This window comes from Streptococcus infantis (assembly GCF_047464155.1).
In the GTDB taxonomy this organism is placed as follows: domain Bacteria; phylum Bacillota; class Bacilli; order Lactobacillales; family Streptococcaceae; genus Streptococcus; species Streptococcus infantis_U.
Genome location: NZ_JASHCL010000001.1, coordinates 634,385 through 692,055, shown reverse-complemented (window position 1 = coordinate 692,055; position 57,671 = coordinate 634,385). Strand labels below are relative to the sequence as shown.

Sequence of the window (57,671 nt, the reverse complement as noted above, 5' to 3'; positions counted from 1 at the left end):
GGAAATAATATTTCGAAACAATGGACAGGTTCTCAATTGCCAGCAGCTATCGTATCCAATACTGGTGGGGATGATTCGGCGAATACTTTGAACGACTTGACAGTTTCAAGAGCTAATACAGATGTCAAGAATCGATGGACTACATGGCAAACAGGCACAGATGATGATTGGGCATCTATCTTGTTTGGTAATTCAGGAGATTTAACCAAACGCTTTGTCGATAATCTCTCAGTTGATTTCTACACAGATGGTGCAATCGGACTTCCAAAAGAATATGTCATCGAATACTATGTTGGTCAAGAAATTCCAGATCTGCCAACTGATGTCAATCATGCTCAAGGAGATGCCAAGCATCCATTTAACAATGCCGCCAACTGGAAAGAAGTTGAACATCTCAAAGCACCAGGACAATTATCCGCAAGCCAAACTAACCACTTTACGTTTGACAAGGTTGAGACCTATGCAGTTCGTATTCGCATGAAGAAAGCAAATGGAACTGCCGGTGTCGGTTTGACTGAAATTACAATCCTAGGAAATAAGGTTCCAAGTGCTACAAGTTCAGACATTACGATCAAAGTAGATGGTCAAAAGCTTGAGCATTTCAATCCGTCTAAGACAGACTACCATATTGCTCAAACTAGTAAAGAAATCACTGCAACAGCTAGCAACAATGGTGTAGTAACGATTGTCCCTGCCACAAGTTCAACAGGAGCAACTCGTCTCATTTTGAAGGCAGAAGACGGAACCATCTTGAAAGAATACCGTATCTTCCGCGATGGCGAAAAAGAATCTACACAACCAGCAGCTGCAGAAAATGGTGCTGTGACATTAAATGTTGGTGATAAGCTTCAACTACCTACAGAAGTGACAGTCTATTATCCATCACAAACAGATTGGACGACAGATAAACTAGCCGTAGAATGGGATGCAGTCCCTGAACATGCGACAGACCAAGAAGGCACCTTTGAAGTGCTTGGTCATATTCTAGGAACAGACTTGACAACTAAGATGCAAGTAACAGTTCTTGCAAGAGGAAATCAAGTTATCTCAGAGAATGCAAGCAATAATGCGACTGACTCTAAAGCCTTTGCCTCTACCACAAACGATACCCAGGCCGCTTCTAATGATAGAATCTTCTATATCAACGATGGTCGATTTAATGAAGATGGACGTTGGACCAACTGGTCTCGTACTCCAAAAGACCAAGAGGTATCTGTAGGAGTACTCTTTAAGAAGAATGGTCAGATTACACCTCAATCGGTTGGAAAAGTAGCCATTCAGTTCTTCAAAGACAGTGGTACAGATGCACCAGCGACAATGGTACTCGAAAGATATGTTGGACCAACATATTCTGAACCAAGCACTATTTCACGTTATGAGGAAAATGCGGATCATCCGTTTAACAAGGCAGAAAATTGGCAAGAAATTCCTTATAAGGCATCTAGCGCAATCGAGGCTGGTAAACCAATCGAATTTACCTTTGATCCAATACAGACAACCGCTATTCGCGCACGTATGACTCGCAAATCAACCACTAATGGCCTCGCAATGGTTGAGTTTAGTGCTTATTCTCCAGCTAAAGCAAGTGATTCAGAAACACCTGCAGTGACTATTTCAGTTGCTGGAAAAGCATTGGAAAACTTTGATCCTACTGTTTCAGAATATCGATTGACTTCAAATGGAGCGAAACCAAAAGTGACTGTCCAAACAAGTGGTCATGCTGTAGCGACTGTCGTTGAGTCAAGCCAAGACAATCTTCCAACACTTGTTCGACTTCTTGCTAAAGATGGTAGTCTCGTTAAAGAATATCGTCTATACTTCCAAGCTGGTTCTGAAGCTAGTCATGCAGTATATGATCAAGCTCTTGTCTTAGATCGTCCAAGTCTGGAAGTTGAGAAATCTGTCATTCCATTTAAGGAAATTATTCGTGAGAATAGTGATTTAGCTAAAGATGAACGTCGTATCGTATCAGAAGGCAAAAATGGAGAAAAAGTAGACTATGTCGAAGTTTTAGGAACAAGTCGTAAAATTGTTCACACTGAAACAAGTGATGCAAAAGATCAAATTGTTGAAGTAGGAGTAAAAGCACTTGTTACAAGTAGCAAGGGTGATGAGCCGGCTCCTGTTCTTGAAATTCCAGAATACACAGCCCCTATTGGAACTGTAGGTGAGGATCCTGCCCCAGTAGTAGAAGTCCCAGAATATAGCGGCTTTATCGGTACTGCAGGTGACCAAGCAGCCCCAATCGTTGAAGTTCCAGAGTTCAAGGGTGGAGTTAATTGGGTCGAAGCCGCTAAAAATGAAGTTCCAGAGTTCAAGGGCGGAGTTAATTGGGTCGAAGTCGCTAAAAATGAAGTGCCTGAATTCAAGGGTGGAGTCAATGCTGTGCAAGCAGATAAGAACGAGCTCCCAGAATACACAGGTCCTTTAGGTACCTCAGGGAATCAAGCAGCTCCAACAATCGACAAACCTGTTGCCGATATTCGAGGTTTATCTGATAAACCTTCAGAAACTCAGGCTTCTGCTAAACAGACCCAGGGTTCACAAGTCCTTGAAAATACTTCAGGGAAAGCAGACTCAGCAAGACTTCCAGAAACTGGTGAAAGTCAATCTGATACAGCAATTTTCCTAGCAGGTCTCAGTCTAGCCTTATCAGCAGCATTCCTAAATGGGAAACGCAAGGAAGAATAATGACTCATAGCTCATTATTCTTAAAAGGCTAATCATTATGAAAAAAGGAGAAGACTATATAGTCTTCTCCTTTATTAATTGGGTAGTGAGGTGTATAATGAAAGTAGGAGAATGTGAGGAGAAGGACCATGATTGTAAAAGTTTGTAATGCAGATTTTAGTCTCCAGTGGGATGGGATATATCAATTTGCTCTTGAAAACTATCCTAAGATTAAAGAATGGGAATTGGAGAAGCTAGCAAAGTTTATTGCTTACGAACAGGACCATCATCGTCAGACCATTGTGGAATGTGAGAATCATGAATTAAATATACAAATTCATGATTATTTGCAAGACCATAGCTATTTTCCTCCCTACAGACCAAGTCATCGCCTTGTAGCTTCTACCTATGATATCCAGAGGAAGTTGGTTACTTCCAATTATTGTAGTCATACTTGTACAGTTGAGGCGGCTCAGGATATTTTTCAGACTGGAAAAATCATGTCGGCGGTAAAAGTATTTGGTAAAAGTGGGGCTGAGCTAGTTACAGATAGTCGTAATGCAGCTTCTGATCCAGCAGACTATTTTGACTATATCATGTTCGGATGGTCTAATACGACTTCGGGTTACCGACTCGCTATGGAGCGTTTGTTAGGACGGGCACCGTCTGAGGAGGAATTGCAAGAAAAGTTCATTCCTGGAGTTAGTTTTCATTTTCTGTATGAAGAATTGATTCAAGCACCAGGTTATATATTTGATGGCTATCATGTTGCGAAGGTAAAAGATAGTTTAAATTTGGATACCTTTCTTCATTTGTGTGTTATTCCTTCAAAAGATAAGGCTTGTTTTGAAGGTTTAATTCCTTATCAATTACAAGATAGAGTGATTTACCTAGACTATGAGGGAGAAGGGTTACAGGCTTGGAATACTAAGGTTAATCAAGTACTACATGGTACGGATAAGTTGAAGGAGTAGTGTATGAAAGTCATTGATCAAGCTCTACTGAAAAAAGTAATCATCGATCGTCCTCGTTCTAGTCATAAGGGAGACTACGGTCGTCTTCTCTTGATTGGAGGAACGTATCCTTATGGGGGAGCCATTATTATGGCTGCCTTAGGGGCTGTAAAGAGCGGAGCAGGCTTAGTGACAGTAGCAACGGATAAAGAGAATATTCCAGCGCTACATAGCCATCTGCCTGAGGCTATGGCCTTTGCCCTTGACGATAAGCAATTACTTGAGCAACAGTTACAGAAAGCGAATGTTGTCTTGGTCGGACCTGGACTAGTGGATGATGATCGTGGAGAAGAGCTTCTCCAAACAGTCTTTAATCATTCAAATCAAGATCGGACCCTCATACTGGATGGTGGCGCCCTATCTATTTTAGCGAAGTATGAAATGAAATTTCCTAAAGCTCATCTTGTTTTAACGCCTCACCAAAGGGAATGGCAAGTCTTGTCAGGCTTAGATTTGACTTCCCAAGGAGCTGAGGAAACAGGAGAGGCTTTGAAGAGTTTTCCTTCAGGAACGATTTTGGTTCAAAAAGGTCCTGCGACTCGAATCTGGCAAGCCGGGCCTGCAGATTTTTATCAGCTAAGTGTTGGTGGTCCCTATCAGGCGACTGGAGGCATGGGAGATACCCTAGCTGGGATGATTGCTGGTTTCGCAGGTCAATTTCCTCAAGTTAGCCTCTATGAAAGGGTGACGGTAGCAACATATCTGCACTCAGCAATTGCTCAAGAATTAGCTGAGGACAACTTTGTCGTTCTACCAACCACGATTAGTCAACATATTCCTGCATTCATGAAAAAAATACAAAAAGACACCTGAGTTTTTCAGGTGTCTTTTGACTATTAGAAGAGGCATTTGACCTTATCTACAAGACCGTCAAGTCCTTCTGAACCTGAAACCAAAGCTTGAGCTTGGCTAAGGTAGTCACCGAGTTGGTCCTTGTTTTCTTCGACAAATGTTTTTGCTACAGAAAAATCTTTGTTCTCAACGAGTTCCTTTACTTGGTTAAAGAAATCTAATGGGTTCATGAGTTCCCTCCTTTTCTAAAATTCTATTCAATTATTTTTTTCAAATCTTGCAAGAAACTTGACTCTTCAAATAAAGTTCAGGGGTGTCAAATGGTGCAAATTTTGATATAATTTTTAGTGATGAATTTTAGAAATGATCGGTACGTGGTTGTAGATTTAGAAGCTACAAGTACCGGAAGTAAGGCAAAAATCATCCAAGTGGGAATTGTAGTCATTGAAGATGGTGAGATTGTTGAGCAATATGCTACTGATGTCAATCCTCATGAACACTTGGATTCTCATATCAAAGAATTAACGGGTTTGACAGACAAGCGTTTAGCAAAGGCTCCAGAGTTTTCTCAGGTGGCTAGAAAGATTTTTGAACTGGTCAAAGACGGTGTTTTTGTTGCGCACAATGTTCAGTTTGATGCCAATTTATTGGCAGAATTTCTCTTCTTTGAAGGATATGAATTGCGCACGCCTCGTATCGATACAGTGGAGTTGGCTCAAGTTTTTTATCCTCAGCTTGAGAAGTATAATCTTGGAATCCTCTGCCAAGAGTTGGGAATTCCACTTGAGCAAGCTCATACAGCCCTTTCTGACGCCCAAGCAACTGCAGAACTCTTTCTTTGTATGAGACAAAAGATGTTTCAACTTCCAAAAGGTTTGTTGGAACGCTTATTGAGTTTGTCAGATAGCCTATTGTACGAATCTTACATGGTTATCGAGGAAGTTTATCAGAAACAGTCTCTCTTAGTTGAACATGACTTGGTCGAGGTGCAAGGTCTATTTTTGAGAAAAGAAAAATCAGCCCTTTGTCCACGCAAACTTTCTAAAGATTTCCAGACCAACATTGCCTTGTTGGGTTTGGAGGAAAGAAGCCGACAAGAAGAATTTGCTCAAAAGGTCCAAGAGTTTTTACAAGAGGAAACAATTTCTTTTATTCAGGCTCAAACGGGGATCGGAAAAACCTACGGCTATCTCCTGCCAGCCTTGTCACTTGAAAACGAAGGGGGAATCCTACTTAGTGTTTCGACTAAAATCCTTCAAAATCAGGTAATGCAAGAGGAGGCTAAAAGACTAGAAGAGATTTTTCATATCTCTATTCACAGTCTCAAAGGACCACAGAATTACTTGAAGTTAGATGCCTTTCATGCAGCACTAGAGGAAGAAGAGTCCAATCGTTTGTATACGCGTTTCAAGATGCAACTCCTAGTTTGGCTGACTGAAACGGAAACTGGAGACTTAGACGAAATTGGTCAACTTTATCGCTACCAGCAATTTTTACCAAACTTGGTGCATGATGGAAATCTTCACAAAGATTCTCTCTTTTGGTTAGAGGATTTTTGGAGACGTGGTCAGGAAAAAGCGCGTTCTTGTAAGTTGCTAGTGACCAATCATGCTTACCTCCTTACTCGACTTGAAGATGATCCTAGTCTCTTAGAAGGGCGTCTCTTGATTTTAGATGAAGCTCAGAAAATCTTGTTGACATTAGAAAATCTTTCTCGAAAATCTTATTTGCTAACGGATTTGCTAGATCAACTAGACCAAGCTCTATCTACAGAAGAAGGCATGCTTCAAAGACGCTTGCTAGAGAGTATTTGTTTTGAAATTTCTTACCTACTTGATCAGTTTCTATCTGGTAAACGGAAGATGTGTCCAGCTAGTAGCATTGACAAGCTCCGACAAGATTTTTCAGAGTTGAATCTTCCAGAATTTAAAGACTATCAGAGATTTTTCTCGTCTGAAGGAGAATTTTGGTTATCAGTTTCAGAACTCTCTAGTAAAAAAATCGAGATTACTTCTAGTCGCAATCAGCGTTTGCTATTTTCTCAGATATTTCCAGAATCCTGCCAGCTTCTCGGAATCTCTGCAACCTTAGAAATTAGTAGCAGAGTTTCTTTGCCAGAATTGTTAGGATTCCCGCAAGCAAACATTTATTACCTAGATGAACAGTTTCAGGAAAATCAGGAAATTTTGTTGGTGAATGATTTTCCATTGGTGACTGAAGTTTCGCTTGAGGAGTATGCACAAGCAGTTGTGGAGGTTCTAGAAGAATTATTCCAGTTTGAAGAACCCATTCTAGTCTTGTTTACTGCAAAAGATTTATTGTTGCAGGTATCTGATGCTTTAAGAATTCCCCATTTAGCCCAATATAAGCATGGGGAACCAGCTCAATTGAAAAAACGCTTTGAAAGAGGCGAGCGTGAGCTTTTGCTTGGTGCGGGAAGTTTTTGGGAAGGTGTCGATTTTTCAAGACATCCGCGGGTTATTGAAGTGGTGACTCGTCTACCTTTCCAAAATCCAGAAGATCCTTTTACTAAAAAGATGAACCAAGAGCTCCGCCTTGAAGGGAAAAATCCTTTTTACGATTATCAGCTTCCTATGGCCATTATTCGCCTCAAGCAAGCGATTGGAAGAACCATGCGTCGAGTGGGGCAACGCTCTGCAGTTCTGATTCTAGATAGCCGCATGGCAAGTAAACGTTATGGTAAGCAAATCAGCAAGGCTTTGGCTCGAAGCAATCGCGTTAGAGTCATTAGCAGAGAGCAAATTTATATCAATGTTCAAGATTTTTTACATAAACAACGAAATGAATACCAGAAAGAATGAAGGAGACCGTTATGAAACGTTCATTCGACTCTAGGGTCGATTATAGTTTAATATTACCAGTGTTTTGTTTATTGGTGATTGGAGTTGTAGCTATTTATATAGCAGTTAGTCATGACTACCCAAACAATGTTTGGCCCATACTTGGACAACAACTGGCTTGGATAGCACTTGGGATTATCTTTAGTTTTGTAGTTATGTTTTTTAACACCAAGTTTTTATGGCAGTCTACCCCCTATCTATATGGTCTTGGTCTAGCCTTGATGGTCTTACCCTTGGTTTTTTATAATCCAAGTTTAGTGGCTGCAACAGGTGCTAAAAACTGGGTATCAATCGGTGGTTATACACTTTTTCAACCATCCGAATTCATGAAGATATCCTATATTTTGATGCTGGCATACGTTATCGTAACCTTTACCAAGAAACATAAAGACAAAGAACGAACTATTGGCTTAGATTTCCTTTTGATTCTTTGGATGATTGTTTTCACGATTCCGGTTCTAGTGTTACTAGCCTTACAAAGTGACCTTGGAACGGCAATGGTTTTTGTTGCGATCTTTGCAGGTCTTGTCTTGTTGTCAGGTGTTTCTTGGAAGATTATCATCCCAGTCTTTGTAACAGTTGTATCGGCGATTACAGGCTTCCTAGCAATCTTTATCACAAAAGACGGGCGTGCCTTTATGCACCAAATTGGGATGCCGACTTATCAGATTAATCGTATCTTGGCTTGGCTCAATCCCTTTGATTATGCTCAAACAACTACCTATCAACAGGCTCAAGGTCAAATTGCCATCGGTAGTGGGGGAGTATTTGGCCAAGGCTTTAACGTGTCCAATCTCCTCATCCCAGTCCGTGAGAGTGACATGATCTTCACAGTTATCGCTGAAGATTTTGGTTTTATTGGTTCAGTAGTAGTGATTGCACTCTATCTACTCCTCATCTATCGTATGTTAAAGATTACTCTGAAATCTAACAATCAATTTTATACTTATATCTCCACTGGATTTATCATGATGCTCTTGTTCCACATCTTTGAGAACATTGGTGCCGTCACAGGACTCCTTCCTCTTACGGGGATTCCTTTGCCCTTTATTTCCCAAGGGGGATCAGCCATTATCAGTAATCTCATCGGTGTCGGTCTTCTTTTATCGATGAGCTACCAAACACATCTCGCCGATGAAAAGAGTGGTCGAACAAGATTTAAACGTAAAAAAGTTGTACTGAAGAAAGTGAAATAAGGAGGTCGCTATGCCTAAAGTTGCAGTTATCCTAGCAAATGGCTTTGAAGAAATTGAAGCCTTGACTGTCGTAGACGTCTTGCGTCGCGCAAATATCACCTGCCATATGGTCGGATTTGGTGAAAAAGTGACAGGTTCACATGCCATTCAAGTTCAAGCCGATCGAGTGTTTGATGGAAATTTATCAGAGTATGATATGATTGTCCTTCCAGGAGGTATGCCTGGTTCTGCCCACTTGCGGGACAATGAACAATTGATCACTGAACTTCAAAAATTTGAGAAAATCGGTAAAAAGGTAGCAGCCATCTGTGCGGCTCCAATTGCATTGAATCAGGCAGGTCTACTAGAAGGTAGAAACTTCACCTGCTATGATGGAGTCCAGGAACAAATTGCTAACGGTCACTACCATAAAGAAACAGTAGTAGTGGATGGGAATGTTATCACTAGCCGTGGGCCAGCAACAGCTTTAGCCTTTGCTTACCACTTGGTTGAAACACTGGGCGGAGATGCTGAATCTCTAAGAAATGGCATGCTCTACACAGACCTATTTGAAAAATAATGAACAAATTGAGGAGAATCTTTCTTGATGGAGAAGATTCTTCTCTTTTTTAAGGTCAAAACCAAGGTAAACATCGCTTTTTTTATAAAAAAATGGTATAATGAAGGGTATGAAATATCACGATTACATCTGGGATTTAGGTGGAACCCTGCTTGATAATTATGAAACTTCTACAGCAGCTTTTGTAGAAACATTAGCAGAGTTCGGGATTGAGCAGGAGCACGACAGTGTCTACGAAGCTTTGAAGGTTTCGACTGCCTTTGCCATCGAAAAGTATGCTCCAGGTATTGAAAACTTTCTTGAGAAATATAAAGAAAATGAAGCCCGAGAGCTTGAACACCCAGTTTTGTTCGATGGGATTCCTACTCTTTTAGAAAATATTTCGGACCAAGGTGGCCGTAACTTCTTGGTTTCTCATCGAAACGATCAGGTATTGGAGATTCTAGCGAAAACTGAGATAGCTCCCTACTTTACAGAAGTAGTGACAGCTAGTTCAGGATTTAAACGCAAACCAGATCCTGAATCGATGATTTATTTACGTGATAAGTATCATATTACATCAGGATTGGTCATTGGTGACCGTGCTATTGATGTAGAGGCAGGACATGCTGCAGGCTTAGATGCCTATCTTTTTGAGAACGTTGTAGCGTTAAAACAAGCAATAGACATGTAAGAAAAAGGGGAAACATGACAGAAGATATTAAAAACCAACAGGCACAAGATTATGATGCCAGTCAAATTCAAGTTTTGGAAGGTCTGGAAGCTGTTCGTATGCGTCCAGGGATGTACATCGGTTCAACTTCGAAAGAGGGTCTTCACCACCTAGTCTGGGAAATCGTAGATAACTCTATCGACGAAGCCTTGGCTGGATTCGCTAGTCATATCGAAGTTTTTATTGAGCCAGATGATTCAATTACAGTTATCGATGATGGTCGTGGGATTCCAGTTGATATCCAGGAAAAAACAGGTCGTCCTGCAGTTGAAACAGTCTTTACAGTTCTTCACGCCGGAGGTAAATTCGGCGGTGGCGGATACAAGGTATCAGGTGGACTCCATGGTGTAGGGTCATCCGTTGTAAATGCTCTTTCTACTCAGTTGGATGTTCGTGTTCATAAAAATGGAAAGATTCACTACCAAGAGTACCGTCGTGGACATGTTGTTGCAGACCTTGAGGTGATCGGGGATACAGATAAAACAGGAACAATTGTTCACTTTACTCCAGACCCAGAAATTTTTACTGAGACAACGACATTTGATTTTGACAAATTAAATAAACGGATTCAAGAGTTAGCTTTCTTGAATCGAGGTCTTCAAATCTCTATCACTGACAAACGTGAAGGACTTGAGCAGACCAAGCATTATCACTACGAAGGTGGGATTGCGAGCTACGTTGAGTACCTCAACGAAAATAAGGATGTTATCTTTGATACACCAATCTACACAGATGGTGAAATGGATGATATCACAGTTGAAGTCGCGATGCAGTACACAACGGGTTACCACGAGAATGTCATGAGTTTCGCTAACAATATTCATACCCATGAAGGTGGAACACATGAGCAAGGTTTCCGTACAGCCTTAACTCGTGTTATTAATGACTATGCTCGTAAAAACAAACTTCTAAAAGATAACGAAGATAACTTAACAGGTGAGGATGTCCGTGAAGGATTGACAGCGGTTATCTCTGTGAAGCATCCAAACCCTCAGTTTGAAGGACAAACTAAGACCAAACTTGGAAATAGTGAAGTTGTGAAGATTACCAATCGCCTCTTCAGTGATGCATTTTCTGACTTCCTTTTGGAAAATCCACAGATTGCTAAGCGCATCGTTGAAAAAGGAATCTTGGCTGCCAAAGCGCGTGTTGCTGCCAAGCGTGCGCGTGAAGTTACACGTAAGAAATCTGGTTTAGAAATTTCAAATCTTCCAGGAAAATTAGCGGACTGTTCATCAAACAATCCAGCTGAAACTGAACTTTTCATCGTCGAAGGAGACTCTGCAGGAGGTTCTGCAAAATCAGGACGTAATCGTGAGTTCCAAGCCATCTTACCAATTCGTGGTAAAATCCTTAACGTTGAAAAAGCGAGCATGGATAAGATTTTAGCTAATGAGGAGATTCGCAGTCTTTTCACAGCTATGGGAACAGGATTTGGCGCTGAGTTTGATGTCAGCAAAGCTCGCTATCAAAAACTTGTTATCATGACAGATGCCGATGTCGATGGAGCCCATATTCGTACTCTTTTGTTAACTCTGATTTATCGTTATATGAAACCGGTTCTAGAGGCAGGTTATGTTTATATCGCTCAGCCACCAATTTACGGTGTTAAAGTCGGTAGCGAGATTAAAGAATATATTCAACCTGGCGCAGACCAAGAAACTCGCCTACAAGAAGCTTTGGCTCGCTACAGCGAAGGTCGTTCAAAACCAACCATTCAACGTTATAAAGGTCTTGGAGAAATGGATGACCACCAACTTTGGGAAACTACGATGAATCCTGAACATCGCCTTATGGCCCGTGTATCAGTAGATGACGCTGCAGAAGCAGATAAGATTTTTGATATGCTCATGGGTGATCGAGTAGAACCACGTCGAGAATTTATCGAAGAAAACGCTGTTTACAGTACTCTTGACGTATAAAAAAATTGGGAAATAGTTCCCAAGGTTTGAAAAATATGATATAATCATTACAATTGTGTCATGTATAAAAGGAGTTTGATATGTCAAATAATCAGTTGATTATTACTTTGATTGGAATTGCAGTCCTGCTTCTTATTGCTTTTGCAGTAGCAATTTTGCTACGTAAACGAAATGAGAGTAGACTTGCAGCTTTAGAAGAAAAAAAAGAAGAACTATATAACCTTCCTGTTAATGATGAGGTAGAGGTTGTTAAAAATATGCATCTGATTGGTCAAAGTCAGGTTGCTTTTAGAGAATGGAACCAAAAATGGGTAGATTTGTCTCTGAACTCTTTTGCAGATATCGAGAATAACCTCTTTGAAGCTGAAGGATACAATAACTCATTCCGTTTCTTGAAAGCTAAGCACCAGATTGATCAAATTGAGAGTCAAATCCAACTTGTTGAAGAGGATATTGCAGCAATTCGTAATGCCTTGTCTGAGTTGGAAAAACAAGAATCAAAAAATAGTGGACGCGTTCTGCATGCCCTAGATCTATTTGAAAAACTACAAAATACTGTAGCTGAAGATTCTGAAAAATATGGTCAAGCTCTTCCAGAAATTGAAAAACAATTGGAGAACATTCAATCTGAGTTTTCTCAGTTTGTAACCTTGAATTCATCAGGAGATCCAGTTGAAGCGGCAGGTATTTTAGATAACGCTGAAAATCATATTTTAGCATTGACGCATATCGTTGAAAGAATTCCAGCAATTGTTGCCAAGCTTACTACTGAATTGCCAGAACAACTTGAAGATTTAGAAGCAGGTTACCGTAAGCTTTTGGATGAGAACTACCATTTTGTAGAAACAGATATCGAATCTCGTCTTCAACTTCTCTATGAAGCCTTGAAGAATAATCATGAAAATATCCGCACATTAGAGTTGGATAATGCAGAGTATGAAAACACTCAAATCCAAGAAGAAATCAATGCACTTTATGATATTTTCACTCGTGAAATTGCAGCACATAAAGCTTTTGAGAAATTGGTAACTACCCTTCCTACTTATCTCAAACACTTGAAAGAAAACAATCAGGTATTAGTTAAAGATATCGAACGTCTTGGGAAAACCTATTTGATTTCAGAAAGCGATGTGAATCGCGTTCGTCGTCTTCAATCTGATATCTCAGCCTTGAATGCTACTATTGAAGAAATGACTAATGCAGAGTCAGAAGTTTCAGAAGCATATTCTGTCTTACAAGAACGTCTGGAAAATCTTCAATCTACCTTAAAAGATATTGAAGATGATCAAATCGGTGTTAGCGAACGTCTCGTTCAAATTGAAAAAGATGACATTAATGCTCGACAAAAAGCAAATGTATATGTCAACCGTCTTCATACGATTAAACGTTACATGGAGAAGAGAAACCTTCCAGGAATTCCACAAAAATTCTTGAAGCTCTTCTTTGATGCAAGTCACAGTACAGAAGACTTGATGGCTGAGTTGGAACAAGCGCAAGTGAATATCGAATCTGTCAATCGTATCCTTGAGATTGCGACAAATGATATGAATATGTTAGAAGAAGAAACATACAGTATCGTTCAAAATGCAACATTGACAGAACAATTGCTTCAATATTCAAACCGTTACAGATCATTTGATGATCGTATTCAACAAGCTTTCCAAGAAGCTTTGAATATCTTTGAAACAACATTCGATTACCAAGCATCTTTCGAAAAAATCTCTCAAGCATTAGAAGTTGCTGAGCCTGGTGTTACAAATCGCTTTGTTACTTCATATGAAAAAACAAGAGAAAGTATTCGTTTCTAATTGATAAAAGAATCCTAGATTTTTCCTAGGGTTCTTTTACTTTTATTTGCTTGTCTTAAATATTTTTATTCCATGTTTTCATTGAAATTATAGTTTATATTTGATATGATAAGACTATGACAAAAAAGAGATTACCCCAGAATAAAGTAAAGAAGAAAAATAACAAAAAGCTTGGCACTCTTGTCTTGCTTTTGTTTCTAACAATGTTAGCACTCGGTAGTGTGATTACCTATAAAGTGTTGAACAAACAAGCCTTTGAACAGAAAATTGAAAGTCTCAAGAAGGAAAAAGATGACGCCTACTCACAGGGAAGTCAAAAAGAGCATTTCCGCAAAGAGAAATCAGAAATTATCACCTATTATCCACTAGTCGGGGACAGCCCAATCTCCTCTGTCAAGGATGTTATCGTTAAAGATGTCACTGACAAAGTAGAAGGTAAAGACCAGTTGGTTTTTTATTACTCAGAAAAAGGGGAATCCTCTTTAACTGGGATTGAAAATCGTTTGATAAAAAAACAAGCTTACGACTTAGCCAATTCTAATGTAGTCGAATTAGAAAATACTACTTTGGAACAGCTCTATCTAAAAGAAGACGGCTCTATCTTTACCCTGGATCAACTCTTTACAGACTCATCCACGGCAAAAGAAAAAATCCTCGAGGCTGTTAAGTCGACTCTCCAAGATAAAAAAGTAGAGCAATCAATTGTTGACCAAGTTTCAGCTGATCTTTCAGCTACAGAATTGTCAAGCTGGAAATTTGCCTACAAAGATAGTCAATTGGTTCTTTATCCAGTCAAAGCAACGACTAATGTAGAAGAAATAGCGATGCCTATTTCAGATTTCTTTGATTTTATTCAGACATCCTATCTAACAGAAAAGGATGCTGAACTTTATAAAAAAGTTCAAGCGGAAAAACATAAAAAAGTGGTTGCTCTTACCTTTGATGATGGTCCCGATGGCAACACAACACCACAAGCCTTGGATATTTTAGCTAAGTACAAAATCAAAGCAACTTTCTTTGTCCAAGGTAAAAATATTGCAGGCAATGAAGCTATCCTCAAACGTATGCAGGCTGAGGGACATGAAGTCGGAAATCATAGTTGGAACCATCCAGTTTTAACACAACTCTCATTAGAAGATGCCAAAAAACAAATTACGGATACAGAAGCTGCGATTACTAATGTTCTTGGAAATAGCTCAAAATTAATGCGTCCACCATATGGCGCAATTTCGGATGATATTCGTAACAGCCTTGACTTAAGTTTTATTATGTGGGATGTTGATAGTTTGGACTGGAAGAGTAAAAATGAAGCAGCGATTCTGACTGAAATCCAACGTCAAACGACTGATGGTTCGATTATTCTCTTACATGATATTCATCAAACGTCAGTAAATTCACTACCAAGGGTTATCGAGTATTTGCAGGGACAAGGATATAGCTTTGTGACCGTATCAGAACTACTCAATACAGGTTTAAAACCACATGGTATTTACTATTCTCGTAATCAATAGTTTGAGTAAGTGTCATAGAATAGAAAATTATTAAAAAAACATTATTTTTATCTTGACAAGTAGGGGAAAACTTGATATTATATACAAGATGAGAAAAGCAGAAGTGAGAACTTCTCGCCTTGCGACTAACGTTGTCTGGCCCCTACAGATCAAGTTTCAGAAATGAAATATAATCATGTAGTGCGGATTTGCGTTAGCAAGTCCGCTCTTGTTTTTCTCTAAACTAAAAAAAGAGGTGAAAACCATAGCAAAGCAAGACTTATTCATCAATGATGAAATTCGTGTACGCGAAGTTCGCTTAATCGGTCTTGAAGGTGAGCAATTGGGTATCAAACCACTAAGCGAAGCGCAAGCACTTGCGGATGAAGCTAATGTGGACTTGGTTCTCATTCAACCTCAAGCTAAACCTCCTGTTGCGAAAATTATGGACTACGGTAAGTTCAAATTTGAGTACCAGAAGAAGCAAAAAGAACAACGCAAAAAACAAAGCGTTGTTACCGTGAAAGAAGTTCGTTTGAGCCCAGTTATCGATAAGGGTGACTTCGAAACTAAACTTCGCAATGCTCGCAAGTTCCTTGAAAAAGGAAACAAAGTAAAGGTATCTATTCGCTTTAAGGGACGTATGATTACCCATAAAGAGATTGGTGCAAAAGTTTTAGCCGACTTCGCTGAAGCAACTCAAGATATTGCTATCATCGAACAACGCGCTAAAATGGATGGTCGTCAAATGTTCATGCAGTTGGCACCAGCAACTGACAAGAAATAATCTGTCAGAAAGTTAAAAAAAGGAGAAAAAATCATGCCAAAACAAAAAACACACCGCGCATCAGCTAAACGTTTCAAACGTACAGGTTCTGGTGGACTTAAACGTTTCCGTGCTTATACATCTCACCGTTTCCACGGAAAAACTAAAAAACAACGTCGTCATCTTCGTAAAGCATCTATGGTGCATGCAGGAGATTTCAAACGTATAAAAGCAATGCTTACTCGCTTGAAATAATCGCGTATTTGTAAGTTAACAATTCTAGGAAATATTGGAGGAAATATAAATGGCACGTGTTAAAGGTGGCGTTGTATCACGCAAACGTCGTAAACGTATTTTAAAATTAGCAAAAGGTTACTATGGAGCTAAACACATTTTGTTCCGTACTGCAAAAGAACAAGTAATGAACTCTTACTACTATGCATACCGTGACCGTCGTCAAAAGAAACGTGACTTCCGCAAATTGTGGATCACACGTATCAATGCGGCAGCTCGTATGAACGGACTTTCATACTCACAATTGATGCATGGTTTGAAATTGGCTGAGATCGAAGTTAACCGTAAAATGCTTGCTGACTTGGCTGTTAACGATGCAGCAGCTTTCACAGCTCTTGCAGATGCAGCTAAAGCAAAACTTGGTAAATAATTATTCATAAGACTGGTGCAAGTTTGTTCCAGTCTTTTTTAAACAAAGGAGAAAAAATGGCTTCAAAAATGTTACACACTTGCTTGCGAGTAGAAAATCTCGAAAAATCAATTGCTTTTTATCAAGATGCTTTTGGATTTAAGGAATTGCGTCGCAAGGATTTTCCAGAACATGCTTTTACCATTGTTTATCTAGGTCTTGACGGTGATGACTATGAATTGGAGTTGACTTACAACTATGATCATGGGCCTTATGTTGTTGGTGATGGCTTTGCTCACATCGCTCTAAGTACACCTGACCTTGAAGCTCTTCACATAGAACATAGCGAAAAAGGTTATGAAGTAACGGAACCTAAGGGACTTCCAGGTACTCAACCAAACTATTACTTTGTCAAAGATCCAGATGGATACAAGGTAGAAGTGATTCGTGAAAAATAATAAAAACTCCTCATTTGTCAAATTGAGTTAAATAATTTCACCTGACTCAGAAAAACTTGATACGGAGTAGTGTAGGTCATTTATGTTAGTTTCTTTCAGACAAATGTGAGCGTTTATCTGAGTCTAACATAGATGGCTTTTTCTATCTAGCTTAATGTGACAAATTGGGATATAATAAAAATAACTTAACAAATTAGTGGGAGAAAAAAATGTCAGACCAAAATCCAAATGTAGAGCTAAACAAAGAAGATAAACTAATTGTAGAAAATAATTCGGTGAAAGATATGCAGAATTGTCCAAAAGCTGTCAAGAAACCTTCGGCTCTTCTATCTTTCTCATTTTATTTGGCACTTACCTATATTCTTCTATTTATAACTCTTGCTTTAGTTACTGCTCCATGGGGAATTGTATTCTTGATTTTTCTAGGTCCTAATTTAATTGCTTACGCTATAGCAACTTTTTTAACTAGGATAGGAATCAAGAAAGTAAATAGAAATTTCTTGTATGCAAGTGCAGGATTTTATTTGCTTTCCGGACTTTTAGCATTCGACCCGGATTGGCAGATGTTTAGGGTTTTTCCTTATCTCTCCCTAGCTCTAGTTTTAATCGGGATATTTTTAACGAAAGATACAAGTAACTAAATTAAAAAGCTAGGCGCAACTCTTCTTCGAACTTATTTCATATCATAAAACCATAGCCTTTAAGGCTGTGGTTTTTTAGTTTAATGATTAGAAAGAAATTGTGTTTCTATTTTTTAAAATGGTATAATAGAGAAAGAATAAGGGAGGTGAGAAAGAATGATTGCCCAACTGGATACCAAAACAGTCTATAGTTTCATGGAGAGCATGGTTTCGATTAAGAGATATGTCAGTCAAGGGAAGGAATATGGTTATTCATCACTTGGAATCATGGATGAAGACAATCTCTACGGGGCCTATTACTTTATCAAAGAATGCCAGAAACAGGAGATTCAGCCTTTATTAGGTCTTGAGATGACTGTTCATCATAAAGATGAATGGATCAATCTACGTTTTCTAGCCCTGTCAAACCAAGGTTATCAAAACCTGATGAAGTTGTCGTCTTTAAAGATGACAGGTAAAAAAGAATGGACTGATTTTTCTTCTTACCTAGAGGATATTTGTGTTATTGTTCCATATTATTCTGGGATGAATGGATTGGATTTAGGACACAACTACCATATCGGAGTGTATCCAGATACACCGCAATCCAATTTTTCTCGACCAATTCTCCCTCTTTATCGAGTTAATTCTTTCGAATCTGAGGATTTAGAAACTCTTCAAATGCTCAGGGCGATCAAGGAAAATGTGACCTTGCGAGAGGTTGATGTTCAATCTCAACAGGGTTTGTTTTTGCCTGCTGACCGTCTAGAACAGGTTTTTGTAGAGAAGTTTCCACAAGCACTCGAAAACCTAGCAAGATTGACCAAGGGTACTTCCTACGAGATTGATAGTAGTCTTAAGCTTCCTCGTTTCAATCCAGAGAGACCTGCTGTTGAAGAACTAAGGGAAAGAGCTATCAAGGGCTTGGAAGAGAAAGGGTTATGGAATCGGGTTTATCAGGTTCGTTTAGAAGAAGAACTGTCTGTGATTCATGATATGGGATTCGATGACTATTTCTTGGTTGTCTGGGACCTATTGCGTTTTGGTCGGTCTCAGGGATATTACATGGGAATGGGACGTGGTTCTGCAGTTGGAAGTCTAGTAGCCTACGCTCTAGATATTACAGGAATTGATCCTGTAGCAAAAAATCTCATCTTTGAACGCTTCTTGAATCGTGAACGCTATACCATGCCCGATATTGATATTGATATTCCTGATATCTATCGTCCAGAGTTTATTCGCTACGTTCGTGATCGATATGGTAGTATCCATGCTGCGCAGATTGTTACTTACTCGACCTTTGGTGCCAAGCAGGCTATCCGAGATGTTTTTAAACGGTATGGTGTTCCTGAGTATGAATTGACGGCTATTACGAAAAAAATAGGCTCTAAAGATACTCTTACGACAGCCTATGAAGGCAATCTAGGTTTTAGACAACTTATTCAGAGTAAGATGGAGTACCAAAAGGCTTTTGAAATTGCTAAGAAGATAGAAGGCTATCCACGACAGACTTCTATCCATGCAGCTGGTGTCGTTATCAGTGATAAAAATCTAACAGATTATATTCCTCTCAAGTATGGAGAGGATATGCTGATTACCCAGTATGATGCCCATGGAGTTGAAGGAAATGGCTTGCTTAAGATGGACTTCTTGGGTCTTCGAAACCTAACCTTCGCTCAAAAAATGCAGGAGCTCTTATATGAAACTCAAGGAATTCAGCTAAGGATTGAGGATATAGACCTTGAGGATAAAGAAACTTTATCTCTCTTTGCTGCAGGTAAGACCAAGGGAATCTTTCAGTTTGAACAACCTGGTGCCATTCGCTTATTGAAGCGCGTGAAACCAGAAAGCTTTGAAGAAGTAGTGGCAACGACTTCCCTCAACAGACCGGGGGCGAGTGACTACATCGATAACTTTGTGGCTCGAAAACATGGTAAAGAAAAGGTAACAGTTCTGGACCCAGTTTTGGAAGATATTCTAGCTCCAACTTATGGCATTATGCTTTACCAAGAACAGGTCATGCAAGTAGCTCAGCGATATGCTGGTTTTAGCCTTGGGAAGGCCGATATTTTACGTCGTGCTATGGGGAAAAAGAACGCAGCTGAGATGCACCGAATGGAAGAAAGTTTCATCCAAGGTGCACTCGAAAAAGGACATAGCAAAGAACAGGCGCAAGAAGTTTTTTCCGTAATGGAGAAATTCGCCGGTTATGGCTTCAACCGTTCGCATGCTTGTGCTTATGCGGCTTTAGCTTTTCAACTTGCTTACTTTAAGACACATTTTCCAGCCATTTTTTATCAAGTCATGCTCAATTATGCGAGTGGAGATTATATTCTCGATGCACTTGAAATGGGATTTGAACTAGTACCGCTTTCGATCAATACAATTCCATATCAGGATAAATTAAAGGATAAGACGGTTTATTTGGGTCTTAAAAGTATTAAGGGAATACCTCGCGACTTTGCTTATTGGATAATCGAGAATCGTCCTTTTAGCAGTGTTGAAGATTTTATCACACGATTACCCAAAAATTATCAAAAGATTAGCCTCTTAACCCCTTTAGTGGAAGTAGGACTTTTTGACGGATTTGATAAAAATCGTCAAAAAATCTTAACCAATCTACCAACTCTATTTATCTTTGTAGAAGAATTAGGTAGCCTCTTTGGGGATTCTAGCTATAGTTGGACAGATACAGAGGACTTTTCAAATATTGAAAAATTTCAAAAAGAGCAAGATTGGTTAGGCGTTGGAATTAGCCAACACCCATTGCTAGTTTTAGCGAAGAATCCTTTGTATCCAATCGTGAGTTTATCTGAGCTTTTCGAGGGACAGACAGCTACAGTGCTCGTTGAGATTCAGTCTATCCGAGTGATTCGAACTAAAAAAGGTGAAAACATGGCCTTTTTGAAAGTTACTGATAGTAAAACAAGTCTTGAGATCACTGTTTTTTCTGAACAGTACCGCCAATTTAAAAATCTTTTGCACGAAGGAAGTTTCTATTATCTAAATGGAAAAGTGCAATCCAGAGATGGTCGTCTTCAATTAGTTTTAAATAATTTGAAAGAAGCAGTGAGTGAGCGTTTTTGGATTCAAGTTCCCAATCATGACCATGATTCTGAAATTTATCATATTTTAGATCAGTACAAGGGACAAATTCCTGTTGTCATTCGTTATGAAAATGAACAAAAAAATATTCTTTTGCCTGGTTATTTAGTTGCAAAAGACGCTGGCTTACAAGAATCTTTAAAACAGATTGTTATGAAAACGATTTATCGTTAAAAATCAATGAAAATAAAAGAATTTTAACTTTAAATATGGTATAATCAGTTAGAATGTTAAAAGAAAAAGGAGCAAAACCAAATGAAACGTATTGCTGTTTTGACTAGTGGTGGGGACGCCCCTGGTATGAATGCTGCTATCCGTGCAGTTGTTCGTCAAGCAATCTCAGAAGGAATGGAAGTATTTGGTATCTATGATGGATACGCTGGTATGGTTGCTGGTGAGATTTATCCACTTGATGCTGCTTCAGTAGGAGACATCATTTCACGTGGTGGTACTTTCCTTCACTCTGCTCGTTACCCTGAGTTTGCAAAACTCGAAGGTCAACTTAAAGGGATTGAGCAATTGAAAAAACACGGTATCGAAGGTGTCGTAGTTATCGGTGGTGACGGTTCTTATCATGGAGCTATGCGCTTGACTGAGCATGGATTCCCTGCTATCGGACTTCCAGGAACAATCGATAACGATATCGTAGGTACAGACTTTACAATCGGATTTGACACTGCAGTAACAACTGCTATGGATGCGATCGATAAGATTCGTGATACATCATCAAGTCACCGTCGTACTTTCGTTGTTGAAGTAATGGGACGTAATGCTGGAGATATCGCTCTTTGGGCTGGTATTGCCACTGGTGCTGATGAAATCATCATCCCTGAAGAAGGCTTCAAGATGGAAGACATCGTAGCAAGTATCAAAGCTGGATATGAACACGGTAAGAAACACAACATTATCGTTTTGGCAGAAGGTGTTATGTCAGCGGCTGAATTTGGTCAAAAACTAAAAGAAGCTGGAGATACAAGCGACCTTCGTGTAACTGAACTTGGTCACATCCAACGTGGTGGTTCACCAACTGCTCGTGACCGTGTATTGGCATCTCGTATGGGCGCACACGCTGTTAAACTCCTTAAACAAGGAATCGGTGGTGTTGCTGTCGGTATTCGTAACGAGAAAATGGTTGAAAATCCAATTCTTGGGACAGCAGAAGAGGGAGCTTTGTTTAGCTTAACAGCTGATGGTAAGATCGTTGTTAATAACCCTCATAAAGCTGATATTGAACTCTCTGACTTGAACAAGAGCTTGTCATAATCAACTTTAACTAATCTGGTAAAATGACCATAAAGGTCGAATTATATAAAGGAGTCACAAAATCATGAACAAACGTGTAAAAATCGTTGCAACTTTGGGTCCTGCGGTAGAAATCCGTGGTGGAAAGAAATTCGGTGAAGATGGATACTGGGGTGAAAAACTTGACGTTGAAGCTTCAGCTAAAAACATTGCTCAATTGATTGAAGCAGGAGCTAACACTTTCCGTTTCAACTTCTCACACGGTGACCACCAAGAACAAGGTGAACGTATGGCAACTGTTAAACTTGCAGAAAAACTTGCAGGTAAAAAAGTTGGTTTCCTTCTTGATACTAAAGGACCAGAAATTCGTACTGAATTGTTCGAAGGTGAAGCTAAAGAGTATTCATACAAAACTGGTGAAAAAATCCGTGTTGCAACTAAACAAGGAATCAAATCAACTCGTGAAGTGATTGCTTTGAACGTTGCTGGTGCTCTTGACATCTATGATGACGTTGAAGTTGGTCGTCAAGTATTGGTTGACGATGGTAAACTTGGTCTTCGCGTTGTAGAAAAAGATGATGCAACTCGTGAATTCATCGTTGAAGTTGAAAATGACGGTGTTATTGCTAAACAAAAAGGTGTGAACATCCCTAACACTAAAATTCCTTTCCCAGCTCTTGCTGAACGTGATAACGACGATATTCGTTTCGGTTTGGAACAAGGTATTAACTTTATTGCTATCTCATTCGTACGTACTGCAAAAGACGTAAACGAAGTTCGTGCAATCTGTGAAGAAACTGGTAACGGTCACGTTCAATTGTTCGCTAAAATCGAAAACCAACAAGGTATCGATAACTTGGACGAAATCATTGAAGCTGCTGACGGTATCATGATCGCTCGTGGTGACATGGGTATCGAAGTACCATTCGAAATGGTTCCAGTTTACCAAAAAATGATCATCACTAAAGTAAACGCTGCTGGTAAAGTTGTTATCACAGCAACAAACATGCTTGAAACAATGACTGAAAAACCACGTGCAACTCGTTCAGAAGTATCAGACGTATTTAACGCTGTTATCGACGGAACTGACGCTACAATGCTTTCAGGTGAGTCTGCAAATGGTAAATACCCACTTGAGTCAGTTACAACAATGGCTACAATTGACAAGAACGCTCAAACTCTTCTTAACGAATACGGACGTTTGAACTCAGATTCATTTGAACGTAACTCTAAGACAGAAGTTATGGCTTCAGCGGTTAAAGATGCTACAAACTCAATGGATATCAAATTGGTTGTAACTCTTACTAAGACAGGTCACACTGCACGTTTGATCTCTAAATACCGTCCAAATGCTGATATCTTGGCATTGACTTTCGACGAATTGACAGAACGTGGTTTGATGTTGAACTGGGGTGTTATCCCAATGTTGACAGAAGCTCCATCATCAACTGATGACATGTTTGAAATTGCTGAACGTAAAGCAGTTGAAGCAGGTCTTGTACAATCTGGTGACGACATCGTTATCGTTGCAGGTGTGCCACTTGGTGAAGCAGTTCGTACGAACACAATGCGTATCCGTACAGTACGCTAATCAAAAAAATAAAAACCTATCTCATCAAGCTTTCGGGCTTATGTGATAGGTCTTTTTTTGTTGTAGAATATAAAAGAATTTTTAAAATAAAAAACTCTCTGGAAAACCAGAGAGCATGAGAGGCATCTCCATGTGAGAAACTGGTTCACACAATTTCTCAAGGTCCGCTCCTGCGTTATGACCTCCTTTGCGCAATTGTAGCTCTCGCTACATATCGACTCATCGCAGACTATATTGTACTATAGGGTCATTACTTTGTCAAGAAAAAAACAGCTCCTCAGATAGGAACTGATGAATGATGCTAATTGCCGGGATCGAACCGGCGACCTCATCCTTACCATGGATGCGCTCTGCCTACTGAGCTAAATCAGCTTACTTTGAAAGTATACTATAGATTTAAGCTTTTGTCAATATTCTAAATAGTATCTTAATTTATTGAAATAAGCCCAAGTTTATTACTTGGGCTTATGAAGATTAGACTATTGTAATTGCTCTCTCTTTTTATCTGGATTCCAAACAAAACTTGCTACAAAGGTAAAGAGAATTGTCAGAATTCCGATTACAATTGCGAGAATCAAGGCAGGGATACGGATGAACCACCAGAGTGGATTCGGTTTTTTGTTATTGTGCCATTGTTTTGTTTCTTCATCTAGTCGCTGGAATTCAGATTGGATACGATCGGCAACCATCTCAATTCCCTCATCATTCATCTTTTTAATATCTGAGATATCAATAGGATTTCCGAAGTTCATATCAATACGTTCACGGCTGACAAGCCCTTTTAGAGTCATAGGCCCAGTATAGGTAACAGGCATGATGCGAACCTTGGCCATCTTTGCAATGAGGGCTACACCACCCTTAACATCGTTAGAATGACGACTACCGCTTGGAAACATAATCAGTGAACGATTACTCTTTTTAAGAACATTGATTGGATACTTGATGGCAGAAGAATTTGGATTTTCTCGGTCAATCGGGAAGGCACCACACATGCGAATCCACCAACCAAAGATACGATTTGAAAAGAGTTCTTTTTTAGCCATAAAGACAAATTGCTTTGGTTTTGTTGCAAAAGCCATATAGACTGGATCCCACCAGGTACGATGTGGGGCAACAAGGATATAGTTTTCATCTAAACTTGGAATTTTTTCAGTATTGTGAAAGTGAGCATTTCCATTGATTGACCATAGAATCAACATAACCAGCCCACGCAGATAAGTGTAAAACATGATGTCTCCTTCAGTTTTCTTTCTTTTATTATACCTTATCATACTAGGACAGGCAAATGTTTTTTGTTTAGGCGGAATAGCTTTTTATATGAAATTAGAAATATTAAAAAAAAAATGATATGATAGAATTTATGGATAAAAATAAAATTATGGGCTTAAGCCAATCAGAAGTAAAAGAACGTCAGAAACAGGGACAGGTCAATGATTTCCAAGCTTCAGCTAGTACTAGTACATGGCAGATTGTGAAGAGAAATGTCTTTACTTTATTCAATGCTCTAAACTTTGCCATCGCCTTAGCACTCGCTTTTGTTCAAGCATGGAGTAATTTGGTCTTCTTTGCGGTTATCTGTTTTAATGCTTTTTCAGGAATTGTAACTGAATTACGTGCCAAGCATATGGTTGATAAACTCAATCTCTTGAATAAAGAAAAGATTACGACTATTCGTGATGGACAAGAGATTGCTTTGGACCCTGAAGAGCTTGTTTTGGATGATGTGATTCGCTTGTCTGCAGGGGATCAGATTCCAAGTGATGCCATTGTATTAGAAGGTTTTGCAGAAGTCAATGAAGCCATGTTAACGGGTGAGAGCGACTTGGTTCAAAAAGAAGTAGAAGACTTAATGTTGTCGGGTAGCTTTCTTGCAAGTGGTTCTGTCCTCGCTCAGGTACATCATGTTGGGGCGGATAACTATGCTGCTAAACTCATGCTTGAAGCCAAGACAGTGAAGCCAATTAACTCTCGTATCATGAAATCGCTAGACCAGTTAGCCGGCTTTACTGGGAAAATTATCATTCCTTTTGGTATTGCTCTCTTGCTTGAAGCCTTGATCTTAAAAGGTCTGCCACTGAAGTCTTCTGTAGTCAATTCTTCTACAGCTCTTTTGGGGATGTTGCCTAAGGGAATCGCACTCTTGACCATTACCTCTCTTTTAACCGCTGTTATTAAGCTGGGTTTGAAAAAGGTTTTGGTGCAGGAGATGTACTCTGTTGAAACCCTTGCGCGCGTGGATATGCTTTGTTTGGATAAAACAGGTACCATCACTCAAGGGAAGATGCAGGTTGAGACTGTTCTTCCTCTGACCCAGGCTTATGACAAGGATGCTATTGCAAAAATACTAACCAGCTATATAGCGCACAGTGAGGATAAAAATCCAACTGCCCAAGCTATTCGAAAGCGTTTTGCGGGAGAGGTATCCTATCCGATGATTTCTAATCTTCCATTTTCTAGTGATCGAAAATGGGGAGCGATGGAATTGGAAGGTCTCGGAACTGTTTTCCTAGGTGCACCTGAGATATTGTTGGATGCTGAAGTTCCTGAAGCCAGGGAAGCTCTTGAACGAGGATCTCGTGTCTTGGTTCTGGCCCTCAGTCAAGAAAAACTTGACCACCATAAACCACAGAAGCCATCGGATATTCAGGCTTTGGCTCTGCTTGAGATTTTAGATCCAATCCGAGAAGGTGCTGCTGAGACGCTAGACTATCTTCGTTCTCAGGAAGTGGGATTGAAAATTATCTCTGGTGATAATCCAGTCACTGTTTCAAGTATTGCCCAAAAAGCAGGTTTTGTAGACTATCAGAGCTATGTAGATTGTTCGAAAATTAATGATGAAGAATTGATAGCCATGGCTAAAGAAACAGCCATTTTCGGACGTGTATCGCCTCATCAAAAGAAACTAATCATCCAAACTCTGAAAAAAGCAGGACATACTACAGCAATGACAGGAGATGGTGTCAATGATATCCTTGCTCTCCGTGAGGCAGACTGTTCCATCGTTATGGCTGAAGGAGATCCAGCGACTCGTCAGATTGCAAATCTGGTTCTCTTGAACTCAGACTTTAATGATGTTCCTGAGATTCTCTTTGAAGGTCGTCGTGTGGTCAATAACATTGCCCACATCGCTCCGATTTTCTTGATTAAGACCATCTATTCCTTCTTGCTAGCAGTCATCTGTATTGCAAGTGCTTTGTTGGGACGTACTGAATGGATTCTGATTTTCCCATTCATTCCGATTCAGATTACCATGATTGACCAGTTTGTCGAAGGATTCCCGCCGTTTGTATTGACCTTTGAACGAAATATCAAACCTGTGGAACAAAACTTCCTCAGAAAATCCATGCTTCGTGCACTACCAAGTGCCTTGATGGTAGTCTTTAGTGTTCTCTTTGTTAAAATTTTTGGAACAAGTCAAGGCTGGTCAGCTATTGAAATTTCGACACTTCTGTATTATCTATTGGCATCTATTGGTTTCATGTCAGTAGTTAGAGCTTGCTTGCCATTTAGTCTGTGGCGTGTTCTCTTGATTATTTGGTCAGTTGGTGGTTTCCTTGGAACTGCTCTATTTCCAAGACTTCAAAAATTACTTGAAATTTCAACACTGACAGGACAAACATTACCTGTCTATGGCATTATGATGGTCATATTTGCTGTCATTTTCATCCTGACAAGTCGTTATCAAGCTAAAAAATAAAGAAAGGCTGCAATCCTTGATTGCGGTCTTTTTTAGGTACAGGATTGCTAGATAAAATATGGTATAATAAAGGGAAATAGAGTTTTTGAAAGTGAGAGAAGATGATTTCAAAGAGATTAGAAACAGTAGCTTCCTTTGTACCTCAAGGAGCTGTTTTGCTGGATGTCGGGAGCGATCATGCTTATCTGCCGATTGAATTAGTTGAAAAAGGGCATATTGAAGCTGCCATTGCAGGAGAGGTAGTAGTTGGTCCTTACCAATCTGCAGTTACAAATGTTGAGAGTCATGGTTTGACTGAGAAAATTCAGGTTCGTTTAGCCAATGGTTTGGCTGCTTTTGAAGAAGCTGATCCGGTCTCTGTTATCACTATTGCTGGAATGGGTGGTCGCTTGATTGCCACGATATTAGAAGATGGTTTGGACAAACTAGCTACTGTTGAGCGTTTGATTCTTCAACCAAATAACCGTGAAGATGAGTTACGTAGTTGGTTACAAGAGCATGGTTTTCAAATCATAGCAGAAAGTATTCTAGAAGAAGCTGGGAAATTTTACGAGATTCTAGTTGTAGAAGCTGGTAAAATGAATCTATCAGCAACTGATGTCCGCTTTGGCCCCTTCTTGTCCAAAGAAGTCAGTCCAGTCTTCATCCAAAAATGGCAAAAAGAAGCTGCTAAGCTTGAGTTTGCCCTAGCCCAAATCCCAGAAAAAAATCATGAAGAACGTCAAGTTTTAGTAGATAGAATTCAAGCCATCAAGGAGGTGCTCCATGAAAGCAAGTGAAGTGATAAATCGTTATGAAGCCTATTGTCCTCAAGAATTTTCTATGGAGGGTGATAGCCGTGGTTTGCAGATTGGTACCCTAGACAAAGAAATCCAAAAGGTTATGGTTGCCCTCGATATTCGTGAAGAAACGGTTGCAGAAGCCATTGAAAAGGGTGTAGATTTGATTATCGTCAAGCACGCGCCTATCTTTCGTCCAATCAAGGACTTGGTAGCTAGCCGTCCTCAAAATCAGATTTATATCGATCTCATTAAGCACGATATTGCAGTCTATGTTAGCCATACCAATATTGATATTGTTGAAAACGGCCTTAATGACTGGTTTTGCCAACTATTGGATATTGAGGACACAACTTATCTACAGGAAACAGGTCCTGAACGTGGGATTGGCCGTATTGGAACTATTAGACCTCAAACCTTTGAAGAATTTGCCAGTCATGTTAAGGAAGTCTTTGGTCTAGATAGTCTCCGTATGGTGTATTATCATGAGAGTGATTTGCAAAAGACCATTTCAAGAGTTGCTATCTGTGGTGGCAGTGGGCAATCTTTCTATTCTGATGCTTTAGCAAAAGAAGCAGATGTCTACATCACTGGTGATATTTATTACCACACTGCCCAAGATATGCTGTCAGATGGCTTGTTGGCTCTGGATCCGGGACACTATATCGAAGTGCTTTTTGTGGAAAGAATTGCAGCACTCTTGAACGAATGGAAGGAAGAAAATGTTTGGTCTCTCGAAGTTATCGCAAGTCAGGCATCAACCAATCCATTCCATCATATCTAGTTAGAAGGTAAAGACAATGAAAAAAGTTGCCATTGTAGGAGCAGGGATTGTAGGGGCAACAGCCGCCTACTATCTCTCTAAAGAAGCAGAGGTCGAAGTAACTGTCTTTGATCATGGGCACGGACAAGCGACCAAGGCAGCGGCAGGAATTATCAGTCCCTGGTTTTCTAAACGACGCAATAAGGCCTGGTACAAGATGGCGCGACTAGGAGCTGATTTCTATGTGGATTTATTAGCTGACTTGGAAAAATCGGGTCAAAAGGTTGATTTCTACCAGCGCTCAGGAGTCTTACTTCTCAAAAAAGATGATTCCAAGCTCGAGGAACTCTATGACTTAGCCTTGAAACGTAGAGATGAATCTCCCTTAATAGGAAAATTAGCCGTTTTAGACCAAACGGCAGCAAGTAGTCTATTCCCTGGATTAGAGGGATTTGAGAGATTGCTCTATGCTTCTGGAGGGGCTCGAGTAGATGGACAACTTTTAGTTAGTCGCTTGCTCGAAGCCAGTCAAGTGAAGGTCGTAAAGAAGGAGGTCAGTCTAACTCCTCTAGTACCGGGTTATCAGATAGACAATCAAATGTTTGACCAAGTTATCTTGTCCACAGGAGCTTGGCTTGGTCACATCTTAGAGCCTTTAGGATATGAGGTAGACGTTCGTCCTCAAAAGGGGCAACTTCGAGATTACCAAGTGGAACAAGACATGGGAGCTTATCCTGTAGTTATGCCTGAAGGGGAGTGGGATTTGATTCCATTTCCAGGTGGGAAGTTGTCTCTGGGAGCTACTCATGAAAATGATATGGGATTTGACCTAACAGTTGATGAAAATTTGCTTCAGCAAATGGCTGAGGCAGCGAGTCCATTTTATCCTAGCTTAAAAGATACAATGATAAGTGGTGGGCGCGTGGGGATTCGTGCCTATACAAGTGATTTCTCTCCATTCTTTGGACAGGTTCCAAACTTATCAGGAGTCTATACAGCGAGTGGTTTAGGATCTTCAGGATTAACAACTGGTCCCATAATCGGTTATCATCTAGCTCAAATGCTTCAGGGGAGAAGTGGAGTATTAGATCCGGCTGATTATCAGACCGAAAGATATATTAAAAAGAAACAATCGTAAATCTTTTACCTAGTTTTTACGGTAGTATTAGGAAAGTAAATGACTTTCTCTATCAAAAATGGTAAAATGAATAAAATAATCCAAGAATTGAGGAAATAAAATGCAAGAAAAAATTCTGGTAACGGGTGGAGCAGGTTTTATTGGAAGTCACACTGTCATTGAACTGGTTCAAGCCGGACACCAAGTTGTTGTCGTGGATAATTTGGTCAATAGTAGTCGTAAAAGTCTTGAAGTAGTTGAAAGAATCACAGGCGTAGAAATTCCTTTCTACGAAGCAGATATTCGTGATACAGATACACTTCGTGATATTTTCAAACATGAAGAACCAACAGGAGTCATCCATTTTGCTGGTTTGAAGGCTGTAGGAGAATCTACACGTATCCCACTTGCCTACTATGATAACAATATCGCAGGAACTGTCAGTCTCTTGAAAGTTATGGAAGAGACAAACTGTAAGAACATCATCTTCAGCTCATCAGCAACAGTTTATGGAGATCCGCATACAGTTCCAATCCTCGAAGATTTCCCACTTTCAGCTACCAACCCTTATGGTCGTACCAAGCTAATGCTTGAAGAAATCTTGACAGATATCTATAAAGCAGACTCAGAATGGAATGTTGTTTTACTTCGCTACTTCAACCCAATTGGAGCGCATCAGAGTGGAGATTTAGGAGAAAATCCAAACGGTATTCCAAACAACCTCTTGCCATATGTTACACAAGTCGCAGTTGGTAAGTTGGAACAAGTCCAAGTATTTGGGGATGACTACGATACTGAAGATGGAACAGGTGTACGTGACTATATCCACGTTGTTGACCTTGCGAAAGGACACGTTGCAGCACTTAAGAAACTTCAAAAAGGTTCAGGACTCAACATTTATAACCTTGGTACAGGAAAAGGTTATTCTGTCCTTGAAATTATCCAAAATATGGAAAAAGCAGTTGGTCGCCCAATTCCTTACCGTATTGTTGAACGCCGCCCAGGGGATATTGCAGCTTGCTACTCAGATCCAGCAAAAGCTAAGGCAGAGCTCGGTTGGGAAGCAGAACTTGGTATTACAGAGATGTGTGAGGATGCATGGCGTTGGCAAAGTCAGCATCCAAATGGATTTGAAGATTAAATAAAAAGAGGTATTATAGAAAAAAAGAGGAAGAAATTCCTCTTTTTTAATACTTTATATGTGCTTGAAATAATGTGCTTGTGTGATAGAAAAACGTCTTAAAAGAACAGTTTATTTATTATTGAAATATTGGAACAACTAAATGTAAAATTGTATAAAATTAGTCTAGCAAAAGACTATAATTTTCTAGAAAATTATGCTACACTAGAGGGAGTGGAAATTAGAAATCTATGGCCCACCAAATTTTAAGATTCATCAATGATTAGAGCACGAGTAGGGCAATTTTTAACGGCTTCTAAAACATCCTCGCTACAAGGAATTTCTTTCTCTAATTGTTCGCGATCATCGAAAAAACGGACGATACCATTATCATGGTAATCAAATAATTCTGAATAAGTTTGGCAGAGCCCACAGGCGATGCAACGTTCAGGTATAAGTCTAATCTTCATATTTATATTGTAATAAGAAACTAAAAAAAACTCAAGGAGTAAGGTATGGAAAAGGAACCGTGGCAAGAAGATATTTATGAAAACCAGGAAGAAGAATCAAGAACAGAACGTCGTCAACGAAACCAAAAAGGTTCAGGTGTCGTTGCCAATCGAATTTTGACTGTCTTGGCAATTCTATTCTTTGTGATCGTTGTTGGTATGGTAGTTGTATTAGTCTACTTGTCATCAGGCGGAAGTGACCGCACTTCAGCTTTGAAAGATTTTTATGATCCTTCAGCTCCAAAAGTAGAGGAAGTCACAACAGTGGCTACTACTGCTCAGTCAACAGAGGCAACTGAAGCAGAGACAACCCAACAAGAACATACAGATGCGCATACTGATTCTGAAGGAACAATAACAGTTTTGCCAGGAGAAGGTGAAGCAGCGATTGCAGCCCGTGCTGGAATCTCTATTGCTCAACTTGAAGCCTTGAATCCTGGTCATATGTCTTCAGGAACTTGGTTCGCAAATCCTGGTGATGTCCTTAAGACAAGATAGGAGTGACAATGAAAACAATTCAGATTGCTATTGATGGGCCAGCTTCCAGTGGTAAGAGTACAGTAGCTAAGATTATTGCTAAGGACTTTGGTTATACTTATCTGGATACAGGCGCTATGTATCGTGCTGCGACTTACATCGCATTGAAAAACCAAATTAGCCCAAATGAGCCATCTCAACTTCTTGAATTATTGGAACAATATCCAATTAGCTTTGGACGTGCTGAAAATGGAGAACAACTTGTTTTCGTTGGAGATGTAGATGTAACAAATCCAATCCGAGAAAATGAAGTAACCAACGCTGTCTCTGCTTTTGCGGCGATTCCAGCTGTTCGTGAAAAATTGGTAGCCCTTCAGCAAGAAATTGCCCAACAAGGTGGTATCGTTATGGATGGCCGCGATATTGGAACAGTAGTCTTGCCTAAGGCTGAATTGAAGATATTTTTAGTAGCATCTGTAGATGAGCGTGCGGAACGCCGTTACAAGGAAAATCTTTCAAAGGGTATCGAAACAGATTTGGAAACTTTGAAAGAAGAGATTGCTGCGCGTGATTATAAAGATAGTCATCGTGAAACTTCACCTCTCAAGCAAGCCGAGGATGCAATCTATTTGGATACGACTGGACTCTCTATTTTAGAAGTTGTTGAAAATATTAAATCAGAAGCACAAAAACATTTATAAGAACTATAAAAACGATGAACTGAATTTCGGTTTGTCGTTTTTTATCATGATTTGTCAAATAGTCTGTTTTAAGGTATAATAGTTGCTGTTAAAGAAAATTTGACATTCAAATAATCATAAATTTTTTAAGGAGATAACATGAATCATTTACCAAATTGCCCAAAATGTAATTCAGAATACGTATATGAAGATGGCACACTTCTTGTTTGCCCAGAATGTGCTTACGAGTGGAATCCTGCTGAGCAAGCAGAAGTTGAAGAAGGAGTTGTTGCCATCGATGCAAATGGAAATAAATTAGCTGATGGAGATACAGTTACTTTGATTAAGGACCTTAAAGTCAAAGGGGCTCCAAAAGACCTCAAACAAGGAACTCGTGTTAAAAACATCCGTATTGTAGAAGGTGACCACAACATCGACTGTAAAATTGATGGTTTTGGCGCTATGAAACTTAAATCAGAATTTGTGAAGAAGATTTAATCATGATTAAAAACGAAAAAGTAATATTTTATAGTCGTATCTTTTTATTTATAGCAGCCTTTACCGGTGTATACTTGGAGATTACCAAACGCGGTGGTTTAGGGATGTTGCTTTACTACACAGTACTTTCTAACCTTTTAGTTGTACTCTTTACAGGTTATCTTTTGTTAAAGATGCGTAGTGGTGGTGATAGTTGGCAGAGTCCTGGTATTCTACGTCTCAAAGGTGGCGTCACTATGAGTATTATGATTACTTGTGTCATCTATCATTTCATGCTAGCTCCTTTGACGACAGATTTTTACCGTTTGGAAAACTTCCTTTGCCATTATATTGTCCCTCTCTGGTTTTTAGCAGATACAATTATTTTTGACAAGAGTCGCCAATATAAGTTGGTTGATCCCATGCTTTGGACCAGTCTTCCTTTGCTTTATATGATTTTTGCCCTCTTAAACGGTTTTGTTCTAAAGATGGATGTCCCTAATGCTAAGGATAGTCCCTTCCCTTATTTCTTTTTGAATGCTACCAAACATGGTTGGGGCTTTGTCTTTAAATGGGCAGCCACTATCTTTGTTGCTTATATGGTTTCAGGATATCTCTTTTATCTTGTGAAAAGTATTAAAAAATCTAAGAAATAAAAGTACCCCTATGTGGGTGCTTTTTTTGTGATAGAAATAATTGTACCCGGACAAATTGATTTATTTTATCTTGTTATGCAGTCTTTTTTACTTTACAATAAAACTGTAGCTACCAACACAACTATTGAGGAAGAAAAAATGACTGAAAATCGTTATGAATTAAATAAAAATTTGGCACAAATGCTTAAAGGTGGCGTCATCATGGATGTTCAAAACCCTGAACAAGCAAGAATTGCTGAGGCTGCAGGTGCGGCAGCTGTTATGGCCTTGGAGCGAATTCCAGCTGATATTCGTGCAGCGGGTGGTGTCTCTCGGATGAGTGATCCAAAGATGATTAAGGAAATACAAGAAGCTGTCAGTATTCCAGTTATGGCTAAGGTTCGAATTGGGCATTTTGTCGAAGCTCAAATTTTAGAAGCAATCGAGATTGACTATATCGATGAGAGCGAAGTTCTATCTCCAGCTGATGACCGTTTCCATGTGGATAAGAAAGAATTTCAAGTTCCTTTTGTTTGCGGTGCTAAAGACCTAGGAGAAGCCTTGCGTCGTATCGCTGAAGGAGCATCGATGATTCGTACCAAAGGGGAACCTGGAACAGGAGACATCGTACAGGCTGTTCGTCATATGCGCATGATGAATCAAGAAATTCGCCGTATTCAAAATCTACGCGAAGATGAACTATATGTTGCTGCCAAGGACTTGCAAGTACCAGTAGAATTAGTTCAATATGTCCACGAACATGGGAAATTACCAGTTGTCAACTTTGCAGCTGGAGGGGTTGCAACACCAGCGGACGCTGCTCTCATGATGCAACTAGGTGCGGAAGGCGTCTTTGTTGGCTCAGGGATTTTCAAGTCAGGTGATCCTGTCAAACGTGCGGCAGCAATTGTTAAGGCAGTTACAAACTATCAAAATCCTCAAATTCTAGCTCAAATCTCTGAAGGTTTAGGAGAAGCCATGGTAGGTATCAATGAAAACGAGATCCAAATTCTCATGGCTGAGCGAGGAAAATAGATGAAAATCGGAATATTAGCTTTGCAGGGAGCCTTTGTAGAACATGAAAAAGTGCTTGCTGAACTAGGAGTTGAAAGTATTGAATTGCGAAATCTTGAAGACTTTCAACAACATCAGAGTGACTTGTCAGGTTTGATTTTACCTGGCGGTGAGTCGACAGCTATGGGAAAACTTCTACGTGACCAGAATATGCTACTCCCTTTAAGAGAAGCTATTCTCAATGGCTTACCAGTCTTTGGGACTTGTGCAGGCTTGATTTTACTAGCAAAAGAGATTACCACTCAGGAAGAAAGTCATCTAGCGACTATGGATATAGTAGTAGAGCGTAATGCCTATGGACGTCAGTTAGGAAGTTTTTATACCGAAGCAGAGTGTAGGGGTGTTGGTAAGATTCCCATGACCTTTATCCGTGGTCCAATTATCAGTAGTGTTGGTGAGGACGTTGATATTCTAGCAATCGTCAACGATCAAATCGTTGCGGCTCAAGAAAAGAATATGCTAGTGACTTCATTTCATCCGGAATTGACAAATGATCTTCGCTTGCATCAGTACTTTATGAATATGTGTAAATAAAAAAAGAGGTTGGGATTTTTCCCAACTTCTTTTTTACATGTAATAAACAATAGCAATGTATTGGAGAGCAGAGGCTGCTAGAATGAAGAGATGCCAAATCATATGGAAGTATGGTTTCTTTTTAGCGTAGAATCCAGCGCCAACTGTATAGCAAAGGCCACCTGATACCATAAGACACCAGAACATTGGACTTGTCTGACTGATGATTGCTGGTAAGATAGCCAATACAAGCCATCCCATGATGAGGTAGAGGATGAGACTGAATTTTTCGTTGACTTTTTTGGCAAAGATTTTATAAAGAATACCAAAAATAGTTGTTCCCCACTGGATAGCAATAATCAGATAACCAAACCAGTTGTTCATCAAAGTTAAAACCACAGGAGTATAAGATCCAGCGATTGCCACATAAATCATGGAATGGTCAATAATCCGCAAGACATACTTATGAGTCGAACCGTAAGCCATAGAATGATAAATAGTTGATGATAAGAACATGAGAAAGAGGCTGATGACGAAGATGGAAACACCGATAGACGATAAGAAACCATGCGCCTCGTAACTATAGGTTGATGAAATGGGAAGTAGGATGAGCATGAGAAATGCTCCTACAGCATGGGTGACACTGTTGGCAATTTCTTCTCCAAAACTAAGTCGTTTACTAAGTTTGAAACTAGTATTCATTTGTTTCCTCCTCTTCAGTTTCTGTATAGACTAGTGCTAGTGTTTGATGATAGAGTTTGACAGTTTGGCAGCTTGCCTGGATAATAGGATTTGCTGGGTCAATGTCTTCATTCATATAGTCCACAAAAGCATTGTAAAGTTTTTCTGAATTAGTGTCTGTGTGTAGGGTATTAAGGGTTTGAGCAATTTCTTGGATAGAAAAAACGGACTTAAGAGTCGAAATAGCAATCAAACGAGCAATTTGTTTACGTTGGTATTTTTTCTTTTCGGGTTTACTTATATAGCCATGTTTGACATAGTTATTAACCATGGAGGCTGTCAAACCTTTCTCCTTATCTGGAGAAACTGGAGGACAGATTTGATTGACATAGAGTAAAACCTGGTCCAGATAGAGATTGATACTTGGAATTTCTTCCCATTTTGGGTAGGAAAAAACAGATTTCATTTCCAACTCCTTTTTATCTAGTTTTGATAACTAGATTATAAAACATTGGAAATAATAAGTCAAGTTTCAAGTGCTTGTAGAAAGAAATAATTTATGCTATGATGAGAGGAAATAGTATGAAAAGAGGATAAATGATGGAGATTCGCTTAGCCTTTCCAAACGAAGTTGATGCAATTATGCAAGTGATTGAGGGAGCCAAGAAATGTTTGGCAGAAGCTGGTAGCACTCAGTGGCAAAACGGCTACCCAGATGCAGATACAATTATTGAAGATATTATCTCTGGACAGGCTTACGTAGCGCTGGAAGAAGGAGAACTCTTAGCCTATGCAGCAGTGACTAAAAGCCCGGAAAAAGCTTATGAAGCAATTTATGATGGCAACTGGGAGGGAAATGAAGCAGAATACTTAGTATTTCACCGTATTGCTGTCGCTAGTGATGTGCAAGGGCAAGGTGTTGCCCAGACCTTCTTGGAAGGCTTGATTGAAGGCTTTGATTACTTGGATTTTCGTTCGGATACGCACGCTAAAAACAAAGCTATGCAGCATATCTTTGAAAAACTTGGCTTTAAACAGGTTGGTAAAGTTCCAGTAGACGGGGAACGCTTGGCCTATCAAAAATTAAAATCAAATGCCTAAGAAGTATGCAAAGATGCTGTACAAGTCACCGATTGGTCCCCTATCTCTGGTAGCAGATGACCGCTATCTGTTTGGGATATGGATAGAAGAAGAGAGCGATTTTGAGAAGGGATTATCTGAAAATGATGTAACTCTTGTTGAAAGTCATCCCATTTTAAATCAAATTACTTCCTATTTAGAGACTTATTTTAAGGGGAAAAATCAAGACTTATCTGAGATGCCTTTAGCTCCTGTCGGTAGTGACTTTGAAAAAAGAGTCTGGAACTACTTGCGTGGCATTCCTTTTGGACAGACTGTTACCTATGGACAAATAGCTAAGGACTTGCAAGTAGCTTCTGCCCAAGCAATCGGAGGAGCAGTAGGGCGCAATCCCTGGTCTATTCTTGTCCCCTGTCACCGTGTGCTAGGTGCTGGAGGACGTCTGACAGGCTATGCTTGGGGACTTGATAAGAAGGCTTGGCTCTTAAATCATGAAGGTGCAAGTTATCAAGAAAATAAAAAATAGAAAGAGAAAATATGTTAGAATTTATCGAATATCCAAAATGTACAACTTGTAAAAAAGCTAAGAAAGAATTAGATCAACTTGGACTAGAATATAAAGACGTTCATATCGTTGAAGAGACTCCGAGTGAAAAGGTCATTTTAAATTGGCTCGAAACTTCGGGATTTGAATTGAAGCAATTTTTCAATACTAGTGGCATCAAATATCGTGAACTCGGATTGAAAGATAAGGTTGGAACATTGTCAAACAAAGAAGCAGCCAAACTCTTAGCTAGTGATGGTATGCTGTTAAAACGTCCGATACTAGTTGAAAATGGTCTTGTAAAACAAATTGGCTATCGTAAAACATACAATAACTTGGATTTGAATTAGTTTTTGTCTATCTCCTTGATAGATAAAATATATAACCTCCCACTTTTAAAGTATGATAAACTAGAAGGTAGATAATGTACGATATGCCCGTAGCAAATATTTTATATTAGGGCAGAAGTATGATAGAATGAATCATTATCTTGAGAGGATGTTTCTATGAATGTTACAACGATTTTAGCATCTGATTGGTATCAAAATTTGATGCAATATATCCCAGACGGCAAACTCTTTAGTTGGCGTTCAGTCTTTGATGGGATTCCAAGAATAGTACAGCAATTACCGACAACTTTGATGTTGACAGTATTTGGTGCTTTTTTTGGAATTATGCTAGCCCTGCTTTTTGCTATTGTAAAAATCAATCGCGTTAGAATTCTTTATCCATTACAAGCTTTTTTTGTTAGTTTCTTAAAAGGAACTCCTATTTTAGTACAACTCATGTTGACCTATTACGGAATTCCTTTGGCACTTAAAGCATTGAATCAACAATGGGGAACTGCATTTAATATCAATGCGATTCCAGCTGCAGCGTTTGCGATTGTAGCCTTTGCCTTTAACGAGGCAGCCTATGCTAGTGAAACCATCCGTGCAGCCATTCTTTCTGTAAATCCTGGTGAGATTGAAGCTGCTCGCAGTCTTGGGATGACACGTGCACAAGTTTATCGCCGTGTGATTATTCCAAATGCAGCAGTGGTTGCAACACCAACTTTGATTAACTCCCTCATCGGATTGACCAAGGGAACTTCCCTCGCCTTTAGTGCAGGTGTCGTAGAAGTTTTTGCCCAAGCTCAAATCTTAGGTGGTGCAGACTATCGTTACTTCGAACGTTTCATCTCAGTAGCTCTAGTTTATTGGGTTGTAAATATTGCTATTGAAAATCTTGGTCGTTTCATTGAAAGAAAAATGGCGATTTCAGCACCAGATAATATTGAGACAGATGTGAAAGGAGAGCTTCGCTAATGATTAAAATTTCAAATTTAAGCAAATCCTTTTCAGGTCAGACAGTTTTGGATCATCTGAACTTAGATATTCAAAAAGGAGAGGTCGTTGCTCTTATTGGTTCATCAGGAGCTGGGAAATCAACCTTTCTTCGTAGTCTAAATTATCTGGAAACTCCTGATAGTGGAAGTATTCAGATTGATGATTTCAAAGTGGATTTTTCTCAAATTACGCAAGAAGAAATCTTGACTCTTCGTCGTAAACTATCGATGGTTTTCCAACAGTTCAATTTGTTTGAGCGTAGAACGGCCTTAGACAATGTCAAGGAAGGTTTGGTAGTAGTTAAAAAACTATCAGATGAAGAAGCGACTAAGATAGCCAAAGAAGAGTTGGCTAAGGTTGGTCTATCTGATCGTCAACAACACTATCCTCGTCACTTGTCAGGTGGACAAAAACAACGGGTAGCCTTGGCGCGTGCTTTGGCTATGAAACCGGACGTCTTACTCTTAGATGAACCAACTTCAGCACTGGATCCAGAATTGGTTGGTGAGGTAGAAAGATCTATCGCCAATGCCGCTAAATCAGGACAAACCATGATTTTGGTGAGTCACGATATGTCCTTTGTTTCTCAAGTAGCTGATAAGATTTTGTTCTTGGATAAAGGAAAGATTATTGAGTCTGGAACACCAGATGAGATTATCAATCATCCGAAAGAAGAACGAACAAAAGAATTCTTTGCTAGTTACAAACGGACCTATATTTGATATAATAGAAGATAAGAAAAACTCAGTTAGCTAAGCTAACTGGGTTTGCTCTTTAAAATTAATAGAAATGAGAGAGAGCATGTTAGTCCAGCTATTTGCTTTATATTTAGAGAGTTTAGTGTTGACGATACTACTGGTCTTACTGGTTTTAGGGCTTTGGATTGGTTTTAGAGCACTATCAGGAGCCGATAAAACTGCTAAGGAACGTCAAGCTCACCTCTACGATATGATTATGATTGGAGTTTTGATAATTCCAGTACTGTCTTTTGCAACCATGAGTATCTTGTTGGTTCTCAAGGCATAATAGTTGTTAAATAGGATATAATCCGTTAGAATAAAAATAGTTACAACAAGAAAGAAGGAAAGAGAATGTACGATACGATTATTATCGGTGCAGGTCCTGCAGGGATGACTGCAGCCTTGTATGCAGCACGCAGTAATCTGAAAGTTGCTTTGATTGAAGGTGGTCTTCCAGGTGGTCAGATGAATAACACTTCTGATATTGAAAACTACCCAGGTTACGCCAATATTAGTGGACCTGAGTTAGCAGAAAAGATGTTTGAACCTCTTGAAAATCTTGGTGTTGAGCATCTTTATGGCTTTGTTGAAAATGTTGAGGACCATGGTGATGTTAAGAAAGTAATCACAGATGATGAAGAATTTGAAACACGTACAGTTATCGTGGCGACTGGTTCTAAGCACCGTCTCTTGGGAGTTCCAGGTGAAGAAGAACTCAATAGCCGTGGTGTTTCTTACTGTGCGGTCTGTGATGGAGCTTTTTTCCGTGACCAAGATTTGTTAGTTGTAGGTGGTGGCGACTCAGCAGTTGAGGAAGCAATCTTCTTAACACAGTTTGCCAAAACTGTAACCATCGTTCACCGTCGTGATGAGCTCCGTGCTCAAAAAGTCTTGCAAGACCGCGCCTTTGCCAATGAAAAAATCAACTTCATTTGGGATTCTGTTGTCAAAGAAATCAAGGGTGAAAACCGTGTGGAGTCAGTTGTCATTGAAAATGTTAAAACAAATCAAGTGACTGAACATGCCTTTGGTGGTGTATTTATCTACGTTGGTTTAGATCCAGTTAGTGATTTTACAAAGGATTTACAAATCCAAGATGAATCAGGTTGGATTGTGACAGATGACCATATGAAAACAAGTGTTGCAGGAGTCTTTTCAGTTGGGGATGTTCGTCAAAAGGACCTTCGTCAAGTTACAACAGCAGTTGGAGATGGCGCCATTGCAGGTCAAGAAGCCTATAAATATATTACTGAACATAATTAAAAAGGCGGTGGGACAGAAATCAATGGACGAAGTCTCGATTTCGTAGTCCCAGCCCCGCGAGGATGATTAGGAGCTTTTTGGAGTCTAAAAGATGAACAAAAAGTTCAATTAGCTACCGCGTCAAAGTTTGATTGCTAATAAAAAGTGAGGTTGGGATCTTTTGTCCCAACCTCACTCTTTTTATAATCGATTTCTGAAGACTTCGTACATGAGAATAGCAGCAGCAACACTGGCATTGAGGCTTTGTACATGTCCATTCATTGGAATAGTGATCATCTCGTCCACTTGCTTTTTGATGTTACTTGAGATACCTTTTCCTTCATTTCCGATAATGAGAGCGACTTTGCCACTTGTGTTCCATTTATGGCAAGGAGTCCCGTTCATATCAGTTCCAAAAGTCCAAAAGCCTTCTTCTTTAAGTTTATCCAAGGTTTGGCTGAGGTTGGTCACGCGGGCAATGGGAACATGTTCGATGGCACCCGTTGCTGTTTTTGCAACGACAGGAGTAACACCAACAGCTCGATGTTTAGGAATAATGACACCTGTAACATTGGTTGCATCGGCTGTTCTTAGGATAGAACCTAGGTTGTGAGGGTCAGTTAGTCCATCGAGAATCAATAGTAGTGGGTTTTCTTCTTGACGAGTCTTTGCAAGAATCTGCTCAAGTTCAGTATAGGCAAATTCAGAGACACGTAGGACAAAACCTTGGTGAACAGCACCTTCAGTCATTTCGGAAAGAGATTTTTTTGAAGTCCAAGAAATGGATACTTTCTTTTCGGTAGCCAGTTCCTTAACTTTTTCTACATTCTTTCCTCGTAAATCATCCTGGAGATAGAGTTTATTTCCAGTATTTGCTAAAAGTGCTTCAGTAACGGCGTGAACGCCATAAACGATATCATTTGTTTTCATGGCTCTATTATAACATAAAACCCCGCCTTGCAACGGGATTTTCTTTATTCGAGAATGAGTAGGCCTTCTTTGATTTCAAAGGGATCTTTTTCGTTAATTCGATCGTAAAACATAATACCATTTAAGTGGTCAATTTCATGTTGGACAACGATTGAGTTGTAGCCTTTTAGCTTGATGCGATGTTTTTCACCATCCTTATCAAAGTAGTCGACAGTCACTCGGGCATGGCGGATAACATAACCTGGAACAGCTCGATCGACTGATAGACAACCTTCTCCCTCACCTAGAGCAGCATCTTGGACTGAGTGTGAGACGATTTTAGGATTGTACATAACAGCTTGTAAGTCATAGGCTTCCTGAGGTGTTTCACCATCTTCAGTGATATTTGGAACCAAAACAGCGATGATGCGTTTTGAGATGTCCAATTGGGGTGCTGCAAGTCCAACTCCTCCACGTAGACCTAACTTTTCAGCCATAACTGGGTCTTGTGAATGTTTCAAAAATTGCATCATTTTCTCACCGAGAATGATATCTTGATCGCTCAATGGGAAAGTGACCTCCTCGGCAACAGCACGTAGGGTTGGATTGCCCTCTCGAATAATATCTTTCATATCAATCAAATGTGAAGCTTTTGTAATACGTTCTATAGCAGACATGTTCTCTCCTTCCTTCCATTACATTTACATGATAACACAAATCAGATGAGAAAGAAAGTCACAGAAGCTGTTAAAAAATTATAGAATAAAAGGAAATACCAATTTGTCTGTGGTATAATAAGGTAAGGAGACTTGCATCAAAAAGCAAGGAGAAAAAAGATGGGAAAACGCAGTAGTAGAAATCAAAATGGTCCTATTTTACAGCTTGTCAGGAAGTTTATTCGATTTTTTAGAAACTATCGCCAATGGAGTAATAAAACCTTTATTATGGTTTTGTTAATCGTAGTTGCTATTTCGATGGCATTGACTTTATTAGCTGAAGGGCTAAAGGGAATTCCTTTAGTAAATAGTAGTGCAACTACAGTGAGTCAGAGTGCTGATTCTAAGGAGAAGACTACTGTAACAGAACAGGAAACAAGTGCTCGCATCATGGCAAATGGTGATTTGCTCTATCATGACATAATTTATATTTCAGCAAAAAAGGCAGATGGCACCTATGATTTTCATGAAAACTTTGAATACGTAAAGCCTTGGCTGAAGCAAGCTGATTTAGTTCTTGGTGATTTTGAAGGAACCGTAAATAAAGACCACTATCTTGCAGGCTATCCTTTGTTTAATGCACCTGGTGAAGTTATGGATGCTATAAAAGATGCAGGCTATCAAGTGCTAGACTTGGCTCATAACCATATTTTGGATTCTCAGATTGAGGGAGTCGTTTCAACCGCAGATGCTATTGAAAAGGCAGGAATGACACCAGTCGGGGTCTATACCCATGAATCACGAGATAAGGCGCCTTTAGTTATCAAGGAAGTCAACGGTATTAAAGTTGCTATTTTAGCCTATTCCTATGGTTTTAATGGCATTGAACAAAGCATTTCTCAAGAGGATTATAATCGCTATCTTTCAGACTTAGATGAAGATAAAATGAAGGCTGAAATTGAGCGAGCTGAGAAAGAGGCAGATATTACAATTATCATGCCTCAGATGGGAGTTGAGTATCAAATTGAGCCGACTGAGGAGCAAAAGAAACTTTATCATAAAATGATTGATTGGGGAGCTGATATTATCTTTGGTGGTCACCCTCACGTTGTTGAACCAGCTGAAACGGTTGAAAAAGACGGTGACAAAAAGCTTATCATTTACTCTATGGGGAATTTTATCTCAAATCAACGGATTGAAACCATGCAGGATGTTGAAAATGCCAAGTGGACGGAACGTGGAGTCCTCATGGATGTGACCATTAAGAAGAAATCCGGTAAAACGACTATCGAGACAGCCCAAGCTCATCCAAGTTGGGTGAGTCGGACTCCAAAGGGAGGTTATTCGTCAGAAGGCTACCCACTCTATCTTTACCAAACCTTTATCTTGGAAGATTTTATTGAGGGTGGGAAATACCGTAGTCAGTTAGACGAGGCGACCAAGGAACGGATTGATACAGCCTATAAAGAAATGAATGAACATGTAGGTTTGAAGTGGTAGTGATTCGAACCTCAAGGAGACATGATGGAAATTAAGATTATTGCAACAGATATGGATGGTACTTTGTTAGATCCAAGAGGTCAACTAGACCTTCCTCGCTTAGAGAAAATTTTGGATAAGCTGGATCACCGTGGCGTTCGGTTTGTTATTGCGACTGGAAATGAAGTTCATCGTATGAGACAATTACTGGGACATCTAGCAGAAAGAGTCGTTCTTGTAGTTGCTAACGGTGCTCGGATATTCGAAAATAATGAATTGCTTCAAGCACAAACTTGGGATGATGCCATGGTTGATAGGGCTTTGGACCATTTTAAAGGTAGGGAATGTCAGGATCAGTTTGTCGTAACTGGTATGAATGGTGGCTTTGTAAAGGAAGGTACTGTCTTTACAGAACTAGATAAATTTATGACTCCGGAGATGATTGAGAAGCTCTATCAACGAATGAATTTTGTTAATGAATTTGACTCTAATCTCTTCGGTGGTGTTCTCAAGATGAGTATGGTAGTTGGTGAAGAACGATCTGATTCGGTTTTACAGGAAATTAATGACTTATTTGATGGGCATGTGCGAGCTGTTTCCAGCGGTTATGGTTGTATTGATATCTTACAAGATGGGATTCATAAGGCGTGGGGTCTAGAAGAATTGCTCAAACGTTGGAATTTAAAACCTGAACAAATCATGGCCTTTGGTGATAGTGAAAATGACATTGAAATGTTAGAGTTGGCAGGTATTTCATATGCCATGGAAAATGCAGAAGATGCTGTTAAAGAAGTAGCTACAAAAATAGCCCCAGCCAACAGTCAGGCGGGTGTTTACCAAGTTTTAGAAAACTGGCTAGAAAGAGGAGAATAACTTGGCAGTACAACTATTAGAAAACTGGCTATTAAAAGAGCAAGAAAAAATCCAAACCAAGTATCGTGAACTCAATCAGATTTCTGTAATTGAACCCAATATCATTTTTATCGGTGATTCTATTGTTGAGTATTATCCCTTGCAGGAATTGCTAGGGACAACCAAGACCATTGTGAATCGAGGGATTCGAGGCTATCAGACTGGACTTTTGCTAGATAACCTTGATGCCCATCTCTATGGTGATGCAGTGGATCAAATTGTACTTTTGATTGGGACCAATGACATTGGGAAAGATGTTCCAATGAGTCAAGCACTAGGGAACCTTGAAAGTGTGATTCAAAGTATTTCTCGTGACTATCCGCTGTCACAGATAAAGCTAGTTTCTATTCTGCCAGTTCATCAAGGGGAAGAATACAAACAGACAGTTTATATTCGTACAAATGAGAAGATAAAGGCATGGAACCAAGCCTATCAAGAGCTAGCTTCTGCCTACATGCAGGTAGAATATGTGTCTGTTTTTGAAGAGCTACTCGATCAGGAAGGGCAACTCAAATCAGACTATACAACAGATGGGCTTCACCTTAGCGTTTCTGGCTATCAGGCTCTATCAGAAACCTTGAAAAATAGACTTTTCTAGACATCTACTTGCATTTTTGCTTTTTTCACCTAGATAAGGTATAATATCTTTATAGTCTTTGGGGTCGTTACGGATTCGACAGGCATTATGAGGCATATTTTGCGACTCGTGTGGCGACGTAAACGCTCAGTTAAATATAACTGCAAAAAATAACACTTCATACGCTCTAGCTGCCTAAAAACCAGCAGGCGTGACCCGATTCGGATTGCTCGTGTCTGATGATAGGTCTTATTATTAGCGAGATACGATCAAACTTTGTCTAGCAGTTTGGTAAGAGATTTATAGGCTCGCAGTTCCTAGGCTTGAGTTATGTGTCGAGGAGCTGTTAAAACAATACATAACCTATGGTTGTAGACAAATATGTTAGCAGGTGTTTGGACGTGGGTTCGACTCCCACCGGCTCCATTATTCTTTTGCATTCTTTTGCATTCCTTTCTAAAACGTTGTTAAATCAACGTTTTTTATTTTTGTCTTTGGTATTCCTTGATATTCTTTTGCGAAAAAGACAGACCCTAAAACAGACCCTCTTTTTGAAGAAGGTCTGTCGTATTTAAAAATCTATAAAATTTGCAAAACGTTCTCCGATATCGTCCTTCGCTTGAGTGGTTATATGGGTATATACGTTCATTGTCGTTTTTAAATCTGAATGCCCGAGCCGGTATTGGACTTGTTTTAATGTCATTCCAGCTTCAAAACATAGACTTCCTCATGTTCATTACGGTTACAATCATGAGGAATACAGAGGAACTCACGCCTTGAGTTCTAAGGATATAAAAATAGTTGAAAAAGCTGTAAATTCTTGGTATAATAGAAACAAGAAATAGGATAGTAGTTTACGAGTGAAAACATGGTATGACACTATAAAAAAGTGATGGATATGGCTAGGGTGCACTAAATATAGTAGTATCTACCCATTGAAGCACGTGTTATTATCAAGACGACGGTTGAAATCCGTCCGCCTATAATCTTTAGCCTCAACTTAATGTCGGGGCTTTTTTTGTTTTCTTGTTTTTAAATAGCGCAAAAATATCCTTTTTTAACTATATAGAATAGAACCACAAGCAATGGCGCTTGTGATTTTTTTGTTTGAAAGGAGGTAAGAATTGCCTAGAGATGGAACAGAAAACTTAATTCCGGTAACTGAGCGAACCAAGAAAGAAGCAAGGGAAATTTCACGAAAAGGCGGTATCGCCTCCGGGAAAGCTCGAAGGGAAAAAGCAGACTTAAAAAAGAAAGTAAACGAGATTTTATCGATGGATATTTTTAGTCCACAACTTAAAGAAACGCTCGAAGAAAAGGGCTTGAGCACTACAAATCAGACGGCAATCGTGACGGTGCTCCTTCAAAAGGCTCTTAAAGGCGATATACGGGCTATTGAGTTACTAGCGAAGATGAACGGTAACGAAGGCACGAAAGACAGCCTTGACAAGAAAGAGCAGAAAGAACGCGTCAAGGCAATACAGCTCGAAAACAAGAAACGCGGGCAGTAGCTCGAGGGAGGCGTTGCTTCCGAAGATAATATTAGTAAAATAAAAGCTGAAATAGACGCGCAAAACTATTTACTTTCGGTAGAAAAGAGGTATAATATACCTAGAAACGAAAGCGAACAAACAAAGAAGAATCTGAAGTATTGGAAGGAGAAGCTGAAAAAATATGAAGATTAAACATATTTTACAGTTGCCATTCGGGACGTCTGTTAATTTAGACAAAAATGTCCCCGAATCCGGAGTAGTAGGCAATTTTTTGACCGTTGATTTTGAAAATTACTATAAAGTCGTGGGAACTCCAACAAACATTTTTTCAGAGGTCTTGATTTCAAAAGCGGAAACGTTGAGGGAAGGTCAAGAAGTTTATTTTGTATAAAATAAGCACTTAGATAATAATCTAGGCGCTTTTTTTATGCTTGAAATAAGGAAGGGGAATAAAAATTAAAATTACGATTGCGAAGCCAATCGTAGGTAAAAAAGAACTCTTGGCAAGAGCACACAGATGGCTACTTTTACTATTTGCTTCCAAGCGGAGCCATGGCTACTGGTTGGGCACTTATTGCTAACAAGTGGTACTACTTCAAAGAAACTGGAGCAATGGCCACTGGATGGGTCAAATATAAAGACCACTGGTACTACCTCGATGCCAAGGATGGCGACATGAAATCCAAACAGTTCATTAAGTCAGCCGACGGATCAGGCTGGTACTACCTAAAACCAGATGGATCTATGGACGACAAACCAGAATTTAAGATTGAGCCTAACGGCTTGATCACCACAAAATAAAAATAAAGCATAGAAAGGCTTTCAAAATTTAATTAAACTCAACCGCTGGCAATCGCTAGCGGTTTTTTTGTTTGCTCTTTTTTGAAAAAGCATGACCTAAAACAGACCCTAAAATCGCTATGAGTTGATTTAATATATTTTATAAGACTCCCACCGGCTCCATTAATAATTTACATTGTTTTGTAAATCTTTCTAAAACGTTGTTTTTACAACGTTTTTTATTTTATTCTTTGGTATTCTTTTGCAAAAAAAGAATACAACATTTTGTTGTATCCTAAATATTAAATCAAGTCCTGAATTTTCTTAAGTTTTTATCATATTTTCTGTTATAATTAAGGTGCCTTAAGAAAAATAATGAAAAAACTAAATGTTTTTCATATAGTTTTCATTTTTTGTGTTATAATTAAGGTGCCTTAAGAAAAATATTAAGGTGCCTTAAGAAAAATAATGAAAAAACTAAATGTTTTTCATATAGTTTTCATTGTTTTAATAGTTTAAAGTCAATCTTATTTTTCTCTAATAGAAAATAATGAAAAAGTAGGTTTAGAAAGAGGTAAGTATCTATGTCTTCTCATAAAAAAGTGTCACTCTCTGAGATTAATCAATCTATCGATACTCCAAATAACAATCATTTCTGGCAAAATTTAAAGGCCTTTTTAGGTCCGGGTGCTCTTGTCGCAGTTGGTTATATGGATCCAGGAAACTGGATTACCAGTGTAGTCGGTGGTGCTTCCTATAAGTATAGTCTCTTGTTTGTTATCTTGATTTCATCTCTCATTGCCATGCAACTTCAGCAGATGGCAGGAAAGCTTGGGATTGTAACCCAGATGGACCTGGCTCAAGCAACGGCTCATCATTCACCTAAATGGCTTCGTTATAGTCTATGGGTGATTTTAGAATTAGCCTTGATGGCGACAGATCTGGCAGAAGTTCTAGGTTCAGCGATTGCTCTCAATCTTCTCTTTAAGATTCCGATTATGATAGCAATTCTCTTGACCGTGTTGGATGTTTTTCTCTTATTGCTTCTGATGAAATTTGGCTTTAAGAAGATTGAAGCTATTGTGACAACACTGATTTTAACCATTCTAGCAATTTTTACCTATCTGGTAGCTTTGTCACATCCAAGCTTCCAAGGAATCGTTGAGGGTTATCTACCGAATGCAACCTTATTTGAAAGTCCTTTGCCAGGGCATGAAAGTCAATTAACCTTGGCACTAGGGATCGTGGGAGCAACTGTTATGCCTCATAATCTTTATTTGCATTCATCCTTGTCACAGACTCGTAAAATCAATCACCAGGACAAAAATGATGTTCAAAAAGCCGTACGCTTTATGACCTGGGATTCTAATCTCCAGTTATCCTTGGCCTTTGTCGTTAACTCCCTTCTTTTGATCTTAGGAGCGGCTCTCTTTTTCGGCCATGCATCCGAGATTTCTGCCTTCTCTCAAATGTATAATGCCTTGCAGGATTCTACTATTGCAGGAGCTATAGCTAGCTCGACCTTATCAACCTTGTTTGCTTTGGCTTTATTAGCCAGTGGTCAGAATTCGACAATTACGGGTACCTTGACTGGACAAATCGTTATGGAAGGTTTCTTGCATATGAGATTGCCTCAATGGTTCATTCGTTTGGCGACTCGCCTCTTTGCCTTGCTGCCTGTCATGATTGTAGCGGTTCTGTTTGGTCATCAGGAAAAAACCTTGGATCAGTTATTGGTTTATTCACAGGTCTTTCTTTCTATAGCTCTTCCATTTTCAATTTTTCCTTTGATTTATCTCACTTCTAAGAAATCACTGATGGGCGAATTTACCAATGCTAAATGGAATACCATCCTTGGTTATATTGTTTCCATTATCTTAACAATTCTCAATGTGAAATTGTTATTTGATATTTTCTAAGAAAATCACCCGAGTTATAAAACAAACATATAAGAAAAAAGATACCCAAGATTTCTTGGGTATCTTTTTTGAAAATAAACGGAAGACATGGGATTCGAACCCACGCACGCTTTAACACGCCTACCGCGTTTCCAACACGGCCTCTTAAGCCTCTTGAGTAATCTTCCATTATTTACTAACCTAGTCTACCATAAAGCCTTCTTTCTTGCAAATTTATTTAAAGTTAAGGAGTTATTGATAGAAAATGAAAGAAAATGACAAAAAATGCTTGACTTTGATATTTTTTATGATAGAATGAATAATGTAATCGTTAACAGGAGGTGGGTTCGTGCTAAAAAGCGAGAGAAAAAAGTTAATTTTAGAAGAATTGAGTAAGCATAAAATCGTCTCTCTAGAGAAATTGGTAGGCTTGCTAGATACTTCAGAATCAACAGTTAGACGTGATTTAGATGAATTGGAGTCTGAAAATAAACTTCGTCGAGTGCATGGAGGAGCAGAGTTTCCTCACTCCTTGCAAGAAGAAGAAACCATTCAAGAAAAATCTGTCAAAAACCTTCAAGAGAAAAAGTTGATTGCTCAAAAAGCAGCTTCTCTCATCAAAGAAAAAGATGTTATCTTTGTGGATGCAGGAAGTACGACAGCCTTTCTCATTAAGGAATTGGAGCGAAAAGACATTACAGTGGTAACCAATTCCATTCACCATGCGGTTCAATTAGTGGATAAGCAAATCCCAACAGTCATTATCGGTGGTGGAGTTAAAATGACAACAGATGCCAGTATCGGAGGAGTAGCTCTCAATCAGATTAACCAACTGCACTTTGATCGTGCCTTTATTGGAATGAATGGTGTAGATGAAGGTTACTTTACAACTCCAGATATGGAGGAGGGCGCCGTCAAGCGTGCTATCTTAGAAAATGCTAAACAGACATATGTTCTAGCAGATTCATCCAAGATTGGTCAGTCTTGTTTTGCTAAGGTAGCTCCTATAAAACGTGCTATTGTCATTACAAGCAAGGGTCACGAGCTCTTGCCAGCTATCAAAGAGAAAACGGAGGTAATAGAAGTATGATTTATACAGTCACACTCAATCCATCTATAGACTACATTGTCCGTTTGGACAAAGTAGAAGTTGGTAGTGTTAATCGTATGGATAGTGATGATAAGTTTGCTGGTGGTAAGGGAATCAACGTTAGCCGTGTCTTGAAACGTCTAGACATTCCAAATACAGCGACTGGATTTATCGGGGGTTTTACAGGTAAATTTATCACAGATACTTTAGCTGAAGAGCAAATTGAAACGCAATTTGTCCAAGTGGCAGAAGATACGCGTATCAACGTTAAAATCAAAGCAGACCAAGAAACCGAAATCAATGGGACTGGCCCTACTGTTGAAGCAGATCAACTGGAGGAGTTAAAAGCCATTCTTTCAAGCCTGACAGCAGAAGATACAGTTGTATTTGCGGGTTCGAGTGCTAAAAACTTGGGTAATGTTATTTACAAAGAATTAATTGCTTTGACGCGTCAGACAGGCGCTCAAGTGGTTTGTGACTTTGAAGGTCAGACCTTAATCGATAGTTTGGATTATCAACCTCTTCTAGTTAAACCGAACAATCATGAACTTGGAGCTATCTTTGGAGTGAAACTCGAAAGCTTAGATGAGATTGAAAAATACGCTCGAGAGTTGTTGGCTAAAGGTGCTCAAAACGTTATCATCTCTATGGCTGGTGACGGTGCCCTTCTGGTAGCATCAGAGGGAGCCTACTTTGCTAAGCCAATCAAGGGAACAGTGAAAAACTCAGTGGGAGCTGGTGACTCAATGGTTGCTGGATTTACTGGTGAGTTTGTAAAATCAAAAGACGCAGTAGAAGCCTTCAAATGGGGTGTGGCTTGTGGAACAGCAACTACCTTCTCTGATGACTTGGCAACTGCAGCATTTATTAAAGAAACTTATGAAAAAGTTGAGGTAGAAAAAAGATGAAAATTCAAGATTTATTGAGAAAAGATGTCATGTTGCTTGATTTGCAAGCAACTGAAAAAACAGCAGCTATCGAAGAAATGATTTATAGCTTGGTAGAGCATGGATATGTGACAGATTTCGAAACCTTCAAAGAAGGAATCTTGGCGCGTGAAGCTTTGACTTCTACAGGTTTGGGTGACGGTATCGCAATGCCTCACAGCAAAAATGCTGCAGTTAAAGAAGCAACAGTTCTCTTTGCTAAGTCGAACAAGGGTGTTGACTACGAAAGTTTAGACGGACAAGCAACTGACCTCTTCTTTATGATTGCTGCTCCAGAAGGTGCCAATGATACTCACTTGGCTGCCTTAGCAGAATTGTCACAATATTTGATGAAAGACGGATTTGCTGATAAGCTTCGTCAAGTAACATCAGCTGATCAAGTCATTGAACTCTTTGACCAAGCTTCAGAAAAAGCTGAGGAACCAGTTCAAGCTTCTGCAAATGAATCTGGTGACTTTATCGTAGCAGTTACAGCTTGTACAACAGGAATTGCCCACACATACATGGCCCAAGAAGCACTTCAAAAAGTGGCTGCAGAAATGGGTGTTGGTATCAAGGTTGAAACTAATGGTGCCAGCGGTGTTGGCAACAAATTGACAGCAGAAGATATCCGTAAGGCTAAAGCTGTAATTATCGCTGCAGATAAAGCAGTTGAAATGGATCGTTTCGATGGCAAACCATTGGTAAATCGTCCAGTAGCAGACGGTATTCGTAAGACAGAAGAGTTGATCAACTTGGCTCTTTCTGGAAATGCTGAAGTTTACCGTGCTGCTAATGGAGTGCAAGCTTCAACAGCATCTAATGAAAAACAAAGCATCGGTGGTGCCTTCTACAAACACTTGATGAGTGGTGTATCTCAAATGTTGCCATTCGTTATTGGTGGTGGTATCATGATTGTCCTCGCCTTCTTGATTGATGGTGCTATGGGTGTGCCTAATGAGAGCCTTGGAAATCTTGGTTCTTACCATGAACTCGCTTCGATGTTCATGAAAATCGGTGGATCAGCCTTTGGTTTGATGCTTCCAGTCTTTGCTGGATATGTTGCTTACTCAATCGCTGAAAAACCAGGTTTGGTAGCCGGTTTCGTAGCTGGTGCTATCGCTAAAGAAGGTTATGCCTTTGGTAAAATCCCTTACGCTCAGGGCGGTGAAGCAACTTCAGCTCTTGCAGGAGTATCATCAGGTTTCCTTGGAGCTCTTGTTGGTGGATTTATCGCAGGTGCCTTGGTACTCTTAGTTAAAAAATACGTGAAGGTTCCTCGCTCACTTGAAGGTGCAAAATCAATCCTTCTCTTGCCACTTCTTGGAACAGTCTTGACAGGATTTGTCATGCTTGCTGTTAACATCCCAATGGCCGCAATCAACACTGGTATGAACAACTTCCTTGGTGGTCTTGAAGGTGGATCAGCTGTTCTTCTTGGAGTCGTTCTTGGAGGAATGATGGCTGTCGATATGGGTGGACCTGTCAATAAAGCAGCCTACGTCTTTGGTACTGGTACTCTTGCAGCAACAGTGGCAACAGGTGGTTCAGTAGCCATGGCAGCAGTTATGGCTGGAGGGATGGTTCCACCACTAGCAATCTTTGTGGCAACTCTTCTTTTCAAAGATAAATTTACTAAAGAAGAACGTAACTCTGGTTTGACAAATATCGTTATGGGCTTGTCATTCATCACTGAAGGTGCGATTCCGTTCGGTGCAGCAGACCCTGCTCGTGCTATTCCAAGCTTTATCCTTGGTTCAGCAGTAGCAGGTGGACTTGTTGGTCTTGCAAATATCAAACTCATGGCTCCTCATGGAGGAATCTTCGTTATCGCCCTTACTTCAAATGCTCTTCTCTATCTTGTCTCTGTCTTGATTGGAGCACTTGTTAGTGGTGTGGTTTATGGTTACCTTCGTAAACCATTAGAAAAATAATTACAATAGATTCAAATGACTGAACACGAAAGTGGTCAGTCATTTTTTTGATAATGGAGTTAGGGAGACAGGCCTTTAAAGTGATATAATAGAGGTAAATCTTAGAGAATTTAAATGATAGTATGCTAAAGTTCTACAAATACCTTAGAGGAGAAAAGTGTCATGAGTGATTCTAGAAAAGAAGAAATCGACAAACTAGTGAAAGAAAAGATTCCTCACCAAAATCTTGCAAAAGAAGAGTTACAGAAGGTCTATGCCAGCTTGGTGGAGGAGAATTTTCCTGATTCTTAACGAATTCATTTTATAGATGATTTAGGTAGGAGCCCGGAACTTACCGTTCATTTTGAGCTCATTTGCAAAGATTGGGAGGAAGGAACTGACCTGAATTTTGAAGCGAGTTTTGACCAGCATGGGCAGGAGGGAATCGATTATCTTTTGGAAATTCTCGATCAAGAGGAAGCGGAGAGTCAACGCGTTTTGATTGTATATCTTCTAGCGAAAATCCTTTCCAAAGTAAGACATAGAGATTTTTATGCGTCTTCTTGCAAGCAACTACTTCCTGTTCTAATCTCTCTTTTACCTAGTTCAGAAGCTTCTAATCGTAGAAAGCTAATCATTGCCCTAGGTTGGATTGGTTCAATAAGTGAGATAGAAATCTTAGGACAACATCTCTTGACCGACCAAGATGCACTTTGTCGTGCCTGGTCTGCCAGTAGTTTGATGCAATTATCTTTTCATCAAGTTGAAAAAGAAGTCTTGATGGAGAAAACAAAGGATTTGTTTCGAGAGGCGATTGTAGAAGAAAAGGACTTTCGGACTTGTGCTCTGATGATAGAAGCAGCTCAGGTTTTATTTGGAAAAAAATGGATTCCTACATCTGCTGTAGAGAAGTTGGAAACCGAAAAGATTGAGAAGGCAAGAAAATCAGCAATTAGATTTTTGAAGAAGTAGTGAGACAAGGTTGTTGAAAAATCATATAGAATAGAAAATTCAGAAATATCAATGAAAGATGATTGTGTCTAGTAGATGCAATCATTTTTTAACCCCTCGAAAAGTTTCTGAAATATGATATAATAGAAGCATGGCAAACAAGAATACAACTAAAACAAGACGAAGACCGTCTAAAGCAGAATTGGAAAGAAAACAAGCGATTCAACGAATGTTGATTTCCTTAGCTTTGGCTATTTGTTTAATTTTTGCTGCTCTTAAATGGGGAGCTGTCGGAATCACTGTTTATAACCTGATTCGCTTACTCGTAGGGAGTTTAGCATACTTAGCTATTTTCTCTCTCTTAATTTATCTATTCTTCTTTAAATGGATTCATAAACAAGAAGGCTTGCTAGCAGGTTTCTTCTTTATTTTTGCAGGCTTGCTCCTCATCTTTCAAGCTTATCTTGTCTGGAAGCTTAGCATAGCAAATGCTGTGTTTCAAGGAACGATTGGACAAATCTTTAAAGATTTAACCAGTTTTCAAGTGACAAGTTTTGCAGGGGGAGGCTTGTTAGGGGTAGGCCTCTACATTCCGGTAGCCTTTTTGTTCTCAAACATCGGTACCTATTTCATCGGGGCAATCCTAATCTTAATCGGAGCTCTTTTAATGAGTCCATGGTCTATCTATGATATTGCCGATTTACTTTCAGCTCGATTTGCTATCTGGATGGAACGCCGTGAACAGAAAAAACAAGAGCGCTTTATCAAGCGTGAAGAGGAAAAGGCACGAAGAGAAGCAGAAGAGCAAGCAAGACTTGAAAAAGAAAGAGAAGAGCAGGCTTTGCTTGACATGCAGCCTGTAGATATGGAAACTGGAGAAATCTTATCAGACGAACCACTGCAAGAATTTCCCCCACTTCCAGAGGAGGAATGGGTAGAACCTGAGATTATTCTTCCGCAAGCTGATTTTGATTACCCTGAAGAAGGAGACTATCCAGAGGAAGAAGTTTTCTCTGAAGAAGATGATGATGACGAAGAGGTTGAAGTAGATTTTTCTGCTAAAAAGGCCTTGGAGTATAAGCTTCCAAGCTTGCAACTCTTTGCACCAGATAAACCAAAAGATCAGTCAAAAGAAAAGAAAATCGTTAGAGAAAATATTAAAATTTTGGAAGAGACCTTCGCAAGTTTTGGTATTAAAGTAACGGTTGAAAGAGCAGAAATTGGACCATCTGTTACCAAGTATGAAGTTAAACCTGCAGTTGGTGTCCGTGTCAACCGGATTTCCAACCTAGCAGATGACTTGGCTCTGGCTTTGGCTGCCAAGGATGTCCGTATTGAGGCTCCAATTCCAGGGAAATCTTTGGTCGGTATCGAAGTTCCAAACTCGGAAATTGCAACTGTATCCTTCCGTGAGCTTTGGGAACAATCTCAAACAAAACCTGAAAATCTTTTAGAAATTCCTCTTGGGAAAGCAGTCAATGGTACGGCTCGTAGTTTTGATTTGGCTAAAATGCCTCACTTGCTAGTTGCCGGTTCTACGGGTTCTGGTAAATCTGTTGCAGTTAATGGTATTATCGCTAGCATTCTCATGAAGGCTCGTCCAGATCAAGTCAAATTTATGATGGTTGATCCTAAAATGGTTGAGCTTTCAGTTTACAACGATATCCCTCATCTCTTGATTCCAGTTGTGACCAATCCTCGTAAGGCCAGCAAGGCCCTTCAAAAAGTCGTTGATGAGATGGAAAATCGCTATGAGCTTTTCGCCAAAGTTGGAGTTCGAAATATTGCTGGTTTTAATGCTAAGGTTGAGGAATTTAATGCTCAGTCCGAATACAAACAAGTACCTCTACCTTTAATCGTCGTAATTGTGGATGAGTTGGCTGACCTCATGATGGTTGCCAGCAAGGAAGTAGAAGATGCTATTATCCGTCTCGGACAGAAGGCGCGTGCGGCTGGTATTCATATGATCCTTGCAACTCAGCGTCCTTCGGTTGATGTTATCTCTGGTTTGATTAAGGCAAATGTGCCGTCTCGTGTGGCTTTTGCAGTTTCTTCGGGAACAGATTCACGTACGATATTGGATGAAAATGGTGCTGAGAAATTACTCGGCCGAGGCGATATGCTCTTTAAGCCAATTGATGAAAACCATCCTGTTCGTCTCCAAGGTTCCTTTATTTCAGATGATGATGTTGAACGTATCGTAAACTTCATCAAGGCTCAAGCTGATGCTGATTATGATGAAAGCTTTGATCCGGGAGAAGTATCTGAGACAGAGGGTGATTTTGGTTCTAGCGATGATGCTGGAGATCCGCTCTTTGAAGAAGCTAAAGCTCTCGTCATCGAGACACAAAAAGCAAGTGCATCTATGATTCAGCGCCGTCTTTCAGTTGGATTTAACCGTGCAACTCGATTGATGGAAGAGTTAGAGTTAGCAGGTGTTATTGGACCTGCTGAAGGAACAAAACCTCGAAAAGTATTGCAACAATAAATTGTTTGAAAATAGAATAAAAATTCAAGAAATTACCTTTCTAAAATCGGGAAAATCTACTCTAATTTTTCGAAGGTGATTTCTTTTTTTATGCCTATGATTATAGGTGTTCTTGTAGTAAAAAGACTTTCAGGTTGGTCCGAAAATTAGATTTTACTTTTACTAATTTTAACTAATATAGTATTGATTTTTAAACTAGTTTTTGATATATTAAAATGGCATAAGAAATATTTATATGTTTAAAAAATAAGCGAAAAAAATGAAGGGAGTTATTTTTTTAAAATAAATTGCAAACGCTTACTTTTTAAGCAGGAAGGAATAAAAAATAATGGATAAAAGGTTATTTGAAAAACGTTGTAAATATAGTATTCGGAAATTTTCATTAGGTGTTGCTTCTGTTATCATTGGTGCTACATTCTTCGGAACAAGTACCGTTTTAGCTGATACAGCACAGACTGGTTCTACCGCAAATATGCCAGCTGATTTAGCAGCAGCTCTGGCAAATGCAAAAGATGATAATGGACATGATTTTGAAGCACCGAAACCTGGAGAAAATCAAGGTTCTCCTGAAGTTACCGAAGGACCAAAAACTGAGGAAGAATTACTGGAGAAAGAAAAAGAAGCTGCAGCAACTTCAGCAACTGAAAATGAACTTCCAAAAGATTTGCGAGAAAAATTAGATAAGGCCGAAGACA

At 39.5% G+C, this 57,671-nt stretch carries 54 protein-coding genes, 2 tRNA genes, 1 other RNA gene, 3 pseudogenes and 1 other annotated feature (2 of these 61 running past the window's edge); of the genes and pseudogenes, 50 read left to right on the top strand and 10 right to left on the bottom strand.

Features of this window, described 5'->3' with window-relative positions:
• From QM810_RS03380 to QM810_RS03370, 3 genes are all read left to right on the top strand, one after another.
• Positions 1 to 2,691, top strand: partial view of an SIALI-17 repeat-containing surface protein gene (locus QM810_RS03380; protein ID WP_414253854.1) — the end only. Its footprint begins 4,548 nt before the window's first position; 2,691 of the gene's 7,239 nt are visible here — the last part of the coding sequence; its start codon lies beyond the left edge, outside the window; its stop codon occupies positions 2,689 to 2,691.
• 128 nt (positions 2,692 to 2,819) lie between these two features.
• A complete protein-coding gene (locus QM810_RS03375) occupies positions 2,820 to 3,644 on the top strand; it encodes a phosphate ABC transporter ATPase (RefSeq protein ID WP_414253853.1) in 825 nt (274 codons plus the stop codon).
• 3 nt (positions 3,645 to 3,647) lie between these two features.
• Positions 3,648 to 4,496 carry an NAD(P)H-hydrate dehydratase gene (locus QM810_RS03370; protein ID WP_414253852.1) on the top strand — a complete coding sequence of 283 codons (849 nt, stop codon included), beginning with the start codon at positions 3,648 to 3,650 and terminating at the stop codon, positions 4,494 to 4,496.
• A 23-nt stretch (positions 4,497 to 4,519) separates the two neighbouring features.
• Here the strand turns inward: QM810_RS03370 and QM810_RS03365 are convergent, their stop codons facing one another.
• Positions 4,520 to 4,705 carry a hypothetical protein gene (locus tag QM810_RS03365; protein WP_214261656.1) on the bottom strand — a complete coding sequence of 62 codons (186 nt, stop codon included), beginning with the start codon at positions 4,703 to 4,705 and terminating at the stop codon, positions 4,520 to 4,522.
• A gap of 120 nt (positions 4,706 to 4,825) precedes the next feature.
• On the opposite strand from QM810_RS03365, the gene QM810_RS03360 reads away from it, so the two are divergent.
• The 15 genes from QM810_RS03360 (at position 4,826) to pyk (ending at position 23,448) form a co-directional block, all read left to right on the top strand.
• A complete protein-coding gene (locus QM810_RS03360; RefSeq protein WP_414253851.1) occupies positions 4,826 to 7,297 on the top strand; it encodes a bifunctional DnaQ family exonuclease/ATP-dependent helicase in 2,472 nt (823 codons plus the stop codon).
• A gap of 11 nt (positions 7,298 to 7,308) precedes the next feature.
• A complete protein-coding gene (locus tag QM810_RS03355; RefSeq protein ID WP_414253850.1) occupies positions 7,309 to 8,532 on the top strand; it encodes an FtsW/RodA/SpoVE family cell cycle protein in 1,224 nt (407 codons plus the stop codon).
• Positions 8,533 to 8,542: 10 nt separating this feature from the next.
• Positions 8,543 to 9,091 carry a DJ-1 family glyoxalase III gene (locus QM810_RS03350; protein ID WP_006152534.1) on the top strand — a complete coding sequence of 183 codons (549 nt, stop codon included), beginning with the start codon at positions 8,543 to 8,545 and terminating at the stop codon, positions 9,089 to 9,091.
• 109 nt (positions 9,092 to 9,200) lie between these two features.
• Positions 9,201 to 9,764: an HAD family hydrolase gene (locus QM810_RS03345; RefSeq protein ID WP_302851385.1), complete on the top strand. Its 564-nt coding sequence runs from the start codon at positions 9,201 to 9,203 to the stop codon at positions 9,762 to 9,764.
• Between the two features lie 14 nt (positions 9,765 to 9,778).
• Complete coding sequence (gene gyrB, locus QM810_RS03340; protein WP_214261661.1) at positions 9,779 to 11,725, top strand: DNA topoisomerase (ATP-hydrolyzing) subunit B; 1,947 nt, start codon at positions 9,779 to 9,781, stop codon at positions 11,723 to 11,725.
• An 80-nt stretch (positions 11,726 to 11,805) separates the two neighbouring features.
• Positions 11,806 to 13,533: a septation ring formation regulator EzrA gene (gene ezrA, locus QM810_RS03335; RefSeq protein WP_414253849.1), complete on the top strand. Its 1,728-nt coding sequence runs from the start codon at positions 11,806 to 11,808 to the stop codon at positions 13,531 to 13,533.
• Between the two features lie 116 nt (positions 13,534 to 13,649).
• On the top strand, positions 13,650 to 15,044 hold the full coding sequence (gene pgdA / locus QM810_RS03330; RefSeq protein WP_414253848.1) for a peptidoglycan-N-acetylglucosamine deacetylase PgdA: 1,395 nt from the start codon (positions 13,650 to 13,652) through the stop codon (positions 15,042 to 15,044).
• 89 nt (positions 15,045 to 15,133) lie between these two features.
• Positions 15,134 to 15,264, top strand: a sequence feature (ribosomal protein L20 leader region).
• Between the two features lie 15 nt (positions 15,265 to 15,279).
• A complete protein-coding gene (infC, locus tag QM810_RS03325) occupies positions 15,280 to 15,810 on the top strand; it encodes a translation initiation factor IF-3 (RefSeq protein ID WP_006149857.1) in 531 nt (176 codons plus the stop codon).
• A gap of 33 nt (positions 15,811 to 15,843) precedes the next feature.
• On the top strand, positions 15,844 to 16,044 hold the full coding sequence (gene rpmI / locus QM810_RS03320; RefSeq protein ID WP_003003453.1) for a 50S ribosomal protein L35: 201 nt from the start codon (positions 15,844 to 15,846) through the stop codon (positions 16,042 to 16,044).
• Between the two features lie 49 nt (positions 16,045 to 16,093).
• On the top strand, positions 16,094 to 16,453 hold the full coding sequence (rplT, locus tag QM810_RS03315) for a 50S ribosomal protein L20 (RefSeq protein WP_000124834.1): 360 nt from the start codon (positions 16,094 to 16,096) through the stop codon (positions 16,451 to 16,453).
• A 56-nt stretch (positions 16,454 to 16,509) separates the two neighbouring features.
• Entirely contained in the window at positions 16,510 to 16,890 is a 381-nt protein-coding gene (locus QM810_RS03310; RefSeq protein ID WP_195183950.1) for a VOC family protein, read from the top strand.
• A gap of 209 nt (positions 16,891 to 17,099) precedes the next feature.
• Entirely contained in the window at positions 17,100 to 17,531 is a 432-nt protein-coding gene (locus tag QM810_RS03305) for a hypothetical protein (protein WP_195183949.1), read from the top strand.
• A gap of 156 nt (positions 17,532 to 17,687) precedes the next feature.
• Positions 17,688 to 20,789: a DNA polymerase III subunit alpha gene (locus QM810_RS03300; RefSeq protein WP_414253847.1), complete on the top strand. Its 3,102-nt coding sequence runs from the start codon at positions 17,688 to 17,690 to the stop codon at positions 20,787 to 20,789.
• A gap of 81 nt (positions 20,790 to 20,870) precedes the next feature.
• Positions 20,871 to 21,878: a 6-phosphofructokinase gene (gene pfkA / locus QM810_RS03295; RefSeq protein ID WP_049530926.1), complete on the top strand. Its 1,008-nt coding sequence runs from the start codon at positions 20,871 to 20,873 to the stop codon at positions 21,876 to 21,878.
• 64 nt (positions 21,879 to 21,942) lie between these two features.
• Positions 21,943 to 23,448, top strand: coding sequence for a pyruvate kinase (pyk, locus tag QM810_RS03290; RefSeq protein ID WP_414253846.1), 1,506 nt, complete (start codon positions 21,943 to 21,945; stop codon positions 23,446 to 23,448).
• 299 nt (positions 23,449 to 23,747) lie between these two features.
• On the opposite strand, the gene QM810_RS03285 is transcribed toward pyk, so the two are convergent.
• A tRNA-Thr gene (locus QM810_RS03285) sits at positions 23,748 to 23,820 on the bottom strand.
• Between the two features lie 107 nt (positions 23,821 to 23,927).
• Positions 23,928 to 24,677, bottom strand: a complete 750-nt coding sequence (locus QM810_RS03280; RefSeq protein ID WP_414253845.1) for a lysophospholipid acyltransferase family protein — start codon at positions 24,675 to 24,677, stop codon at positions 23,928 to 23,930.
• A gap of 131 nt (positions 24,678 to 24,808) precedes the next feature.
• Here QM810_RS03280 and QM810_RS03275 point away from each other — a divergent pair, with 131 nt between their 5' ends.
• The 5 genes from QM810_RS03275 to galE all read left to right on the top strand — a co-directional run bounded on the left by QM810_RS03275 (position 24,809) and on the right by galE (position 30,945).
• Entirely contained in the window at positions 24,809 to 27,145 is a 2,337-nt protein-coding gene (locus tag QM810_RS03275) for a cation-translocating P-type ATPase (protein WP_414253844.1), read from the top strand.
• 101 nt (positions 27,146 to 27,246) lie between these two features.
• Entirely contained in the window at positions 27,247 to 27,924 is a 678-nt protein-coding gene (locus QM810_RS03270) for a tRNA (adenine(22)-N(1))-methyltransferase (protein WP_414253843.1), read from the top strand.
• Positions 27,911 to 28,708, top strand: a complete 798-nt coding sequence (locus QM810_RS03265) for a Nif3-like dinuclear metal center hexameric protein (RefSeq protein WP_414253842.1) — start codon at positions 27,911 to 27,913, stop codon at positions 28,706 to 28,708. The genes QM810_RS03270 and QM810_RS03265 overlap by 14 nt, the downstream gene beginning before the upstream one ends.
• A gap of 16 nt (positions 28,709 to 28,724) precedes the next feature.
• Positions 28,725 to 29,825 carry an NAD(P)/FAD-dependent oxidoreductase gene (locus tag QM810_RS03260; RefSeq protein ID WP_414253841.1) on the top strand — a complete coding sequence of 367 codons (1,101 nt, stop codon included), beginning with the start codon at positions 28,725 to 28,727 and terminating at the stop codon, positions 29,823 to 29,825.
• 100 nt (positions 29,826 to 29,925) lie between these two features.
• Positions 29,926 to 30,945 (top strand): UDP-glucose 4-epimerase GalE, encoded by a 1,020-nt coding sequence (gene galE, locus QM810_RS03255; protein WP_414253840.1) that lies wholly within the window; start codon positions 29,926 to 29,928, stop codon positions 30,943 to 30,945.
• A gap of 245 nt (positions 30,946 to 31,190) precedes the next feature.
• Here galE and QM810_RS03250 read toward each other — a convergent pair whose 3' ends face one another.
• Complete coding sequence (locus QM810_RS03250; protein ID WP_414253839.1) at positions 31,191 to 31,394, bottom strand: ferredoxin; 204 nt, start codon at positions 31,392 to 31,394, stop codon at positions 31,191 to 31,193.
• A 45-nt stretch (positions 31,395 to 31,439) separates the two neighbouring features.
• Between QM810_RS03250 and QM810_RS03245 the strand changes: the two genes are divergently transcribed.
• The 6 genes from QM810_RS03245 (at position 31,440) to pdxT (ending at position 35,310) form a co-directional block, all read left to right on the top strand.
• Positions 31,440 to 31,931, top strand: coding sequence for an SAG1386/EF1546 family surface-associated protein (locus tag QM810_RS03245; RefSeq protein WP_414253838.1), 492 nt, complete (start codon positions 31,440 to 31,442; stop codon positions 31,929 to 31,931).
• 8 nt (positions 31,932 to 31,939) lie between these two features.
• Positions 31,940 to 32,611, top strand: coding sequence for a (d)CMP kinase (gene cmk / locus QM810_RS03240; RefSeq protein WP_414253837.1), 672 nt, complete (start codon positions 31,940 to 31,942; stop codon positions 32,609 to 32,611).
• 138 nt (positions 32,612 to 32,749) lie between these two features.
• Complete coding sequence (locus tag QM810_RS03235) at positions 32,750 to 33,088, top strand: zinc ribbon domain-containing protein YjdM (RefSeq protein ID WP_414253836.1); 339 nt, start codon at positions 32,750 to 32,752, stop codon at positions 33,086 to 33,088.
• A 2-nt stretch (positions 33,089 to 33,090) separates the two neighbouring features.
• Positions 33,091 to 33,723, top strand: coding sequence for a Pr6Pr family membrane protein (locus tag QM810_RS03230; RefSeq protein ID WP_049494849.1), 633 nt, complete (start codon positions 33,091 to 33,093; stop codon positions 33,721 to 33,723).
• 138 nt (positions 33,724 to 33,861) lie between these two features.
• The gene (gene pdxS / locus QM810_RS03225; RefSeq protein ID WP_316599047.1) at positions 33,862 to 34,737 is read left to right on the top strand and encodes a pyridoxal 5'-phosphate synthase lyase subunit PdxS; all 876 of its coding nucleotides are present in this window, start codon (positions 33,862 to 33,864) and stop codon (positions 34,735 to 34,737) included.
• On the top strand, positions 34,738 to 35,310 hold the full coding sequence (gene pdxT / locus QM810_RS03220; RefSeq protein ID WP_414253835.1) for a pyridoxal 5'-phosphate synthase glutaminase subunit PdxT: 573 nt from the start codon (positions 34,738 to 34,740) through the stop codon (positions 35,308 to 35,310). It abuts the gene before it with no gap.
• A 33-nt stretch (positions 35,311 to 35,343) separates the two neighbouring features.
• Here pdxT and trhA read toward each other — a convergent pair whose 3' ends face one another.
• Positions 35,344 to 35,991 (bottom strand): PAQR family membrane homeostasis protein TrhA, encoded by a 648-nt coding sequence (gene trhA / locus QM810_RS03215; protein WP_414253834.1) that lies wholly within the window; start codon positions 35,989 to 35,991, stop codon positions 35,344 to 35,346.
• Positions 35,981 to 36,436, bottom strand: coding sequence for a DUF1836 domain-containing protein (locus QM810_RS03210; RefSeq protein WP_414253833.1), 456 nt, complete (start codon positions 36,434 to 36,436; stop codon positions 35,981 to 35,983). The genes trhA and QM810_RS03210 overlap by 11 nt, the downstream gene beginning before the upstream one ends.
• Before the next feature lie 134 nt (positions 36,437 to 36,570).
• Between QM810_RS03210 and QM810_RS03205 the strand changes: the two genes are divergently transcribed.
• The 7 genes from QM810_RS03205 to trxB all read left to right on the top strand — a co-directional run bounded on the left by QM810_RS03205 (position 36,571) and on the right by trxB (position 40,925).
• Positions 36,571 to 37,071 (top strand): GNAT family N-acetyltransferase, encoded by a 501-nt coding sequence (locus tag QM810_RS03205; RefSeq protein ID WP_263394522.1) that lies wholly within the window; start codon positions 36,571 to 36,573, stop codon positions 37,069 to 37,071.
• A gap of 13 nt (positions 37,072 to 37,084) precedes the next feature.
• Positions 37,085 to 37,576: a methylated-DNA--[protein]-cysteine S-methyltransferase gene (locus QM810_RS03200; protein WP_414253832.1), complete on the top strand. Its 492-nt coding sequence runs from the start codon at positions 37,085 to 37,087 to the stop codon at positions 37,574 to 37,576.
• 11 nt (positions 37,577 to 37,587) lie between these two features.
• The gene (locus QM810_RS03195) at positions 37,588 to 37,944 is read left to right on the top strand and encodes a Spx/MgsR family RNA polymerase-binding regulatory protein (RefSeq protein ID WP_036757721.1); all 357 of its coding nucleotides are present in this window, start codon (positions 37,588 to 37,590) and stop codon (positions 37,942 to 37,944) included.
• A gap of 156 nt (positions 37,945 to 38,100) precedes the next feature.
• A complete protein-coding gene (locus QM810_RS03190) occupies positions 38,101 to 38,901 on the top strand; it encodes an amino acid ABC transporter permease (protein ID WP_414253831.1) in 801 nt (266 codons plus the stop codon).
• The gene (locus QM810_RS03185; protein ID WP_414253830.1) at positions 38,901 to 39,644 is read left to right on the top strand and encodes an amino acid ABC transporter ATP-binding protein; all 744 of its coding nucleotides are present in this window, start codon (positions 38,901 to 38,903) and stop codon (positions 39,642 to 39,644) included. The genes QM810_RS03190 and QM810_RS03185 overlap by 1 nt, the downstream gene beginning before the upstream one ends.
• Positions 39,645 to 39,723: 79 nt before the next feature.
• Positions 39,724 to 39,948 (top strand): DUF4059 family protein, encoded by a 225-nt coding sequence (locus QM810_RS03180; protein ID WP_016465609.1) that lies wholly within the window; start codon positions 39,724 to 39,726, stop codon positions 39,946 to 39,948.
• A gap of 65 nt (positions 39,949 to 40,013) precedes the next feature.
• The gene (trxB, locus tag QM810_RS03175) at positions 40,014 to 40,925 is read left to right on the top strand and encodes a thioredoxin-disulfide reductase (protein WP_414253829.1); all 912 of its coding nucleotides are present in this window, start codon (positions 40,014 to 40,016) and stop codon (positions 40,923 to 40,925) included.
• 180 nt (positions 40,926 to 41,105) lie between these two features.
• Here trxB and rlmB read toward each other — a convergent pair whose 3' ends face one another.
• Entirely contained in the window at positions 41,106 to 41,834 is a 729-nt protein-coding gene (rlmB, locus tag QM810_RS03170; protein WP_414253828.1) for a 23S rRNA (guanosine(2251)-2'-O)-methyltransferase RlmB, read from the bottom strand.
• Between the two features lie 44 nt (positions 41,835 to 41,878).
• Positions 41,879 to 42,490 (bottom strand): peptide deformylase, encoded by a 612-nt coding sequence (gene def, locus QM810_RS03165; protein ID WP_006151109.1) that lies wholly within the window; start codon positions 42,488 to 42,490, stop codon positions 41,879 to 41,881.
• Between the two features lie 159 nt (positions 42,491 to 42,649).
• On the opposite strand from def, the gene QM810_RS03160 reads away from it, so the two are divergent.
• The 4 genes from QM810_RS03160 (at position 42,650) to ssrA (ending at position 45,866) form a co-directional block, all read left to right on the top strand.
• Entirely contained in the window at positions 42,650 to 43,969 is a 1,320-nt protein-coding gene (locus QM810_RS03160) for a CapA family protein (protein WP_414253827.1), read from the top strand.
• Positions 43,970 to 43,993: 24 nt separating this feature from the next.
• Complete coding sequence (locus QM810_RS03155) at positions 43,994 to 44,821, top strand: HAD family hydrolase (protein ID WP_414253826.1); 828 nt, start codon at positions 43,994 to 43,996, stop codon at positions 44,819 to 44,821.
• Position 44,822: 1 nt separating this feature from the next.
• Entirely contained in the window at positions 44,823 to 45,458 is a 636-nt protein-coding gene (locus QM810_RS03150) for an SGNH/GDSL hydrolase family protein (protein WP_414253825.1), read from the top strand.
• A 60-nt stretch (positions 45,459 to 45,518) separates the two neighbouring features.
• Positions 45,519 to 45,866, top strand: a transfer-messenger RNA (tmRNA) gene (ssrA, locus tag QM810_RS03145).
• A gap of 142 nt (positions 45,867 to 46,008) precedes the next feature.
• Here ssrA and QM810_RS03140 read toward each other — a convergent pair.
• Positions 46,009 to 46,161, bottom strand: a pseudogene (locus QM810_RS03140) (site-specific integrase); the annotation flags it as partial.
• A gap of 400 nt (positions 46,162 to 46,561) precedes the next feature.
• On the opposite strand from QM810_RS03140, the gene QM810_RS03135 reads away from it, so the two are divergent.
• The 4 genes and pseudogenes from QM810_RS03135 to QM810_RS03120 all read left to right on the top strand — a co-directional run bounded on the left by QM810_RS03135 (position 46,562) and on the right by QM810_RS03120 (position 49,629).
• Entirely contained in the window at positions 46,562 to 46,948 is a 387-nt protein-coding gene (locus QM810_RS03135; RefSeq protein WP_414253824.1) for a stress-induced protein, read from the top strand.
• 163 nt (positions 46,949 to 47,111) lie between these two features.
• A complete protein-coding gene (locus QM810_RS03130; protein WP_414253823.1) occupies positions 47,112 to 47,321 on the top strand; it encodes a hypothetical protein in 210 nt (69 codons plus the stop codon).
• 110 nt (positions 47,322 to 47,431) lie between these two features.
• Positions 47,432 to 47,731, top strand: a pseudogene (locus QM810_RS03125) (N-acetylmuramoyl-L-alanine amidase); the annotation flags it as partial.
• Positions 47,732 to 48,294: 563 nt separating this feature from the next.
• Positions 48,295 to 49,629: an Nramp family divalent metal transporter gene (locus QM810_RS03120; RefSeq protein ID WP_414253822.1), complete on the top strand. Its 1,335-nt coding sequence runs from the start codon at positions 48,295 to 48,297 to the stop codon at positions 49,627 to 49,629.
• Between the two features lie 79 nt (positions 49,630 to 49,708).
• Here the strand turns inward: QM810_RS03120 and QM810_RS03115 are convergent.
• Positions 49,709 to 49,796 (bottom strand) — tRNA-Ser (locus tag QM810_RS03115).
• Positions 49,797 to 49,957: 161 nt separating this feature from the next.
• On the opposite strand from QM810_RS03115, the gene QM810_RS03110 reads away from it, so the two are divergent.
• The 6 genes and pseudogenes from QM810_RS03110 to QM810_RS03085 all read left to right on the top strand — a co-directional run.
• Positions 49,958 to 50,698: a DeoR/GlpR family DNA-binding transcription regulator gene (locus QM810_RS03110; RefSeq protein ID WP_414253821.1), complete on the top strand. Its 741-nt coding sequence runs from the start codon at positions 49,958 to 49,960 to the stop codon at positions 50,696 to 50,698.
• Positions 50,695 to 51,606 carry a 1-phosphofructokinase gene (pfkB, locus tag QM810_RS03105; RefSeq protein ID WP_414253820.1) on the top strand — a complete coding sequence of 304 codons (912 nt, stop codon included), beginning with the start codon at positions 50,695 to 50,697 and terminating at the stop codon, positions 51,604 to 51,606. The genes QM810_RS03110 and pfkB overlap by 4 nt, the downstream gene beginning before the upstream one ends.
• On the top strand, positions 51,603 to 53,558 hold the full coding sequence (locus QM810_RS03100) for a fructose-specific PTS transporter subunit EIIC (protein ID WP_414253819.1): 1,956 nt from the start codon (positions 51,603 to 51,605) through the stop codon (positions 53,556 to 53,558). Before pfkB ends, QM810_RS03100 begins: the two co-directional genes overlap by 4 nt.
• A gap of 162 nt (positions 53,559 to 53,720) precedes the next feature.
• Positions 53,721 to 54,509, top strand: a pseudogene (locus QM810_RS03095) (HEAT repeat domain-containing protein).
• A gap of 181 nt (positions 54,510 to 54,690) precedes the next feature.
• The gene (locus QM810_RS03090) at positions 54,691 to 56,976 is read left to right on the top strand and encodes a DNA translocase FtsK (protein WP_414253980.1); all 2,286 of its coding nucleotides are present in this window, start codon (positions 54,691 to 54,693) and stop codon (positions 56,974 to 56,976) included.
• A gap of 328 nt (positions 56,977 to 57,304) precedes the next feature.
• Positions 57,305 to 57,671 carry the start of a SpGH101 family endo-alpha-N-acetylgalactosaminidase gene (locus QM810_RS03085; RefSeq protein ID WP_414253818.1) on the top strand. 6,260 nt of this gene lie beyond the right edge of the window, so only the first 367 of its 6,627 coding nucleotides appear in the window; the start codon lies at positions 57,305 to 57,307; its stop codon lies beyond the right edge, outside the window.

Coding starts and splice junctions, on each gene's coding strand:
- QM810_RS03370 (WP_414253852.1), top strand. CDS start 3,648: ATGAAAGTCATTGATCAAGCTCTACTGAAAAAAGTAATCATCGATCGT.
- QM810_RS03300 (WP_414253847.1), top strand. CDS start 17,688: ATGATTGCCCAACTGGATACCAAAACAGTCTATAGTTTCATGGAGAGC.
- QM810_RS03195 (WP_036757721.1), top strand. CDS start 37,588: ATGTTAGAATTTATCGAATATCCAAAATGTACAACTTGTAAAAAAGCT.
- QM810_RS03120 (WP_414253822.1), top strand. CDS start 48,295: ATGTCTTCTCATAAAAAAGTGTCACTCTCTGAGATTAATCAATCTATC.
- ezrA (WP_414253849.1), top strand. CDS start 11,806: ATGTCAAATAATCAGTTGATTATTACTTTGATTGGAATTGCAGTCCTG.
- pgdA (WP_414253848.1), top strand. CDS start 13,650: ATGACAAAAAAGAGATTACCCCAGAATAAAGTAAAGAAGAAAAATAAC.
- galE (WP_414253840.1), top strand. CDS start 29,926: ATGCAAGAAAAAATTCTGGTAACGGGTGGAGCAGGTTTTATTGGAAGT.
- trxB (WP_414253829.1), top strand. CDS start 40,014: ATGTACGATACGATTATTATCGGTGCAGGTCCTGCAGGGATGACTGCA.
- cmk (WP_414253837.1), top strand. CDS start 31,940: ATGAAAACAATTCAGATTGCTATTGATGGGCCAGCTTCCAGTGGTAAG.
- QM810_RS03350 (WP_006152534.1), top strand. CDS start 8,543: ATGCCTAAAGTTGCAGTTATCCTAGCAAATGGCTTTGAAGAAATTGAA.
- pyk (WP_414253846.1), top strand. CDS start 21,943: ATGAACAAACGTGTAAAAATCGTTGCAACTTTGGGTCCTGCGGTAGAA.
- QM810_RS03230 (WP_049494849.1), top strand. CDS start 33,091: ATGATTAAAAACGAAAAAGTAATATTTTATAGTCGTATCTTTTTATTT.
- QM810_RS03375 (WP_414253853.1), top strand. CDS start 2,820: ATGATTGTAAAAGTTTGTAATGCAGATTTTAGTCTCCAGTGGGATGGG.
- QM810_RS03305 (WP_195183949.1), top strand. CDS start 17,100: ATGTCAGACCAAAATCCAAATGTAGAGCTAAACAAAGAAGATAAACTA.
- QM810_RS03180 (WP_016465609.1), top strand. CDS start 39,724: ATGTTAGTCCAGCTATTTGCTTTATATTTAGAGAGTTTAGTGTTGACG.
- QM810_RS03260 (WP_414253841.1), top strand. CDS start 28,725: ATGAAAAAAGTTGCCATTGTAGGAGCAGGGATTGTAGGGGCAACAGCC.
- QM810_RS03250 (WP_414253839.1), bottom strand. CDS start 31,394: ATGAAGATTAGACTTATACCTGAACGTTGCATCGCCTGTGGGCTCTGC.
- rplT (WP_000124834.1), top strand. CDS start 16,094: ATGGCACGTGTTAAAGGTGGCGTTGTATCACGCAAACGTCGTAAACGT.
- QM810_RS03345 (WP_302851385.1), top strand. CDS start 9,201: ATGAAATATCACGATTACATCTGGGATTTAGGTGGAACCCTGCTTGAT.
- rlmB (WP_414253828.1), bottom strand. CDS start 41,834: ATGAAAACAAATGATATCGTTTATGGCGTTCACGCCGTTACTGAAGCA.
- QM810_RS03235 (WP_414253836.1), top strand. CDS start 32,750: ATGAATCATTTACCAAATTGCCCAAAATGTAATTCAGAATACGTATAT.
- QM810_RS03365 (WP_214261656.1), bottom strand. CDS start 4,705: ATGAACCCATTAGATTTCTTTAACCAAGTAAAGGAACTCGTTGAGAAC.
- QM810_RS03155 (WP_414253826.1), top strand. CDS start 43,994: ATGGAAATTAAGATTATTGCAACAGATATGGATGGTACTTTGTTAGAT.
- QM810_RS03270 (WP_414253843.1), top strand. CDS start 27,247: ATGATTTCAAAGAGATTAGAAACAGTAGCTTCCTTTGTACCTCAAGGA.
- QM810_RS03265 (WP_414253842.1), top strand. CDS start 27,911: ATGAAAGCAAGTGAAGTGATAAATCGTTATGAAGCCTATTGTCCTCAA.
- pfkA (WP_049530926.1), top strand. CDS start 20,871: ATGAAACGTATTGCTGTTTTGACTAGTGGTGGGGACGCCCCTGGTATG.
- QM810_RS03190 (WP_414253831.1), top strand. CDS start 38,101: ATGAATGTTACAACGATTTTAGCATCTGATTGGTATCAAAATTTGATG.
- rpmI (WP_003003453.1), top strand. CDS start 15,844: ATGCCAAAACAAAAAACACACCGCGCATCAGCTAAACGTTTCAAACGT.
- QM810_RS03280 (WP_414253845.1), bottom strand. CDS start 24,677: ATGTTTTACACTTATCTGCGTGGGCTGGTTATGTTGATTCTATGGTCA.
- QM810_RS03130 (WP_414253823.1), top strand. CDS start 47,112: ATGAAGATTAAACATATTTTACAGTTGCCATTCGGGACGTCTGTTAAT.
- QM810_RS03200 (WP_414253832.1), top strand. CDS start 37,085: ATGCTGTACAAGTCACCGATTGGTCCCCTATCTCTGGTAGCAGATGAC.
- pfkB (WP_414253820.1), top strand. CDS start 50,695: ATGATTTATACAGTCACACTCAATCCATCTATAGACTACATTGTCCGT.
- QM810_RS03185 (WP_414253830.1), top strand. CDS start 38,901: ATGATTAAAATTTCAAATTTAAGCAAATCCTTTTCAGGTCAGACAGTT.
- QM810_RS03360 (WP_414253851.1), top strand. CDS start 4,826: ATGAATTTTAGAAATGATCGGTACGTGGTTGTAGATTTAGAAGCTACA.
- QM810_RS03275 (WP_414253844.1), top strand. CDS start 24,809: ATGGATAAAAATAAAATTATGGGCTTAAGCCAATCAGAAGTAAAAGAA.
- trhA (WP_414253834.1), bottom strand. CDS start 35,991: ATGAATACTAGTTTCAAACTTAGTAAACGACTTAGTTTTGGAGAAGAA.
- QM810_RS03245 (WP_414253838.1), top strand. CDS start 31,440: ATGGAAAAGGAACCGTGGCAAGAAGATATTTATGAAAACCAGGAAGAA.
- def (WP_006151109.1), bottom strand. CDS start 42,490: ATGTCTGCTATAGAACGTATTACAAAAGCTTCACATTTGATTGATATG.
- QM810_RS03160 (WP_414253827.1), top strand. CDS start 42,650: ATGGGAAAACGCAGTAGTAGAAATCAAAATGGTCCTATTTTACAGCTT.
- pdxT (WP_414253835.1), top strand. CDS start 34,738: ATGAAAATCGGAATATTAGCTTTGCAGGGAGCCTTTGTAGAACATGAA.
- QM810_RS03205 (WP_263394522.1), top strand. CDS start 36,571: ATGGAGATTCGCTTAGCCTTTCCAAACGAAGTTGATGCAATTATGCAA.
- pdxS (WP_316599047.1), top strand. CDS start 33,862: ATGACTGAAAATCGTTATGAATTAAATAAAAATTTGGCACAAATGCTT.
- QM810_RS03355 (WP_414253850.1), top strand. CDS start 7,309: ATGAAACGTTCATTCGACTCTAGGGTCGATTATAGTTTAATATTACCA.
- gyrB (WP_214261661.1), top strand. CDS start 9,779: ATGACAGAAGATATTAAAAACCAACAGGCACAAGATTATGATGCCAGT.
- QM810_RS03310 (WP_195183950.1), top strand. CDS start 16,510: ATGGCTTCAAAAATGTTACACACTTGCTTGCGAGTAGAAAATCTCGAA.
- QM810_RS03210 (WP_414253833.1), bottom strand. CDS start 36,436: ATGAAATCTGTTTTTTCCTACCCAAAATGGGAAGAAATTCCAAGTATC.
- QM810_RS03100 (WP_414253819.1), top strand. CDS start 51,603: ATGAAAATTCAAGATTTATTGAGAAAAGATGTCATGTTGCTTGATTTG.